The organism is Sphingomonas sp. BL-S-30 (genome assembly GCF_055521475.1).
Genome location: NZ_CM145481.1, coordinates 462,174 through 516,407, shown reverse-complemented (window position 1 = coordinate 516,407; position 54,234 = coordinate 462,174). Strand labels below are relative to the sequence as shown.

The following is a 54,234-nucleotide window of genomic DNA, read 5'->3' as shown; positions in this document are numbered from 1 at the left end:
TCCGGTCCCCGCCCCGACGAAGATCCTCGCTGTTATCGGAGGGCCCGTTCCCTGTTATGCGCGGCCCGTTCGCTGTTATGCAGGAACAGGGATGATCCCACCAATATACTGATATATAAAGATAATATATCCAACAAAACTGGACAAAAACAGGAAAAGAAAATATCTTCCCTGTTCCTTCGCTGTTATCGCTCGATAACAGCGAAGGGTCGCCGGCCATGCTGTTGGACGAAACCGCGATGCGCGCGCGCTAGTCCCTGATCTGCCCCAGCGGCAGCAGGCGCTTGGCCAGCGCCTTGACCAGGCGCGGGTCGCCGCCCTTGAGCGCATTGACCATTTCGACCGCGCGGCGCTGCATCATCCGGTCGAGCGGCGTGGGCGTCGTGCCGCGGATGGCGGCCTCGGCCAGCGACGCGCCGCGTGCATCGGCCGGATCGATCGACAGCCGCAGCAGCGCGGCGAGTCCGGTGAACAGCGCCCGATCCCCGCCGAGCGCGACGGCGCGGTCGGTCGCCTCATAGCCCGTCACCTTGCGCGCGCCGAGCACGGCGCGGGCGGTCAGCCCGCCCAGCGCCTCGACCGCGTCGATATGCCAGCCGCCCAGCGCCGCCTGCGCCTCGGGGTCGCGCGGGTTGCGCGCGACCAGCGCCTCGAACTGCGCGCGCGATGCGAGGGCGTCGCTCCGGCTCTTGGTCAGCTTGGCGCGGTATCCGATCGCCATCGCCCGGGTAAGCAGCGCGTCGCCGTCCCCCGGCGCCCGGGCCAGGATCGCATTGGCATCGTCCACCACGGCGGCGAGTTGCACCAGGACAGCCGCCTTGTCGCGCACGGTGAAGACGGTCTGAGTCAGCGCATCGCGCGCCGGGGCGGAGGTCGCCGCGGCGGGCGCGAGCAGGAGAAGGGCGATCGCGGCTTTCAACATGGTCCCGTTGGTAAGCCGCCGCCGGAACGACGGGCAAGCCCGATTCGGCTCGTTCGCCCCCTCAGTCCCCAATGTCATTCCCAATGAGCGTCTTCCAGAACTGGCCATCCCACGCCTTCACGCTGATCTCCTTGATGTCGAAGCCCCCCAGGCTCTTGCCGAACGCCTTCTGGTGATCCGCGACGCCATGCGCGGCGATCGCTTCGGCCGAGGCCCAGCGTTCGGAGATGCGGATCAGGTCGGGGTCGCCCGCGTCATGGGCGAAATTGTAGAATTCGCAGCCATCCTCGGCACTGGTCGTCGCCATATGCTCGACGAGCAGCGCGCGAAGCTTCTCGCCTTCCCCGCTGCCGGTCCGGATATGTCCCAATACGATGATGGTCATGGCGCCGCTCTCCCCCTGTGCCTGTCAATGCCGGGCCCGCCCGCACGGGCAACCCATGTTGCGTGACCACCGGACAAGTGATAGCGCGCGGCGCTTATAGAGTGGGTCTTTTCCCTTTCGATACCCCAGCCATTTCGGCCAAGCCATTCAGGATGCCATGTTCGCAACCCCAGCCTATGCCGCCACCGGCGCCGCCTCGAGCGGCGGTTCCTTCCTGGTGCTCATTCCCTACCTGCTGCTCATCCCGGTCTTCTATTTCCTGGTGCTGCGCCCGCAGCAGCAAAAGGCCAAGGCGCACCGCGCCACGCTGGACGCAGTGAAGAAGAATGATTCGGTCGTGACCGCAGGCGGCTTGGTCGGCAAGGTGACCAAGGTCGACGAGCGTTTCGTCGAGGTCGAGATCGCCCCCACCGTCAAGGTGCGCGTGGTCAAGGCGATGCTGGCGGAGGTCACTCCGTTCGGTACCAAGCCGGCGAACGACTGATCCGATGCTTGATTTCCCGCGCTGGAAGGTCACCTCGATCCTGGTGCTGCTCGCCGCGCTGATGGCGCTGGCGATCCCCAGCTTCGTCCCGGAAAACTATACGAAGAGCTGGATGCCCCGGATCAACCTGGGTCTCGATCTCGCCGGCGGCAGTCATTTGTTGCTGGAGGCGGATACCGACGCGTTCCTCGCATCGCGGCTCGACAATATGAGCCAGCAGATCTCGAGCACGCTCAAGCGAAGCCCGCGCATCGAGATCGGCGACATCTCGTCGAAGGACGGCAAGCTCAGCTTCTTCGTCCGCGACGTCACCCAGATCGACGCCGCGCGCGAACGCCTGTTGCCGCTCGCCGGCAGCGGCGCCGGCTTCACCGGCCAGCGCGTCTGGGACATCAGCGTGGTCGACGGGACCCGCTTCGTGGTCACGCCGAGCAAGGCGGGCAGCGATCAGGCCATCAACCAGGCGATGGACGACACGACGGAGAATATCCGCCGCCGTATCGACTCGCTCGGCACCAAGGAGCCGACGATCGTCCGCCAGGGCGGCAACCGTATCCTGGTCCAGGTGCCCGGCCTGCAGAATCCGCAGCAGCTGAAGGACCTGATCGGCAAGACCGCCAAGCTCGAATTCAAGATGGTCGACGATTCGGTCGGCAACGGGCCGATCACCAAGGATACCGTGGCGCCGATCGGCAGCCAGGTCCTCCCCTATCCCGAAGGCGGCGGCTACATCGTCGTGAAGCGCCAGGTGATCCTGACCGGCGGACAATTGACCGAGGCCAGCCAGGGCTTCGACCAGCAGAGCAATGCGCCGATCGTCAACTTCAAGTTCAACAGCGAAGGCGGCAACAAGTTCGCGCGGATCACGCAGCAATTCACCGGTCAGCGCTTCGCCGTGGTGGTCGACGATAACGTGATCTCCGCGCCGCGGATCAACACGCCGATCCTCGGCGGCAGCGGCTATATCGAAGGCAGTTTCACCGTCGCCTCGGCGAACGAACTGGCGATCGCGCTGAAATCGGGCCAGCTCGCGGTGGGCGTGAAGGTCGTCGAGGAACGCACCGTCGGCCCCGATCTCGGCAAGGAATCGATCCATGCCGGCATCCTGGCCTCGGCGATCGCCGCCGCCGCCGTGATCGTCTTCATGTTCGTCACCTATGGCCGCTTCGGCGCCTATGCCAACCTCGCGGTCATCATCAACGTGTTCGTGATCCTCGGCGTCATGGCGGTGTTCGGCAGCACGCTGACCCTGCCGGGCATCGCCGGCTTCGTGCTGACGATCGGCACCGCGGTCGACGCCAACGTGCTGATCAACGAGCGTATCCGCGAGGAGCGGCGGCGCGGCCGCACCGTCATCCAGGCGGTCGAGCTCGGTTACAAGGAAGCCAGCCGCACCATCTTCGAGGCGAACATGACTCACGCCATTTCGGGCGTCATCATGCTCGCGATGGGGTCGGGTCCGGTCAAGGGTTTCGCCGTCGTGCTGCTGATCGGCATCTGCACCTCGGTGTTCACCGCCGTCACCTTCACCCGCATGCTCGTCGTGCTCTGGGTCCGCCGCACGCGCCCCAGCGACATCCACATCTGATCGGGCAGCATCATGCGTCTCCTCAAACTCGTCCCCGACAACACCAACCTCCCCTTCGTCTCGCTGCGCGCCTGGGCGTTCGGCCTGACGATCGCGCTGTCACTCGCCTCGATCGCGCTGGTCTTCGTCAACAAGCTCAATTTCGGCGTCGATTTCATCGGCGGCCTGATGATCGAGGAGAAGTTCCAGACGGACCCGAACCTCGACAAGCTGCGCTCGACGATCGAGCGGCTGCAGGTCGGCGAGGTCCGTCTCCAGCCGATCGGCGACAACAAGACCATCTCGATCCGCGTGCCCCTGCCCAAGAGCGATGATCCGGGCGCGACCAACGCCGTCGTCCAGCAGGTCCAGGCCGCGGTGGTCAAGGACTTCCCCGATGCCCGCTTCTCGCGCCAGGATACGGTCAGCGGCAAGGTATCGGACGAATTGCTGTGGAAGGGCGGCCTGGCCGTCGCCCTCGCCATCCTCGGCATCGGCCTGTTCGCGATCTTCCGCTTCGAATGGCAGTTCGGCGTTTCGACCGTGGTCGCGATCGTCCACGATCTGCTGATGACCCTGGGCTTCTTCGCGCTCACTCAGTTCGAGGTCGACCTGAACATCGTCGCCGCCGTGCTCACCATCATCGGCTATTCGATCAACGACAAGATCGTCATCGACGACCGCATCCGCGAGAATATGCGCCGCTATCGCAAGATGGACATGCCGCACATCATCGATCTTTCGGTCAACGAGACGCTGCCGCGCACGGTGATGACCTCGGTCACCATCCTGCTCGCGCTGTTCGCGATGCTGATCTTCGGCGGCCATGTGCTGCGCGGCTTCACTGCGGCGATGATCCTCGGCATCTTCGTCGGCACCTATTCGTCGATCTACGTCTCGTCCTCGCTGCTCATCTCGCTCGGCCTGCGCGCCGAGCCGAAGGCGGACGATACGCCAGGGTCGAAGCCGGAACGGGTCGCCTACAAGGACATGCCCTGACGTCTGTCGGGGGTACCCGTCATGCGCATGGATAAGGGCCAGCAGACCGACGGGCCGATCATCTCGGCCTTTTCGAGCGGCGGCTTCAAGGTCGATGACGGCGTCTATCGCGCGCTGCTGATCTCGCCGGTGCGCGCCGATGGCTGGGCGCCGCCGCCGCTGGCGGAACTGCGCGCCGACGATGTCGCGCCGCTGCTCGCGCTCGATCCCTTCCCCGAGTTCCTGCTGCTCGGCACCGGCCCGGCGCTGGTGCGCCCGCCGCTCGCCTTTGTCCGCGCGATCGAGGCGCGCGGGCTCGGCATCGAGGCGATGGACAGCCGCGCCGCGGCCCGCGCCTGGGCGGTGCTGCGCGGCGAGGGCCGATGGATCGCGGGCGCGCTCTACCCGCTTTGACCGGCGCGAGACGTCAGGATATCATGCCCCAAGCTTGAAGCTGGGGGGAGAGATCGCATGAAGCTGCTTGCCGGACTGGCGCTGCTCGCCATATCTTTGTTCACCGTTACCGCCGCCGCGCAGACGGCGCCCGCGCCACCCCCCGCACCCGCACCGGATTATGCCCAGGACTCGGCATGGCTCTGCCGGCCGGGCCGTGCCGATGCGTGCGCGGTCAATCAGGACGTCACCGTCATCCAGGCCAATGGCAAGAGGAAGATCGAGAAGTTCAAGCCGGCGCCCGCGCCGCAGTTCGACTGTTTCTACGTCTACCCGACCGTCTCCAACGATGCGACGCCCAACAGCGACATGACGCCGGGGCCGGAGGAACTCGCCGTGGCGGCGGCACAGGCGGCACGCTTCGCGTCGGAATGCCGGGTGTTCGCGCCGCTCTATCGCCAGGTCACGCTGACGGCGCTGCGCGCCTTCATCACCGGCCAGCCCGTGACGATGGACCGCGACATGCCGGTCAGCGACGTGACGGCGGCGTGGAACGACTATCTGGCCCGCGACAACAAGGGCCGCGGCGTGGTGCTGATCGGGCACAGCCAGGGCTCGCTCGTCCTGAAGGCGCTGATCGCCAGGACGATCGAGACCTCTCCGGTCCGCCGCAACATCATCTCGGCGATGCTGATCGGCGCCAATGTCGCGGTGCCGCCGGGCAAGGATGTCGGCGGCGATTTCAAGCGGCTGCCTTTGTGCCGCAAGGACGACCAGTTCAATTGCGTGATCAGCTACGCCAGCTTCCGCGCCGACTCGCCGCCGCCGGCGAACAGCCGTTTCGGCAAGGTGCCCGATGCCGGCATGGTCGCCGCCTGCACCAACCCCGCCGCGCTCGGCGGCGGCAAGGTGGTGACCGACGCGATCCTCGGCGCCAAGGGAGCCGGCACCGGCAGCGCGCCGATGGGCCCGTGGACCAGCGACAACCTGCCGGTCACCACGGCGTTCGTGAAGGTGCCGGACCTGATCTCGGCCGAATGCGTGTCGAAGGACGGGTTCGACTATCTCGCCGTCACGGTGAACGCCAACCCGACCGACCCGCGCACCGACACGATCGTCGGCGACGTCTCGGTCGGCGGGGTCATCCTGAAGGACTGGGGCCTGCACCTGATCGACATGCCGGTGGAGATGGGCAATCTCGTCGACCTCGCCGACCGCCAGGCCGCGGCGTGGCGGGGCACGCCCTACAAGCCCAGGCGGCGCTGATCAGAGGCGCTTGTCGCCGGGATAGGCGAACAGCAGGTCGCTGCCCGGCGACGCCGCGATCTCGCAGCGTCCCGCGAAGATCAGGCATTCGCCGGCCTTCCACGCCACGCCGTCCGCCACGCCCTCGCCGGCGATCGGCACGAACCAGCCCGTCACGCCTTCGGGCAGGGTCACCACGCGGTGTCCGGCCGGCCAGCGTTCGAGGACGAATTTCGGCCCCTCGGCCAGGATGATGCGGTCGTCCGGCGCCGGCGCCGGCGCAGGCAAGGGTACGAAGGGCACCGGATCGGAGACCGCGACGCCCGCATCCAGATGGAGCTCGCGATCGCTGCCATAATCATAGAGGCGATAGGTCAGATCGACATTCTGCTGGACTTCGATCAGCGTGATGCCGGCGCCGATGGCATGAACGGTGCCGGCCTCGGAATAGATGAAGTCCCCCGCCTTGACCGGTTTCCAGTCGAGCAGATGCTCGATCGAGCCGTCGAGCGAGGCAGCGCGAAGCGCGTCCTTCGTCATCGGCGCCCTGGTGCCAAGCGCGATCGTCGCGTCGGGCTCGGCCGCGAGGATCACCCAGGCTTCGTCCTTGCCGCGCGGATAGCCCGCCGCGCGCGCCGATGCGTCGTCCGGATGGACCTGGACCGACAGCTTCTGGCTGGTGAAGAGATACTTGATCAGCAGCTCGGGCTCGCCGGCATGCGGCGTCTGGAACCACACTTCACCGATCGGGTCGGCGCCCGGCGCGGGATCGGGAAAGCCCGGCCACAGGTCGTGCCGCCCCCATGGTTTCTCAACGCGCTTGGTGGCGAGCAAAGTGGCGGTCATGCATGTCCCCTGGGAATGATGTTCGATAGCACCAACGTATCTCGCTCGCCATCCGATCCCGCCGCGCGAAAAACGTTGTTCGGGCGGGAGGGCTTGGGCTAAGGATCGCTGTGATGCGTATCCCCCTGTCCCGCTCGATCGCGCTTGCGCTTGTTGCCGCTTCGGCGTTCACCGTTTCCGGCTGTGCCGGCAAGGGCGCGAAAAGCGACATTCCCTATGTCGCCCGCGATGTGGGCACGCTCTACACGACGGGCAAGAACCGGCTCGACCGCAAGCAGTACAAGCTTGCCGCGGCGCTGTTCGACGAAGTCGAGCGCCAGCATCCCTATTCGATCTGGGCGCGCCGCGCGCAGCTGATGAGCGCCTTCTCCTATTATCTCGACCGTGACTACACCAACTCGATCCAGTCGGCGCAGCGCTTCATCTCGGTCCATCCGGGCAACCGCGATGCGCCCTATGCCTATTACCTGATCGCGCTCGGCTATTACGAGCAGATCAGCGATGTGACCCGCGACCAGAAGATCACCCAGCAGGCACTCGATTCGCTCGGCGAACTGACCCGGCGCTATCCCAACAGCCGCTATGCCGCCGATGCGCGGCTGAAGATCGATCTCGTGCGCGACCATCTCGCCGGCAAGGAGATGGAGATCGGCCGCTTCTACGAGACGCGCGGCCAGTGGCTGTCGGCGACGATGCGCTTCCGCCGCGTGGTCGACGATTACCAGACGACGACTCATGTGCCCGAGGCGCTGATGCGGCTGACCGAAACCTATCTCGCGCTCGGGGTGCCCGAGGAAGCGCAGAAGGCAGCGGCCGTGCTCGGCGCCAACTATCCGGGTACCGACTGGTATCAGCGCGCCTACAAGCTGATGCAGGAACATCCGGTGAAGGCAGCCTCCGCCGCCGTGCCGGCCAAGACGGGCGCCTGACGCGGCGCTTATGCCGCGATGCTGACATCCCTGTCGATCCGCGACGTCGTGCTGATCGAGGCGTTGGACCTCGATTTCGGCGACGGCCTGGGCGTGCTGACCGGTGAGACCGGCGCGGGCAAGTCGATCCTGCTCGATGCCCTGGGCCTTGCGCTCGGCGCACGCGGAGAGAGCGGACTGGTGCGGCAGGGCGCGTCCCAGGCCGTGGTCAGCGCGAGCTTCGACACGCCGCATGCCGATGGCCCGATCGCCTCGCTGCTCGCCCAGAACGGCCTCGACATCGACCCGGGCGAACCGCTGATCATCCGCCGCATCGTCAAGTCCGATGGCGGCAGCCGCGCGTTCGTCAACGACCAGCCCGCCTCTGCCGGGTTGCTCCGCGAACTGGCGGTGCATCTGGTCGAGATCCACGGCCAGCATGACGATCGCGGCCTGCTCAACCCGCGCGGGCACCGATCGCTGCTCGACGCGTTCGGGCGCATCGATGCCGGCCCCGCCGCCCGCGCGCACCGCGCCTGGCGCGAGGCGGAGGATGCGCTGGCGGTGGCCCGGGCCGAACTCGACACCGTCGCGCGCGACCAGGAATGGCTCGAACATGCGGTGGCCGAACTGACCGGGTTCGAGCCCGAGCCCGGCGAGGAAGAGATCCTCGCGACCCGACGCGCCGGCATGCAACGCGGCGAGAAGATCGCGGGCGACCTGCAGGCGATCGCCGACCTGCTCGAAGGATCTGAGGGCGGGCTTGCCCGGCTGCGCCAGGCGGCGCGGGTGCTCGAGCGGGTGTCCGGGGATCATGACGCGCTGGGCGAAGCGCTGGCGGCGATCGACCGCGCGCTGGTCGAGGGCGGGCTCGCGCAGGAGAAAGTCGATGAGGCAGCCGAAGCGCTCGCCTTCGACCCATCGCAGCTCGAAGCCGACGAGACCCGGCTGTTCGAGCTGCGCGCGCTGGCCCGCAAGCACCGGGTACAGCCCGACGACCTCGCCGCGCTCGCTGCCGACCTGGCCGGCAAGCTGGAGCGGATCGAAAGCGGCGGCGCGGGGATTGCGGCGCTGGAGCGTGTCGTCACCGAGGCCGCGCGCGCCTATGAGGCCGAGGCGGATGCCATCACAGCCGCCCGTACCGAGGCGGCCGCCCGGCTCGATGCCGCGGTCAAGGGCGAGCTGGCGCCGCTCAAGCTCGATGCCGCGCGCTTTCGCACCATGGTCGCGCCCCTCGGGAACGACCTATGGAGCGCCTCGGGCAAGGACCGGGTCGAGTTCGAGATCTCGACCAATCCGGGCGCCCCGTTCGGCGCATTGGCCAAGATCGCCAGCGGCGGCGAGCTGTCGCGCTTCATCCTGGCCCTCAAGGTCGCGCTGGCCGAGCAGGGCAGCGCCGCAACGATGATCTTCGACGAGATCGACCGCGGCGTCGGCGGCGCGGTGGCGAGCGCGATCGGCGAGCGGCTCGCTCGGCTCGCAGCGAACACCCAGTTGCTGGTGGTGACTCACAGCCCGCAGGTCGCGGCGCGCGGGCGCCATCACCTCCTGATCGCCAAGAGCCATGACGGCTTGGTCACCCGCACCGGGGTGGTGCAACTCGACGACAGTGCCCGGCGCGAGGAGATCGCCCGGATGCTGTCGGGCGCGACGATCACCGACGAAGCGCGGGCCCAGGCCGAACGATTGCTGGAGGCCGCCTGACCCCGCTCAGAACGGGAATTTCAGCGTCACCATGATGCGCTTGTCGGGCTTGCCGTCGGGGCCCCGAGTCCCTTGCGCATAGATGTTGCCCTGGCCTCCCCCGATCCGGAAGCCGGTGCCGGGCCCTCCGACGGGATCATAGCGATGGCTGAGCGGACGCAGGCGGAACTGTTCCTGCGGCTCGGGGCGGCCGCAGACGACGATGTCGCCGTCCTCTTCGGCGCGTTCGGGGCAGCGGGTCGGATTGCGGCGCGGGGCGGGCGGGTCCGCAACGGGGCCAGCGGCGGCCTGGAGCATCGCCAATAGTGCCGCGATCATGGCTGCCCCTTCAACCGAGAGGCCGAACAACATCATGATAAAAGGGCCGGAACATGGCCGCTTCATTACGATGCGACTTTTCCGCAAAGCTGTGCTATAGCGCTGTCATCTCGCGATTCCGCCCACAAGCATCGCGTGACTGAGAGACCTTCGCGCTCCCGCTTGCCAAGCTGTTGGATCGCTCTTCTGGTTCTCTCTCCAATCTCCATTCGCACCGCTTCCGTGTTCACGGAGTAGCGCGCTCGTCCTCGGATGCGCCGGCCGGGGCCGGACGGTGCTCCGCTCTCTCTTCTCGGCCCCAAACCGGTGCAAGGCGATGCCACCACCGGGCTACCCAAGGAAATACTTATGCCGATCGGCACCGTAAAATTCTTCAACGCCGACAAGGGCTATGGCTTCATCGCGCCGGAAGGCGGCGGGAACGACGCCTTTGTGCACATCAGCGCCGTTGAAGCGGCCGGCATGCGCACGCTCGATAAGGAGCAGCGCGTGTCGTACGAGCTCGAGCAGGACCGTCGCGGCAAGATGTCCGCGGTCAACCTCGCCAGCGCGTAAGTGACGGGCGGGCGCCGGCCATGGCCGGCGCCCCTTCCCGCCTCCCCCGACCTGCGGAGAAGTCATACGAATACCACCGCCCTGTTCTATCGCGATCGTGCCCGTCAGGCGGAAGCCGATGCGAATGCCGCAACCCTGGACAATGTCCGCTCGCGCTGGCTGCGTGCCGCAAAAGCCTGGGACGAGATGGCCAGCCGTGCCGAGAAAACGGCCGAGCGCCGCTCCGTCAACGAAGAAGCCAAGATGGTCGCGGAGATGATGGAGGACGATTGATCGTCCCCTCCAACAGCGACTCGCATTACCGCCGTTGCCGGCGTCTTATTTTCTTCCTCCGTTAAGGTGGATTTCGGCGCCGGAATCAGGCGCCCTTTCAGTGGCGACCTGGCCCGGTGCCGCCGCCACACTGATGCGGATCGTTGAATCGCCCTGCCGCCTCCGCTAGCGCTTGGCCATGAGCACGACCCCGTCCGCCCCGCTCCCCGACACCGACGAGGACGCCGCTGCCGAGCTGAAACGGCTCGCCGGTGAGATCGCCCATCACAACAGGCTCTATCATACCGACGACGCGCCGGAGATTTCGGACGCCGATTATGACGCGCTGGTCCGGCGCAACAATGCGATCGAGGCGGCCTTTCCCGGCCTGATCCGCACCGATTCGCCCAATGCCCAGATCGGCGCCGCCCCATCCAGCCATCTCGCCAAGGTGGCGCATGCCAGGCCGATGATGAGCCTGGACAATGGCTTTGCCGATGAGGACGCGACCGAATTCGTCGCGCGTGTGCGGCGGTTCCTGAGCCTGGCGGAAGACACGCCCGTAGCGCTCACCGCCGAGCCCAAGATCGACGGCCTGTCCTGCTCGCTGCGCTATGAGCTCGGCAGGCTGGTGCAGGCGCTGACCCGCGGGGACGGACAGGTCGGCGAGGACGTGACCGCGAATGTGCGCACCATCGACGACATTCCGGACAGGCTGCACGGCGAGGCACCCGACATTTTCGAGATCCGCGGCGAGGTCTATATGGCCAAGGCGGATTTCACCGCGCTGAATGCCCGGCTGCTCGCCGAGGCCGACGCGGCGGGCGACCCCGGCAAGGCGCGCCAGTTCGCCAATCCGCGCAATGCTGCAGCGGGATCGCTGCGGCAAAAGGATGCCATTGTCACCGCGAGCCGCCCCTTGCGCTTCCTTGCCCATGGCTGGGGCGAAGTGTCGGCGGTACCCGGCGAGACGCAATATGACGTGATCCGGGCGATCGAGGCCTGGGGCCTCCCGGTCAGCGACATGTTCGTGCGGGTCGAGGGCATCACCGAAGCGCTGGCGCAATATCGCAAGATCGAGGCGGCGCGCGCCGATCTGCCGTTCGATATCGACGGCGTGGTCTACAAGATCGACCGGCTCGACTGGCAGGCACGGCTGGGCGCGGTCGGCAGGGCGCCGCGCTGGGCATTGGCGCACAAATTCCCCGCCGAGCGTGCCCAGACCACGCTGGAGCGGATCGACATCCAGGTCGGTCGCACCGGCAAGCTGACCCCGGTGGCACGGCTGACGCCGGTCACGGTGGGCGGCGTGGTCGTCACCAACGCGACGCTGCACAACGAGCATGAGATCGCGCGACTGAACGTATGGCCGGGCGACCGCGTGGTGCTGCAGCGCGCCGGCGACGTGATCCCGCAGATCGTCGAGAATCTGTCGCGCGACGAGAGCCGGGGCAGCTGGCCGTTTCCGACGCTATGCCCCGAATGCCAGTCCGACGCCGTGCGCGAAGAAGGCGAAGTCGATGTGCGCTGCACCGGCGGGCTGATCTGCCCGGCGCAGCGCGTCGAGCGACTGCGGCATTTCGCGAGCCGGGGTGCGCTGGATATCGAAGGGCTCGGCGCGACCAGCATCGAATCCTTCTTCCATGACGGCCTGCTCCATGCGCCCGCCGATATTTTCCGCCTGAAGGACAAGCGCGAGGAACTGATCGGGCGCGAGCGCTGGGCGGAGACCTCGGTCGACAATCTGCTGGCGGCGATCGAGGCGAAGCGCAGCCCCGACCCGGCGCGCTTCCTGTTCGGGCTGGGCATCCGCCATGTCGGCAGCGTCACCGCGCGCGACCTGGTCAAGGCGTTCGGCACGGTGGAAACCGTTGCTGATGTCGCGACCCGCGCGGCGTCCGATGAAGAGGCGCGCGCCGAGCTGACCGCGGTGGAGGGAATCGGTCCGGTCGTCGCCGAGGCGCTGGTCGACTTCTTCGCCGAGGAGCATAACCGCGAGGCCTGGGCCGATCTGCTGAGCGAAGTCAGCCCCGCCGCCTATGTCTCCAATGTCCGCGCGTCCGAAGTGAGCGGCATGACATTGGTCTTCACGGGATCGCTGGAGACGCTGAGCCGGGACGAGGCAAAGGCCCAGGCCGAGGCTTTGGGCGCCCGGGTATCCGGCTCCGTCTCGGCCAAAACGGACCTTGTCATCGCCGGTCCGGGTGCGGGATCGAAGCTGAAAAAGGCGGCCGAACACGGGGTTAGGGTGATCGACGAAGCAGCCTGGGGTGAGATCGTCACCGCCGCCAAGTGATGCCTTTTTGCAACGCAGCATGACCGAATGCTGCACCCCCACTTGAAGAATCCCCCGTGTCATTTATCCGAAATATTCGAGTCGCATGGGGCCAGCGACGGCGAAACCGCCGAGCGATTCTTGCGACTGACGCCTCAAAGGGGAAAATCATGCGAAATAAACTTTTTATGGGCGTTGCGTTCGCAGCGCTGATGCTGCCGGGCGCCGCGTTCGCTCAATCCGCCGGTACGGTGGATTTCGAGGGTGGTGACATCGTCGTCACCGGCGCCCGCACCGACCGTGGCGTCGCCGGCGTGCAGATTCCCGATACGAGCAAGGCCAAGGGCGTCCTGACGCAGGAATTCATCAGCAAGCAGACCCCGGGCAACACGATCCTCGATACGATCAACCAGCTCCCGGGCGTCAGCTTCCAGAACAACGATCCGTTCGGCTCCGCCGGCGGCACCCTGACGATCCGCGGCTTCGATGCGAGCCGTATCTCGCTGACGTTCGACGGCGTTCCGCTGAACGACACCGGCAACTACGCGCTGTATGCGAACCAGCAGCTCGACCCCGAGCTGATCGACCAGGTCAATGTCAGCTTCGGCTCGACGGATGTCGACAGCCCCACGGCGGCCGCTTCGGGTTCCACCGTCAACTATCGCACGATCATGCCCACCGACGAGTTCGGTGCGCGCCTGCAGGGCTCGGTTGGCGACTATAATTTCTTCCGCGTCTTCGGCCTGGTCAACACGGGCGAATTCACCTCTTTCGGCACCAAGGCCTGGCTCTCCGCCAGCCACGCCGAGAACAATGTGGTGTTCAACAATTTCGGGCGGATCGACAAGGCGCAGTATAACGGCCGCGTCTATCAGCCGATCGGCAGCAATGGCGATTTCATCTCGGTCGCGGCGAACTACAACGTCAACCGCAACAACTTCTTCGGTTCGGCCCCGCTGCGGCTCGATTCGAACGTCTACACCTCCTCCATCGTAGGCGGCGTTCCGACACTGGTCCCCGGCGCGGTCCGCACCCCGGGCACCGGCTCGAGCAATCGCTTCCCGATCAGCCGCGACGAACTGCCGTACAATGTTCCGCGCTGCCAGGTCGATACGCCTCAGGCGGGTGTCCAGGACGCCACCAATACCTGCGGCACGACGTTCGACGAGCGCTACAATCCGTCGAACACCGGCAATATCCGCGTCAGCTCGCGCTTCACCCTCACGCCTGGCCTCGTCCTCACGGTCGAGCCGAGCTTCCAGTATGTGAAGGCCAATGGCGGCGGCACCGTGACCGGGCGTGAAGGCGTTCGCACGATCGGTGGCGTTTCCTACCAGGGCTTTGTCGGCGGCAATTATTATCTCGGCCGCGATCTCAATGGCGACGGGGACGTCCTCGACACCTGCACCCCGGCCGGCGCATCGTGCAGCGGCTTCACGGGCGTGACTTTCCTTGCGCCGAGCCAGACCGTCACGCATCGGTACGGCCTGATCTCGTCGCTGCGCTACGAGATCAACGACGATCACTCGGTCCGTATCAGCTATTCGCACGATTATGGCCGCCATCGTCAGACCGGCGAGCTTGCGCCGCTCCAGCAGAACGGCTTCCCGACAGACGTCTTCCCGATCAACAGCCCGGTCCGAAGCGCCAATGGCCGCATCGTCGAAAAGCGCGATCGCCTGTCGTTCGCGATCCTCGACCAGGTCGCCGGCGAATATCGCGGCACCTTCGGCATGCTGACGGTCAATGTCGGCGTCCGCGCACCGTTCTTCAAGCGCAACCTCAACAACTTCTGCTTTACCACTGCAGCGAACGGCAATGTCGACTGCCTTGGCCGCGGCAACAGCGCGGACAATGCGACCTACGCGACCGCCAATCCCGGGTTCGCGGCGCCGCAGAAGCGCACCTACACCTATAACCGCGTGCTGCCGAACGTCGGCGCGACCGTTAAGTTCGCCGATCACTTCACCGCTTATATCAATTATTCGAAGGGCTTGCAGGTTCCCGGCACGGACAACCTGTATCAGAGCTTCTTCTATGCGCTGAGCAATCCCGCAGCGCATCCGACGCCGGAGACCAGCGACAATTTCGACGCCGGCGTCCGTTACACGTCGAGCAAGATCCAGGCGACGATCAGCCCCTGGTTCACGCGGTTCACCAATCGCCTGGCGAGCGCGTTTGACGTGCTCACCGACCAGACGATCTATCGCAACCTCGGTCGCGTGGACAAATACGGCATCGACGGCAGCTTCGCCTATCGTCCGATCCCGGAAGTCTCGCTGTACGCCTTCGGTTCGTACCTGAAATCGGAAATCAAGAACAACGTGGTGATCGGCGAATGCACGGTCGTCACCGCGGCCTGCACCGCGATCGGTAACCCGATCTACGCCCTGACCCAGGGCAAGCGTGAGTCCGGTGCGCCGGTCTACACCTTCGGCGGCCGCATCCAGGGCAATCTGGGACCGGTCGAACTGGGCGTACAGGCGAAGCGGACCGGTTCGCGTTACCTGAACGACCAGAATCTGCCGAACCTCCAGTGCACGGCCTCGCTCGTCAACCAGGCGTGCCCGACGGCAACGGCGGTGGCTTATCAGGTCTATCCCGCCAAGACCCCGGCCTACACCCAGGTCGACCTGCAGGGTCGCCTGTCGATGGGCTGGGCCGGCCTCAACGACAAGACCTTCGTGCAGGTCAACGTGCAGAACCTGTTCAACACCTATTATGTCGGCGGCTTCACCGGCGGTTCGACGGTGCAGTACAATGTTCCGTTCGTTCAGATCGGCAGCCCGCGCGCTTTCATCCTGACGCTGAACACTCAGTTCTGATCGTCACGGGCTTCTAAAAAATCGGCCGCCGTCCCAATCGGGACGGCGGCCTTTTTTTGTCCGAAGATAGTCGTCGGAGCGATACGGCCGGCCGCGTCAGGCGACGTCGGTTGCCACCGCATAGACCGAGTTGATCGGCCGCGAGAACACGCGCCCGACCATCGGCTCGAAGAAGCTCAGCGGTGCGCTTTCATAGGCCGGGTCGAAGGCCGACTGATCGTATTTCTCGCAGAATTCGGCGCAGGCCTCGAAATGCGCATGGCCGCGGTAATTCTCGCGCAGATCCCGGTCCATCCCGAGATAGTGGAAGAAATAATAGCCCTGGAACACGCCGTGCGTGTTGGCGATCCAGTGCAGCTCCTCCGACACGAAGGGCCGGAGCATCGCCGCGCCGATCTCCGGATGGTTGAAGGTGCCGAGCGTGTCGCCGATGTCGTGGAGCAGCGCCATCACGACATAGGCCTCGTCCCGGCCGTCCTGGTGCGCGCGGGTCGCGGTCTGGCGCGAATGTTCGAGCCGGTCGACCGGGAAGCCGCCGAAATCGCCGTCGAGCAGCTTGAGATGGGTGAGCACGCGAGCCGGCAAGTCACGCGCATAATCACGGAAATGGCCGCCGATGATGTTCCAGTCCTGCTGGGTGCCCCCGCTCATCGCGGTGAATTGCGCGCGGTCCTGATGCTGGTTCATGCTTCTCTCTCTCCTTCGAGCTGAAGGGTTATTCGCATCCCGTTCGCACCTCCCTCCCTTCTCCCCCTGTGGGAGAAGGTGGCCCGAAGGGCCGGATGAGGGGGAGTGAGGTTCGGAACCGCAACGGCGCGTGTCCCCCTCACCCTTCCCATCGCTTCGCGATGGGCCCCTTCCCTCTCCCACAAGGGGAGAGGGAGAAGAATGCGTCGCGATATCCTATCCGACAGCCTCGCGGCACCCTACTCCACTTTGCGCATCGGTCCCAGTCGGGTTAAGACCCCCGCCCATGCCGTTGTTCACCAAGCCCGCGATCTTCTCGCGGCCCTTTTTCGAAGACAAGAGCCGTGCCTTCTGGCGGCTCCAGGCGGCGGGCTGGACCGGCTATCTGATCCTGCGCAGCGTCTCCAGCATTTCCAACGGGCTCGATCTGACCGCGACCCTGCTCGTCATCGTCGAATCGATCGTCGGCTATTGCATCACGCTGCTGCTCTCGACGCTCTACCATTATTACCGGCACCAGCCGCGCATCGCGGCGGTGATCCTGACGATCCTGACCCTGGGCGCGGCCACCGTGCTGTACGCGGTGCTCGACGCCTTTTCCTTCTCGTTCATCAAGATGGCCAATCCGGGCCTGAATTTCAGCCTGGTGCTGGGCACCGTGTTCCTGAACTTCACCGTGCTGGCCGGCTGGTCTGCGCTCTATTTCGGGATCAATTTCTACCTGATCGTCGAGGAGCAGATCGACCAGCTCGAGGCACTGGGCAATCAGGCGAGCTCGGCGCAGCTGGCGATGCTGCGCTATCAGCTCAACCCGCATTTCCTGTTCAACACGCTCAATTCGATCTCGACCCTGGTGCTGCTCAAGCAGACCGAGCGGGCCAATGCGATGCTAAGCCGCCTGTCGTCCTTCCTGCGCTACACGCTGGCCAACGAGCCGACCGCGCATGTGACGATCGCGCAGGAGGTGGAGACGCTGAAACTGTATCTCGAGATCGAGAAGATGCGCTTCGAGGATCGGCTGCGCCCGAATTTCGATGTGGATCCACGCGTCGCCAAGGCGCGTTTACCCTCTTTGCTGCTGCAGCCCCTGGTCGAAAATGCGATCAAATATGCCGTCACCCCCAAGGAGGAAGGCGCCGAAATCGCGGTCACGGCGCGGCTCGCCGGGGATCGGGTGCAGATCGCCGTATCCGACACCGGGCCGGGCTTGAATGAAATGAAAGCACGTCCAAGCCTTTCAACCGGGGTTGGGCTCGCCAATATAAGGGAGCGGCTTGCTCAAGCTTATGGGCCTGACCACCGCTTCGAGACCCGCTCCATCCCCGGGGGCGGTTTCGGGGTCGAGATCGAGATTCCGTTCCAGCTTCAGGAACCGGTTAGAGAGGTAGCATGACGATCCGTACGATATTGGTGGACGACGAACCCCTGGCGATCCAGGGGCTCGAACTTCGCCTCCAGGCGCACGAGGATGTCGAGATCATCGACAAATGCCAGAATGGCCGCGAAGCCATTCGCAGCATCAAGACTCACAAGCCCGACCTCGTCTTCCTCGACATCCAGATGCCCGGTTTCGACGGCTTCTCGGTCGTCCAGGGCCTGATGGAGGTCGAACCCCCTTTGTTCGTGTTCGTCACGGCCTATTCGGACCATGCGCTGAAGGCGTTCGAGGCCCAGGCGGTCGATTATCTGATGAAGCCGGTCGAGGAATCGCGCCTGGCCGACACGCTCGACCGGGTGCGCCAGCGCCTCGCCGAGAAGCGCGGCATCGAGGAAGTCGACCGGCTGAAGGAAGTGCTGGCCGAAGTGGCGCCGGAATCGGTCGAGAACCTGGCCGATGGCGGCGAACAGGTCTCGGCCAATCGCTTCGAGAAGCTGATCAACATCAAGGACCGCGGGCAGATTTTCCGCGTCGATGTCGACACGATCGAGCGGATCGATGCGGCCGGCGATTACATGTGCATCTATACCGGCGATAATACGCTGATCCTGCGCGAGACGATGAAGGACCTGGAGAAAAGGCTCGACCCGCGCCGCTTCCAGCGCGTGCACCGCTCCACCATCGTCAACCTCGATCTGGTGAAGGAAGTGAAGCCGCACACCAATGGCGAATGTTTCCTGGTGCTAGGCTCTGGCGCGCAGGTGAAGGTGTCGCGTTCCTATCGTGACGTGGTCGCGCGCTTCGTGCATTGATTCCGTGGGGCCGCGCCGTCGCGCGGTAACGACGCGGGGGACGTGGCGGGATGGCGACAGCGGAAGAGCTTGGCGCGGAGATCAGGCGACTGGGGCCGTGGCATCACAATGTCGAGATCGCGCCGGGGGTGTGGACCGGGGACCCGGCCTTTCAGCCCGAACCCGATCCGGTGATCGGCACGCCCACGCTGCTTGATCCCTATCGCGGTTTCGCCAGGGCGGTCGGGCATCTTTTTCCCGACGGGCTGGCGGGCCGGTCCTTTCTCGACTGCGCCTGCAACGCCGGCGGCTTTCTCTTCGCCGCGCGGCGGCTCGGTGCCGGGCGCTGCTTCGGTTTCGACGTGCGCGAACACTGGATCAGGCAGGCGCGGTTCCTGGCCGAGCATCTGCCGAGCGAGGATATCGATACGGGCACATGCAGCCTCGAGGATCTGCCGCAGATCGGCCTGAAGCCGTTCGACGTGACCTTGTTCAGCGGCATCCTCTATCACCTGCCCGATCCGGTGGCGGGGCTGAAGATCGCGGCCGACCTGACCAGGGAGCTGATCATCGTCAACACCGCGACCTTGCCGGGCAAGCGCGAGGGGCTCGTGCTCAATCCCGAAAGCCGTACGCTGGTGATGTCGGGGGTCGACCGGCTGGCCTGGTATCCGACCAGCGACAAGGTGATCCGCGAGATGCTGGCATGGTGTGGTTTCCCGCATGCCCGGCTGCGGTTCGATCGCGTGACGGAGGGTGGCCGGCACCGGGTCGAGCTATGGGCGGCGCGGGACCTATCCGCGTTCGCGCATTTCGACGCCACCCATCCCAAGGGCGAGCCGGCGGAGCCGAGGCTCGGGCCGCTTGACCGATTGACCCACCGCCTGCGCCGCCGCAAATAGGGCCAAACAGAACCGGGTCGAGGCGTGATGGAAAAATTCAGGGCTTTCGCGGCGTTGCACGTGCCGGGCAATCCGGTGATCCTCTACAATGCCTGGGACGCGGGCAGCGCGCGCGCCGTGGCGAGCGCGGGAGCGAAGGCGATCGCGACCGGCAGTTGGTCAGTCGCCGCGGCGCAGGCTTATGGCGACGGCGAAGGACTGCCGCTGGAGATCGCGCTGGCAGGCGCGACGCGGATCGCCGGCGCGGTCGACCTGCCGGTATCGATCGATTTCGAGGGCGGCTATGCCATCGCACCCAAGGACATCGCGGCCAACGCGACACGGCTCGCGGCGACCGGCGCGATCGGATGCAATTTCGAGGACCAGGTGGTGGGCGGCGAAGGGCTGCACCCGATAGACGTCCAGGTCGCACGGATCGCGGCGATGCGGGGCGCGACGGGCGTGCCCTTCTTCATCAACGCGCGCACCGACATCTTCCTGCAGAACGGGCCCGACACGCACGACGACGCGAAGGTCGACGCGGCGATCGAACGCGGCCTGGCTTATGCGGCGGCGGGCGCCAGCGGCTTTTTCGTGCCCGGGCTGGTCGACCTGGGCCTGCTGGGCAAGATCTGTCGCGACGTACCGTTGCCGGTCAATTTCATGGCGTTCCCGGGCGCGCCCGGCGCGCGCGAGGTCGCTGCTGTCGGCGTTTCGCGGATCAGCCATGGGCCGAACCCCTATCGCACCGCGATGGCCGCGCTGACCGCGGCCGCGCAGGCGGCGTTCGACTGGAACCAGGCGGAGGTTATTCCTCCGGTTCGTCCGCGCCGCCGGGGGCTGGATTCTCGAACCAGGCCTCGACAGGTCCGCTGAGCTTCAGGGTCAGCGGCTGGCCGTGGCGATCGACCTTCTTGCCGAGGGCGACGCGGATCCAGCCTTCGGAGATCGAATATTCCTCCACGTCGCGGCGTTCCGCGCCCTTGAAGCGGATGCCGATCCCGCGGGAGAGCTTCTCCTCGTCGAAAAAGGGGCTGCGCGGGTTGGAGGACAGGCGGTCTGGCGGTGTGTCGGTCATGGGGCGGGCTCATGACGCAAAATCGCGCGCGATGCCAGAGCATGGATACGAAAACGGCGCGGAGCGAGTCCGCGCCGTCTCGTTCAGCCGAGGGTCGCGATCAGTTGCAGACGCGGACCCGGACGCTGCGGCCATAATAGCGGTCGTAGCGGCGCTCGACCCAGCAGCGGTTGTAGTTCTGGCGGTAGCGATAGGCATAATAGCCGTCGTTCGGATAATAGCCGTGGCTGCGATAATAGCCGTCGTCATAATAGGGATCATAGCCGCGCTGGCGGTAATAACGATCCCGGTCGCTGCTGCTCGACGCAATGGCGGCGCCGATCGCGAGGCCGGCGATGCCGGCGACGATCGCGGTGCCGGTGCCGTCGTCACGGTGGTAGCGGCGATAGCGCTGCGCGTCCGCCGGCAATGCCGTGGTCAGCGCCGTCGCGGCGAGCGCCACGCCGAGGCCGGCCTTCTTCACTAGAATGTTCATCTCAACCTCCTCTACTCAGCAAGCCCGTATCCGCATCGGGGGTATAACGCGGAAGCCGTGCAGCTTGTTGCAACCTTGTGGCAGAGTCGGTCTGAACCCATGCGGAATGCGGTGTTTAGCGAGGGTTCAGCGGATCAGTCGCCGAGCGTGGGGCGCTGGACGACACGCGCCGCATCGACCGGCGCATCGCGCCAGTCGTGGCGGTGGACGGTGTCGCGGCGCTTGGGATCTGGGCCGAAGCGGTTGGCGCCGGGCGTGCCATCGAAGCACATCAGGGCGATCAGCGGGAACTGGCCGAACGGCACCAGCCCGAGCAGGATCCACCAGCCCGTCCGGCCCTGATCGTGCAGCCGCCGCACCTGGACCGCGAGGAAGGGAATCACCAGCGCGAGGAACACCGCCAGGCCGATGATCTGCACCATATCGCCGGGGCCGCCCTGGAGCGTGAAGGGCGCGTCGAGCAGCTTCTGCGCGTCGCCGCCGAGCATCACGAAGACCACTCCGACCGGCAGGAGGAGCAGCCACTGCAACAGGACGAACAGCCAATATTCCTTGCGCTGCGACCGGCCGCGGAAATCGGCGTAGCGGCGCAGCGGCAGCAGCATATCGTCCATGGTTGCGTCTCCCCTCTCCGGCTATGGACGTTGAAACGCCTGTCGGCCAAAGTAAAGTTGGGTTCATCCAAGGAGGCGATGATGGCGTACTGGCTGCTGAAATCCGAACCGGAAAGCTATAGCTGGGACGACCTGATCCGCGAGGGCACGACCGAATGGACCGGGGTGCGCAATCCGGCGGCGGCGCTTCACCTGAAGGCGATGGCGGTGAGCGATCGCGGGCTCTTCTATCATAGCGGCAAGGAAAAGGCGGCCGTCGGCGTGATGGAGATCACCCGCACCGCGCAGCAGGACGGCAACGAACCGCGCTGGGTGTCGGTTGCGGTCAAGCCGGTCGGGGCGTTGGCCAAACCCGTCACCCTGGCGGCGATGAAGGCCGAGCCGAAGCTCGCGGGCATGGAGATGCTGCGCCAGTCGCGATTGTCGGTCAGCCCCGTCAGCGACGCCCAATGGGCGGTACTGACGGGGATGGGCGCCTGATCCCGACCTGGTCAATCCTTCCAGGGATCGATCAGCGGCAGTTCGGTGACGATGAAATCGGAGCCGTTGCGGGTCGCAAGCGCGCAGCCATGCTCGCTTGCGATGGCTGCGATCTGCGCGTCCGGGACCGACATCGGCCGGCCGTTTCGCCGCGCCTTGCCGAGGATATCGCCATAGACCAGCGCCGTCGTCATGGCGAAGGCGTGGCTGCGCCCCGCGAAATGGAAACGCCACTCCGCAATCTGTTCGGCGAGACGCGCCTTGCGCGAACCGTCGTCGAGCCTGGCGACGCCATACGCCAGTTCGCCGATCGCAACCGATGCCAGGACACACTCGGATTCGTTCAGCAGAAACCATCGCTCGACGGCAGGATCGGGGTTAGCCTTCATCAATTCCGACATCACATTCGTGTCGAGAAGGATCAAAGCGTGATGCCCTCATGCGGCACGCGATTCTCCGCGATCAGCGCATCGAGATCCGCGTCCTCCACCGCCAGGCTCTTCAAACGCTTGAGGAAGGCGGCTGCGCTGGGTTCCGGATGGCGCCGGGCATATTCCAGCAGCGCATCCTCGACGATCGCATGAATTGGCCGCCGCTCCTGCCGCGAGAGCTTATGCGCCAGATCGCGCGCCCGCGCGGAGCGAACCGAAAGCTGCGGTGCGTTCATGATGGCGCGATAGCATTTTGATGGCATGATGGCAACGCACCGGGGTGCGCTGCCCTTCCGCTCTTCGCGTTCGCGTCAGGCTCAGGCGGCCTGCTTGGCGCGCGATGCCTTTTTCCGCTCGTGCGGATCGAGGTAGCGCTTGCGCAGGCGGATCGACTTTGGCGTCACCTCGACCATTTCGTCGTCGTCGATATAGGCGATGGCCTGTTCCAGCGTCATCTTCTTCGGCGGGGTGAGGCGGATCGCGTCGTCCTTGCCGCCCGAGGCGCGGAAGTTGGTGAGCTGCTTCGCCTTCATCGGATTGACTTCGAGGTCATCGTTCTTGGCGTTCTCGCCGACGATCATGCCCTCGTACAGCGCCTCGCCATGCCCGACGAACAGGATGCCGCGCTCCTCGAGCGGGCCGAGCGCATAGCTGTTGGCCTCGCCCGAACCGTTCGAGATCAGCACACCGTTCTTGCGGCCTTCGATCTGGCCCTTGTGCGGACCGTATTTCTCGAACAGCCGGTTCATGATGCCGGTGCCGCGCGTGTCCGACAGGAACTCGCCATGATAGCCGATCATGCCGCGCGACGGCGCGGAGAAGGTGATGCGGGTCTTGCCGCCGCCCGAGGGACGCATGTCGGTCATCTCGGCCTTGCGCAGGTTCATCTTCTCGACGACCGTGCCCGAATATTCCTCGTCGACGTCGATGATCACGGTCTCGTACGGCTCGGTCCGGCCGCCATTCTCGTCCTCGCCGAACAGCACGCGCGGGCGGCTGATGCCGAGCTCGAACCCTTCGCGGCGCATCGTCTCGATCAGCACGCCGAGCTGAAGCTCGCCGCGACCGGCGACTTCATAGCTGTCGCGATCGGCGGCTTCGGTCACCTTGACCGCGACGTTCGATTCGGCCTCGCGGAACAGGCGGTCGCGGATCATGCGCGACGTCACCTTGATGCCTTCGCGGCCGGCCATCGGCGAATCGTTCACCGCGAAACGCATCGACAGGGTCGGCGGATCGATCGGCTGGGCATGGAGCGGCTCGCTGACCGAGATGTCGGCGATGGTGTCGGACACGGTCGCGACGGTCAGGCCGGCGAGCGAGATGATGTCGCCTGCCTTGGCCTCTTCGGCCGGCACGCGCTCGAGCCCGCGGAAGGTCATTATCTTCGACGCGCGGCCGGCCTCGACGATCTTGCCGTCATTGTTCAGCGCGTGGATCGGCTGGTTGAGCTTCACCGTGCCGGAATTGACGCGGCCGGTGAGGATGCGGCCGAGGAAATTGTCGCGGTCGAGCAGCGTCACCAGGAAGGTGAAGGGCGCATCGACATCGACCTCCGGTGCCGGGATATGGCTGACGATCGTCTCGAACATCGGGGTCAGCGTGCCCTCGCGCGCATTCTCGTCGGTCGAGGCATAGCCGTTGCGGCCCGAGGCGTAGAGCACCGGGAAATCGAGCTGCTCGTCGGTCGCCTCGAGCGACACGAACAGGTCGAACACTTCGTCGAGCACTTCCTGGATGCGCGCGTCGCTGCGGTCGACCTTGTTGACCACGACGATTGGCCGAAGGCCAAGAGCAAGGGCTTTTCCGGTGACGAACTTGGTCTGCGGCATCGCGCCTTCGGCCGAATCGACCAGCAGGATCACGCCGTCGACCATCGAGAGGATGCGCTCCACCTCGCCGCCGAAATCGGCGTGGCCGGGCGTGTCGACGATGTTGATGCGGGTCGCGACGCCGGCGCCGTCGATCCATTCGATCGAGGTCGGCTTGGCGAGGATGGTGATGCCGCGCTCTTTTTCGAGGTCGTTCGAATCCATCGCGCGCTCTTCGACGCGCTGGTTGTCGCGGAAGGTGCCGGACTGGCGGAAGAGCTGGTCGACCAGGGTTGTCTTGCCGTGATCGACATGGGCGATGATCGCCACGTTGCGGAGGCTCATTGGGTCACTCGATATTTTGCAGGGAAAAGGTTGCGGGGGCCGATAGCGCAATTGCTGCGTCGCGGAAAGGGTGGATGTCACAGGAAGCGGCAGAGGCCGATTCCGGCCCGCGCGCCGCCCATGCCGAAACCGGCCTCATTCCGTCGCGCCATAGCGCGCAGGGCAGCGGGCTGAATGGGTGGAACCGACCTTCGCGGTCGGCTCGGCGCGCTGATCCGGTTCTCGATACCGAGGGCAATGACATCGGCGCGATGCAATATGTGACGGTACCGCATACCTGAGCGCCCCACCCGTTACCTTCCCCGGCCTCCGCCGGGGAAGCGCAAGTGGGGTCAGGGCAGCAGCCGCACCATCACCACGCCGTGCGGCTCGACCGTCGCGGAGAAACTGCCGGCCATGCGCCCGAGCGATTTGTGGGCCCACAGGTCGCGCACTTCCGCCTTCAGGCCGAGCGGATAGCCGAGTTCGGTCCAGTCGGCCCTGATCCTTGCTGGCGTCGCCCCGCGGTTGAACAGGATCACCGCGCGGCCGCCATCCGCCAGGGGCCTCGCCCAGACCTCGGTATCGCCGTCGTCGCGAACGCGATGCCCCTGGATGCCGAGCGGATCCTGGTCGATCGCGATCACATCCTTGTTGAGCAGGATCGCGCTGGTCGCCGAGTTCATCGCGGCGATGTCGTTGCCCGCCATCAGCGGCGCGGCCATCAGCGCCCAGAGGCTGAAATGGCTGCGATATTCGGTATCGGTCATGCCGCCATTGCCGATCTCCAGCATATCGGGATCGTTCCAGTGGCCGGGCCCCGCAAAGGGCCAGAGCGGCTCGTTGCCGTCGATGATGTCGAGCAGGCTGTGCGTCCACCAATGTTGCTTGTCCTCACCGGAGAAGCGGTCGCCGATATCACCGGTCGTGCGCCACAGATTGCCGATCTTCGCGCCCCATCGCCACGGATCGTTCTGGCCCCATTCGCAGATGCTGAGCACGATCTCCCGGCCGCTCGCCTTCAGCGCGTCGGCCATCAGCGCATAGGCTTCCTCGGCGTTGCGCGTGCCGGTGGAGCACCAGTCGTACTTCAGATAGTCGACGCCCCAGCGCGCATAGGTCAGCGCGTCCTGATATTCATGGCCCTGGCTGCCCGGCCGGCCGCCGCAGGTCTTCATGCCGGCGTCGGAATAGATGCCGAACTTCAGCCCCCTGGCATGGACGTAATCGGCGAGCGGCCTGATGCCCGAGGGGAATTTGACCGGATCGGCGGTGATGAATCCGTCCTTGTCGCGCGCGCCGTGCCAGCAATCGTCGATCACGACATAATGATAGCCGGCATCGCGCATGCCGCTCGACACCATCGCGTCGACGACCGCGCGGACGGTCTTTTCGCTGATGTCGCAGCCGAACTTGTTCCAGCTGTTCCAGCCCATCGGCGGGGTCCGGGCGAGGCCGTTGGCGACCCGCGCCGGATCGCGCGAGGGTGGGATACGGTTGGGATCGATCGTTTCCTGTGCGCTCGCCGCCGTGGCGAGCATCAGCACCATGACAAATGCAGCCGCCATCCGGCGCAGCCCGTGCAGCATCGACTTCTCCCCTGTCTAACGTTGGTCATTTGACGTCGCGGAGATCGCTTGCGCAACATTTTTCCGCTATCCTGCCGATACGTGACAAGTGTTATAGTTGAATGATACACTTGAAGCGCGTTCGAATCGCCGTCATCTAGGGCGGCGACTGCGTGGAGAGAGTGATGGCGACCCAGACTGACACCGCGACCACCGATCTGGTCCTTACCCCGCCCGATCCCGTGCCCGTGGTCGCGCCGGAAAAGGCCGTCGGCCTCGTGCCGGTGGACGATTCGAAGCGCAGCCAGCTGCAGCAGCGGGTCGAGACCTTCGTCGAGGATCTGGTCGCGCAGGACGTGAACTCGCCCGAATTCGGCAAGCGCGTCGATGCGATCAGCGCGATGGGCCAGAAGGAGATTCGCGAGGCGGCCGGTCAGTCGAACCGCTTCCTCGACCGGCCGGTCAAGGCGATGAACCAGGAATCGGGCGTGGGCGCCGACCTGGCCGAACTGCGCCGCACGATCGAGGACCTCGATCCGGGCAAGCAGGGCAATCTGCTTGCGCCGAAGAAGCTGTTCGGGGTCATCCCGTTCGGCAACAAGATGCGCAATTATTTCGACGGCTATAAGAGCTCGCAGACTCACATCGCCTCGATCCTGAAGAGCCTGGGCAGCGGCAAGGACGAGCTGCTGATGGACAATGCGGCGATCGACGTCGAACGCGCGAACCTGTGGAACGCGATGGGGCGGCTCGAGCAGATGATCGTGCTGTCCAAGACGATGGACGAGAAGCTGGAGGACAAGGCCAACGAGCTCGACCATACCGATCCGGCCAAGGCCAAGGCGATCCGCGAGAGCGCGCTTTTCTATGTGCGCCAGCGCACCCAGGACCTGCTGACCCAGATGGCGGTGACGGTGCAGGGCTATCTCGCGCTCGACCTGGTCAAGAAGAACAATGTCGAGCTGGTGAAGGGCGTCGACCGCGCCTCCACCACCACGGTTTCCGCGCTGCGCACCGCAGTGACGGTGGCGCAGGCGCTGACCAACCAGAAGCTGGTGCTGGAGCAGATCACCGCGCTCAACACCACGACTGCCAACATCATCGATTCGACCGGCAAGCTGCTCAAGAGCCAGACCGCGACGATCCATGAGCAGGCGGCGAGTGCGACCATCCCGATCGAGACGCTGCAGCGTGCCTTCCAGAACATCTATGACACGATGGACGCGATCGACACCTTCAAGCTGAAGGCGCTCGATTCGATGAAGACCACGGTCAATGTGCTGGGCAACGAGGTCGAGAAGTCGAAGGGCTATATCGCCCGGGCCGAGGGCGCGGCGCAGAATTCGGGCAGCGGGGGCGAAACCTTCAAGCTGGAAGCCTTATGACCGATGTCGATCGCCAGATCGCCAGATCGACGCAGTTCCTCAACGAACGGCGCGAACAAGCGCTGCTGCAGCGCAAGCGGCGGCGGCGCGGCACCGGCCTGGCCAAGCGCGCCGGGCTGATCGTCACCGCCGACCTGGCGATCATCGTCGCGACGATCATCTTCGGCTGGTTCTCGCCGATCGGCATGGGCGGGGCGCTGCTGGTCTTCGCCGCGCTGATCCTGGTGACGTTCCTGATCGCCTTCGTCTCGCTGGAGGCGCCGGTGGCGCCCGAGAAGCTGGTCGAAGTGCCGCTGAAGGCGCTGCCGCTCAAGACCGAGCAGTGGCTCGAGCAGCAGCGCCCGGCCCTGCCCGCCCCGGCCCAGACCCTGGTCGACGGGATCGGGGTGCAACTCGACACGCTCGCGCCGCAGCTTGCCGCGCTGGACGAGCGCGAGCCTGCGGCGGCGGAGATCCGCAAGCTGGTCGGCGAGCAGCTGCCCGAGCTGATCCGCGACTATGCCAAGGTCCCCCAGCCGCTGCGCGGCGTGGAGCGCAACGGCAAGACCCCCGATACGCAACTGGCCGAAGGGCTGAAGGTGATCGAGCAGGAGATCGGCCAGATGTCGGCGCAGCTGGCCGAGGGCGATCTCAACCTGCTGGCGACGCGCGGGCGGTTCCTGGAGATCAAGTACCGGGATGATGGGCTGGAGTCGTAATAGCCGACGGACCGGTCACCCGTCCCGGGCGGCCGCCACGACGCCGGGTAGTGCCCCGGCAAGGCGGTCCACTTCTTCCATGCTGGTGAACAGCGCCGGCGTGACGCGCACGCACGCCCCGGCGGCGATCCCGTCGCGGTGAACCGTGAAGATGCGGTGCCGTTCGAGCAGATGCCGCGCGATGCGCATATTGCCCGCCGTATCGGTCACGCCCTTGACTCGAAAGGAAGTGATCGCCCCGTGCAGCGCGGGATCGTCGGGCGTCAGGACCTCGATGCCTGGCACGGTGCGCGCGCGGGCGACCCAGCGATTGCGTAGCGCGCTCAGGCGATCGGCGCGGCGCTTGCCGCCGATCCTGGCCTGGAAAGCAAGCGCGGAGGGAACGGTGAGGCCGGCCGCGAAATCATAGGTGCCGAGATGGACCCGGCTGAAAAGATCGTCCTGTCCTTGTGCCGGATTCGCCGGATGACGATCGATCCGGCCCAGCGCGTTTTCGCGGACATGCAGGAAAGCGACGCCGAGCGGCGCGCCGAGCCATTTGTGCCCGTTGATGCCGACAAAATCGCAATCGAGATCGGCCAGGCTGAAATCGAGCTGGCCCCAGCTGTGCGCGGCGTCGACGATCACGTCGATACCGCGCGACCGGGCAAGCGCCGCGATCTCCCGGACCGGCAGCACAAGGCCGGTGCGGTGGCTGAGATGCGTGAGCAGGATCAGCCTCAGCCGGGGATGCGCGGCCATTGCCTGCGCATAGGCATCGACCAGCGACGCGCGCGTCGCTGGTTCGGGCAGCGATATACGCACGACCTTGGCGCCGCGGCGCGCAGCCAGGCTTTCCATGCAGGCCTGCATGCTGTCGTAATCGAGATCGGCGTAGAGCACCGCATCGCCCGGCTGGAGACGGTTATAGCCGAGAATGAGCGTCTCCAGCGCCTCGGTCGCGTTGCGGGTGAAGACGAGTTCCTGTGGCTTCACCCCCATTGCGGCAGCGGCCTGATCCCGCGCCGCCATCATGTCGCGCGTCATTCCGCGCCGGGCATAATAGCTGGTATCCCGGTTCACCCGTGCGACCGTCTCCTGATAGGCCTGGAGCACCGGCCGCGCCATCATGCCCCAATTGCCGTTCTCGAGCTGGATCACATCCCTGGGCAGATCATATTCGGCGGCGATCGATCGCCAGAACGCGTCATCGTCCATGTCGGGCGGCACGGCGGCGCGGCCGGCGGCGACGACCGCGGGCAGCACGAGGCCACCCGCGATCACGGACCGGCGACGAATGCCGCCCATCAGAAACGCAGCCCGACCCGGGCATAATATTGCCCGCCATCCGTGTCATAGGGGGCGTTGCGCGAATAGATCAGGCCACGATTGGCCTGGTTGGTGGCTTCATCCGGATAGGTGTCGAAAATGTTCTCCGCCCCCACACGCAGCGATATGTTCCGGGTCATCTTGAACGAGATCGCGGCGTCGAACAACGCAGTCGAACCGAAGCGCTGGAACAGCTCGCCCGTGGCGTTGCCCGTGACGTCCGTCCAGGCACCGTAATAACGCCCGCGCACCATCAGCCCGACCGGGCCGATCGTATAGTTCAGCGTGCCGGTGGCGTTGTGCTGCGGCAGCCGCTCCTGAAAGATGCGCCGTTGCGTCTCGTTGGGGATCGAGGCGCTGGTGCCGCCGCGCACGCGCGTCTGATTGTAGTTGTAGGCAAGCGCCACATTGACCCGGCCGGGCCCAATATCCCGGATATAGCCCAGGACCACGTCGATGCCGCGGGTGCGCGTATCGAAATCATTGGTGAAATAGCTGACTGAAGTGAAGCGATCCGGGTTCGGGAAGGACGCCGGCACGGCAAAGGTCGCCGACTGGCCGAAGCGATCGTCCAGCTCGATCTGATAGAGGTCGATACTGGCGCTGAGACCGCCGGTCTGCGCCGTCAGGCCTGCGGTCAGCGTGCGCGATTTTTCCGGCGTGAGCGGTTTTGCCCCGAGTGCGAGCGCCAGCGGATCGTTGGGCGAAAGGCGGCCCTGGTTGAACACCTGCAGCGTGCGCGTGTCGAGCCCCTGAGTCACCTGGCGGGTGTTGAGCTGCGCCGGGGTTGGCGCGCGGAAGCCAGTCGAATAGGTGATGCGCGCCGCGAGCCCCTGCATCGGCTCGATCCGGCCGGCGAGCTTGTAGGTGAAGGTATCCCCGAACGCCGAGAAGTCCTCGTAACGGCCGGCTGCGCCGAGCGTCACTATCTCGACCGGCTTCCATTCGAGATCGAGATAGCCGGCATAGCTGCGCTGGCTCCATGCGCCCGACTGAGTCGGGCTGAAACCGGGAAAGCCGTTCGAGTTGGGGGCAAGCCCGGTCTGGGCGCCCGGGCCGACGGCATAGGACGCTGGATCGCCCGGCGACACCCGATATGTCTCCACGCGGCGTTCACCACCAAAGGCGATATTGACCGGATCGTCCGTGCCGACGGGCAGGCGATAGACGAAGTCGGCGTTGAGGTTGACCTCGCGCTGCTGGAGACGGCCGAGATAGAAGCCGGTCGGGCTGTTCGGCCCAAGCGAGGCATTCAGGCTCTCGTTGAGCGTATAGTCGATGCGGCTGCGGCCCAGCGAGGCGCTCAGATCATAATGGAAGCGATCGCTCGCGTCGCCGCGAAGGCCGGCGACCGACTGATAGTCGCTATAATCGGTGCCGAAGCGCGGGGTGAAACCGGTCGGATAGAGCGTGTTGAACGAAAAGCCGGGAAAGGCGGAGCTCGCGCCATAGACGCTGGCGGTGCCGACCGGGTTGCGCCAGTTGAAATCGGTCACGCCCTCGCCCTGCTGGGCGGTGCCGAAGACATAGAAGGTCGCGCCCTCGGCAAGGTCGTAATGGCCATTGACCGCCCCGCTGATCCGCTCCTGTTGCGGCTGGCCCCAGCGCTGTACCGGGTTGGGCACGTGAAGCTGGGGATTGGCTGCCTGAAAGGCGATCGCATCCGGCCGCTGGCGCGTGCGCGAGGTGGGTTCCTGCCGGTCGAACTGACCGGTGAAGGCGATGGCGCCACGATCGCCGAGCGCGATCCCGGCGTGGATGCCCCACTGATATTCATTCCCGTCCCCGGCATAATAGCGCGAGACCTGCCCGTACGCGTCCATCCCGGGCGCTTCGTCGAGGATGATGTTGATGACGCCGGCAATGGCATCCGACCCATATTGCGCCGATGCGCCATCGCGCAGCACCTCGATCCGGCCGATGCCCGCGCTGGGGATGCTGGCGAGATCGGGCGACTGAGCGCCGCGCGTGCCGAGCAGCGCGGAGCGATGATAGCGTTTGCCGTTGACCAGCACGAGCGTCTGGTCGGCGGAAAGGCCGCGCAGCGTCGCGGGACGGACAAAGGCCTGGCCATCGGCGGCGGGCAGGCGCTGGACGTTGAACGAGGGAAGCAGCTGCGCGAGCGTGTCGTTCAGATCGCCCGACACGCTTGATTCGACCGTCGCGCGGGACAGGACATCGACCGGCGCAAGGGTCGAAAACTGGCTGCGCGCGCGATCGCGCGTGCCGGTGACGACGACCTGATCCGCCTCGGCCGGGGTGTCGGCCGCCGCCGTATCGACGGATTGGGCCAGGGCGACAGGCGCGCAGACGACGTGCAGCGCGATCACCGCGCTGCCGAGCAGAAGCTTCATCAATATCCCTTTTGTTTTTTCAGCGACCCGATTGTGCCGGTGGCTGCGCCGCTAGGCGCTGGCGATGACCCGGGCGTTGCGGATCGAGGTCATGCCGATGACAGCGCAACGTCGCTTTGCAGTCATGGCGTAGGCGCGAGGGTCGTCGAGAAGACGGAGCGTAGTGCGACGCGTTACGACGCGGACGGTGCGGAGATCGCGGCCAGCCCGCCCTGTTGGATGCGGATTCCCATCAGCAGGCTTTCGCCGATCCGCCACGCCGCTTCGCGAAACCGTTCGGCGACCGCCAGGCTGGGCGCGAGGCCGTCAAGCGTTTCGCCCCAGAGCGCCTGCCAGCGCGCGAAATGCATCTCGTCGAGCCCGGCGATGGCGATGTGCTTGCGCATCGGATTGCCGCTGTAGCGCCCGGATTCGAGCATGATCGAGGCCCAGAAATCCTTCATGCGCGCGAGATGGTGGGGCCAGTCGGCGATCCGTTCGGCGAAGATCGGGCCGAGCAAGGCGTCCTCGCGGATGGCGTCATAGAAATTCTCGACCAGGCGCGAAATGAAGAGGTCGTCGATCCCGGACCGCAGCGCATCGGCCATCTTTCGCGCCCGCACCTGCTCGGCGTGGTTGGTCGTCATATCATGCGGTCCGAATTCGATGTAGTCACCAATGCGATGTAAGTGCGCCGGCGCCCCGATCCAGCGTCTGACCGGAATCAAATGCCGGATCTCCTGCTGCCTTCACGAGCCGCGCTACGCGCCCTGCTCACTTCACAAACGGATCGATCGTCCTGATCGTCCCGTCGTCATTATAGTGAAGCTCGGTCACCTTGACGTTGCGCAGTCGGGTGTCGCCGCCGGACAGCTGGCTGTCGGCATAGAAGAGCCACCAGCGGCCGTCCTTTTCGACGATCGAGTGATGAGTCGTCCAGCCGAGCACCGGCTCCAGGATGCGCCCCTGATAGGTGAAGGGGCCATAGGGCGAATCGCCGATGGCATAGACCAGATAGTGGGTGTTCCCGGTCGAATAGCTGAAATAATATTTGCCCTTGTACCTGTGCATCCACGACGCCTCGAAGAAGCGGCGGTCATGGTCGCCACCGAGCAGCGGCTTGCCCTGCTGGTCGAGGATCACGACGTCGCGCGGCGCCTCGGCGAACTCCGTCATGCCCGGCGCGAGCTTCGCGATCCGGGGGCTGAGCGCCGGCTTGTCGGGGGTGCCGGCATCGGTCTTCGAGCCGTTCGGATCATAGGTGCCGGTGGTGTTGCGCTGAAGCTGGCCGCCCCAGATACCGCCGAAATACATATAGCTCTGGCCGTCATCATCGGTGAACACGGCCGGATCGATCGAGAAACTGCCCTTGATCGGCTGCGGGTTGGCCTTGAACGGGCCGGCCGGCGATTTCGAGGTCGCGACACCGATGCGGAACGCGCCGGCTTTGTCCTTGGCCGGGAAATAGAGATAATAGGTGCCGTCCTTGTACGCCGCGTCGGGCGCCCACATCTGCTTGTCGGCCCATGGCACGTCCTTCACGTCGAGCGCGACCGGATGCACCGTCACCGGGCCGCCGACCCGGTCCATGCTCAGCACGCGATAGTCGCGCATCTCGAAATGGCTGCCGAGATCGTCCTGCGGCGTCGGGCCGTTGATGTCGTGGCTGGGATAGACATAGATCCTGCCGTTCCACACATGCGCCGACGGATCGGCGGTGTAGATGTCGCGCACCAGGGGCTGGGACAGGAAATGGCGCCCGTCCGGAGCCCTGGGCGCCTCGGGCGACTCCTGCGCCGCTGCGACCGAGCCGGTGGTGCCGGCGATCAGCAATGCTGACAAAAGGGCGTTGATCGGCAGTCCCATGGTCGTTCCTCTCCCGAAGCCGGTATCGGCGTTACCGCTAACACTAGATCGGGAGAGACGCCTCTGGCAATTCTCCAACCGCTGGTGGTCGAGCGCTGGCGCGCCTATGGGGCAAGCATGATGGAGAGCGTAGGGGCATGACCAGCGAGACGGCGACGCCCGCGCTGCTGAAGGACATTCTCGGACCCCGGGCGCTGACCGTGATCGCCGACGCCGGTGCGCAGGTTTCCCCGCGCTTCGATCGTGCGGCCTTTCTCGACGCGGCGTCGACGGGGCTGGATGCGCTGTCGATCATGGAACGGGTGCGCCATGTCGCCGATGCCCTGCGGATCGCCCTGCCGGCCGACTATGCCGAAGCGGTGACGATCGTCCGCGCCATGGCACCCCGGCTGACTCATGGGTTCCAGGCGGTCGCGGTGACCGAGTTCGTCGCGCGGCACGGGCTCGGCGATGTCGCGCCTTCAATGGAAGCGCTGGCCGACCTGACCCGTTTCGGCACCGCCGAATTCGCGATTCGGCCATTCCTGGCGCAGGACAGCGCCGGGACGCTTGCCGTGATGCTGGCGTGGAGCGGCCATGACGACGAGCATGTCCGGCGGCTCGCCAGTGAAGGCAGCCGGCCGAGGCTGCCCTGGGCGGGGCGGGTGCCGGCGCTGAAGGCCGATCCGACACTGGCCGCGCCCATTCTCGAGGCGCTGAAGCGCGATCCGAGCGCCTATGTGCGCAAGTCGGTCGCCAACCATCTGAACGACATCGCCAAGGATCGGCCGGACTGGCTGGTCGACCGGCTGGCGACATGGCCGGCGGACGATGCCCGCACCATTTGGATCATCCGCCATGCGCTGCGGACCCTGATCAAGCAGGGCGACCCGCGCGCGCTGGCGCTGATCGGGGTGGGGCATGGTGCCGCAGTCGACGTGTCGGGCTTTGCGGTCGCGCCGGGGACGGTGCGGCTTGGCGACGCGGTCACCATCGCTGCCGATGTGAGGTCGACGGCTGCCGAGGCGCAGCGGCTGGTAGTGGATTACCGCCTGCATTACGCCCGGGCGGGCGGGAAGAGCGCCGCCAAGGTGTTCAAGCTTCGCACGTTCGACCTTGGCGCCGGCGAGACGGTCGCCCTGAGCATTCGGCAGACGATCAAGGATTTCAGCACGCGGCGGCATCATCCGGGCACGCATGAGGTCGAGCTGATCGTCAACGGACGGACCATGGCACGTACGGCGTTCGAGCTGCTGGCGGGCTGAGCACAGGTGGCGAAGAAGAAATATCTGCTGACCGCGACCCTGCCCGACGGCTACGTCAAGACGATCGGGCCGACCGCGACCGAATTCACCCATTATTGGCGGATCGTCGCACGTCTGGGCAACGGCAAGACCGAGGTTTTCTGGGGCCATAGCAAGTCATTGGCCGAGGCGAAGAAGACGCGCGCCCTTGCGGCCGAGGCAGGCGCCAGTCGCGGCTGGGTGAGCCATGATGTCGACATCGTCGAGCTGGTGCGGACGCCGGGATAGCGGCGTTCGGAGCGTTTCGATTTAGGCAGCGCCATTCCACCTCCCCTGCTGGGGGATTATTTGATGGCCAGCGTCTTCGCTCGATCGGCCAGGCGGTCGACCGCGGCGGCATGGATGCCCGGAGTCGTCGCCAGCACGCCGAACGCCTGCGCGCTGGGAGTATTGAAAAACAGCGGCTTGCCGAACGCGTCGCTGACCGTGGCCCCCGCCTCGGCCGCGATCAGCACGGCGGCGGCGACATCCCATTCATAGCCCCAGCGCAAGGTCGCCACGAGATCCGCCTCGCCCGCCGCGACCATCGCGATGCGGAGCGCGATCGAATTGGGCTTGGCCACCGCGACCAGATCGCTGTCGACTTTGGGCAAGGTATCGGTCGGCACGCGCGCGCCGGAGAAGACCGCCCGGTTGCCGGCGCGGATCGGGAAACCGTTGAGCGTCGCGCCCTTGCCTGCCTCGGCCCGCCAGATCTCGCCCCGCGCTGGCGCGTCGAGCACGCCGATCAGCGGCTGGCCATCCTCGACCAGCGCGATCGAGACGGCCCAGCCTTCCCGCCCGCGCACATAATCGCGGGTGCCGTCGATCGGATCGACCACCCACAGGCGCGACTGGGACAGGCGATCGGCATTGTCGACCGTCTCCTCCGACAGCCAGCCGGCATCGGGCACCAGCGCCGAGAGGCGTTGGTGCAGCAGCGCGTCGACCTCCAGATCGACCTCGCACACCGGATTGCCCGGGCTCTTTTCCCATTGCCGGAATTCGGTGCGCCACTTGGCCAGCGCCACCGCGCCGGCTTCGGCAGCGATTGCCGCAATGGCGTCGGCCAGATCCCCGGTGCCGGGGCGATCAGCCACTCGCCACCGTCATGCCCTCGATGCGCAGAGTCGGCACGTTGGTGCCGTAGCGGAATTCGAGATCATTTGCGGGGGTGAGGTTGAGGAACATGTCCTTCAGATTGCCCGCGATGGTGAATTCGGCGACGGGCGTCGTGATCTCGCCGTCCTCGATCAGGAAACCGGCCGCGCCGCGGCTGTAGTCGCCGGTCACGCCATTGACGCCCATGCCGATCAACTCCGTCACGAACACGCCGCGTTTGATGTCGGCGATCAGCGTCTCGGGCGGCATCGCGCCGGCGCACATATGCATGTTGCTGGTCGACACGCCCGGGCTGCCGCCGGCACCGCGACTGGCATGGCCGGTCGGCTCCAGCCCGAGCTGACGGGCGGAGGCGCTGTCGAGCAGCCAGGTTTCGAGCATGCCGTGCGAGACGAACTCGACGGGCGACACGGGGAGGCCCTCGCCGTCGAACGGGCGCGAGCGCAGGCCCTGCGGCCGGTGCGGGTCGTCGCAGATGGTGACGCCGCTCGAAAATATCTGGGTGCCGAGCGCGTCGAGCAGAAAGCTGGTCTTGCGCGAGATCGCCTGCCCGGAGATCGCGCCGACCAGATGGCCGAGCATGCTCGATCCGACGCGCGGATCGAACACCACCGGCATCGCGCCGCTGGCGAGCCGGCCGGGGTTGAGCCGGGCGACCGCACGCTCGCCGGCGCGCGTGCCGATCGACAGCGCGTCCTCCAGCTTGTGCCGATGGCGGGCGGAATGATGGGCATAGTCGCGGACCATGTCGCCGCCCGATCCGGCAAGCACGCTGGCCGACAGGCCATAGCCGGTCGCGGCATAGGCGCCGGCGAATCCGTGGCTGGTGGCGAGCGCCCAGACCGAACGCGACGCGCTGGCGCCGCCGCCTTCGCTGTTCGACACGCCCGCGACGGCACGCGCCGCATCCTCGGCGGCGAGCGCGGCTTCCTTCAGCGCCTCGGGCGAGACAATACCGCCATCGTCGAGATCGAGCTGCGGCGGGGCGCCGTGCAGCAGACGATTCTCCGGCGCGAGGCCGGCCCAGGCATCCTCGGGCGCCTCGCGCGCCATGGCGACAGCGCGTTCGGCGAGCGTGGTGATCGCGGCGGACGACAGGTCCGAGGTGGAGACGCTGGCCGAACGGCGGCCGACGAACACGCGCAGCCCAAGCTCGGCATTTTCGGAACGGCCGACATCCTCGAGCGCGCCGAGGCGGATCGACACGTCGAGCGAGGTATCGTCGACGAACACGGCATCGGCGGCGTCGGCTCCGGCGGCCTTGGCGCGGGCGACGATGTCCTGAGCGCGGTCTCGCGCCTGATCTGGAGTAAGCATCGAGCGGACTTAGGGAGGACCGCCGCGAAGGTCAAAGCGCTGACGATACGCCCACGACAAAACAGGCGACAAAGACGAGGAAACCGGCGAATCGGTTCGAGCGGAATCGCGCCAATGCGTTGTCGCCGTCATTCGCGCTGAGCGTCGCGACCTGCCAGGCGAAATGGAGCGCGACCGGGAGCAGGGCGAGCAGCGCGAGCGGATCGGGCCGGACCTGCCAGAAGGACGCCGCCCAGAAACCGAGCGCGAGCAGATAAAGGATCGCCACGCCCTCGCGTACGCGGCTGCCCATGCGGCGCGCGGACGAGCGGATGCCGACCAGCGTGTCATCCTCCTTGTCCTGGATCGCATAGATGGTGTCGTAGCCGACCACCCAGGCGATCGTGCCGGCATAGAGCAGGACCATCGCAGCGACGAGATTCCACCAGCGCATCTCGAACATCGTCGGTTCGGCGGCCGCGAAACCGACCACCGCGCCCGAGCCGAACACCAGCCCGAGCCAGAGCTGCGGCCACCAGGTGATCCGTTTCATGAAGGGATAGATTGCGACGATCGGCAGGGTCAGCAGCGCCAGCCCCTTGGCGTAGAGGTTGATGTGCCACCACACCGCGAAACCGATCGCGACAAGCACCAGCAGCCAGATCCACGCCGCGCGCACGGACACGCGGCCGCTCGGTAACGGGCGGTTGCGGGTGCGCTCGACGCTCGCGTCCAGCTCGCGGTCCGTGATGTCGTTATAGACGCAGCCCGCGCCGCGCATCGCGATCGCGCCGATCAGCAGCCACAGCAGCAGCCACCAGTCGCCCAGCCGGTTGCCCGACAGCGCCACGCCCCAGGCACAGGGCCAGTAGAGCAGCCACCAGCCGATCGGCCGGTCGAACCGGGCAAGCAGCGCATAGGGACGGGCCATGGGCGGCAGGAGCCCGACAAAGCCGCGATGCTCGGTGTCGGGGACGATCTCGGGCGCAAGGGTCATGGCCTGTCTGTAGCCCCGCGGGCGCGGGCGGCAATCCGTCTTAGCGTGATGGCGCCTCGTCAGTTTCGGCCGGAGCTGCCTCGTTCGACGCGGAGGCGGGGCGATCGACGGGCTTTTCCGGGGCATGTTCGACGACGGAAATGGGCACAGCCTGCGACTTGCCAAGTTGTCGCGTCCAGGGATTCATGCCGATGCAATATCCCGACATATTGCCACACTGGCGGAGTTCGCCGGTGTTGCTGTCGACGATCACGATGACGATCTGATCGTCCGAGACGGTCGCGGTCGCCTTGTCGGCAGGTTTGTCCGCCGCGCTCATCTTGGTCCAGGTGCGGTCGGCAGGATAAAGGCCGACGCCGGCGTATCGGCCAGACGGCGCGTGCGTGGTCCCATCGACTCGAGGCCCGCAACCGCCAAGAGCCATAGCAGTGACGAGCACGGCAAACGACGACGCTTTCATGCATTCTCTCCCGCCTATTACTGAAAGCATATCATGATAGGGGATATTACAGAACACACCCCGGGGTGACGGAAGAAGCGACGGGGGCTAGTGATGCCCATCATGCCCGCAACCCCCGCCTGGCCGCCGCAATCGACTCCGCGACTCTTCGTCGAGACGCCGCTTCGCGAGGGCGCGCAGCTGCGCGTCGAGGGTGCGCAGGCACATTATCTGCTGTCGGTGATGCGCACGAAACCGGGCGACCCGGTCAAGCTGTTCGACGGCGAGAGCGGCGAATGGCTGGGCATTGCCGCGACCGTCGGCAAGCGCGACCTGCTGCTCGACGTGACCGCGCATCTGCGCGAGCGCGAGCCAGTGCCCGATCTGTGGCTGTGCGTCGCGCCGCTGAAGAAAGGGCGGATCGACTGGATGGCGGAAAAGGCCTGCGAGCTGGGCACGGCGCGGCTGGTGCCGGTGCTGACCCGCCGCACGGTGGTCGACCGGCTCAACCTCGACCGGCTGCGCGCGCATATGATCGAGGCGGCCGAACAATGCGGGCGGACCGCGGTGCCGGACCTGGCCGAGACGGTGAAGCTTCCGGCTTTGCTGCGCGACTGGCCAGCGGGGCGGGCGCTGTTCTTCGCCGACGAGACCGGCGGCGTGCCCGCGCTGGAGGCGATGCGGGCGCACCAGGGGCCGGCGGCGATCCTGATCGGGCCCGAGGGCGGGTTCGACGCGGAGGAGCGCGAGGCGATTCGGGCCTTGCCCGAGGCGGTCGGGATCGGGCTGGGGCCGCGCATCCTGCGGGCCGATACCGCGGCGGCGGCGGCGGTGAGCCTGTGGATGGCGGCGGCGGGGGACTGGTCCCTCTAGCGTCGGACCGTCGCCCTCGCTAAAGCGCCGCCATGAGCACGAAGACCGTTTCAAAGAGCAACGCAGCGGTCATCGAACACCGCGACCAGCTCGTCCAGAGTTTCGCCCGGGGCGAGAAGCCGGTCGATCGCTGGCGGATCGGCACCGAGCACGAGAAGTTCGTCTATTCCCTCTCCGACCATCATGCGCCGAGCTATGACGAGCCCGGCGGCATCCGCGATCTGCTCGACGGGCTGACCGAGTTCGGATGGCGTCCGGTCGAGGAAGGCGGCAAGGTCATCGCGCTCGCCGGGCCCGACGGCGCGATCAGCCTGGAGCCCGCCGGCCAGTTCGAGCTCTCCGGCGCGCCGCTCGACAATCTGCACGAGACCTGCGCCGAGACCGGCCGCCACCTGGAACAGGTGAAGGCGATCGGCGACAAGTTCGGCATCGGCTTCCTCGGCATGGGCATGTGGCCGGACAAGACCCGCGCCGAGCTGCCGATCATGCCCAAGGGCCGCTACGCGATCATGCTGCGGCACATGCCGCGCGTCGGCACGATGGGCCTCGACATGATGCTTCGGACCTGCACGATCCAGGTCAATCTCGATTACGAGACCGAAGCCGACATGGCGAAGAAGTTCCGGGTCGGGCTCGCGCTGCAGCCGCTGGCGACGGCATTGTTCGCCAATTCGCCCTTCACCGAGGGCAAGCCCAACGGCATGCTCAGCTATCGCAGCCATATCTGGTCGGACACCGATCCGGCACGCACCGGCATGCTGCCCTTCGTGTTCGAGGACGGCTTCGGCTACGATCGCTACACCGAGTACGCGCTCGATGTGCCGATGTACTTTGTCTACCGCGACGGCCGGTACATCGACGCGGCGGGGCTGAGCTTCCGCGATTTCCTGAAGGGCGAGCTGTCGGTGCTGCCGGGCGAGCTGCCCTCGCTCGACGACTGGAACGATCATCTCTCCACCGCCTTTCCCGAGGTGCGGCTGAAGACCTTTCTCGAGATGCGCGGCGCGGACGGCGGGCCGTGGGGCCGGATCTGCGCCCTGCCCGCTCTGTGGGTCGGCCTGCTCTATGACGGTACCGCGCTCGATGCGGCGTGGGACGTGGTGAAAAACTGGACGATCGAGGAGCGCCAGGCGCTGCGCGATGCGGTGCCGAAGCTGGCGCTCGACGCGCCGATCCCCGGGGGCGGCAAGCTGCGCGATATCGCCGGCGAAGTGCTCGACATCGCCAATGGCGGCCTTGCGGCGCGCGCGCGCTTCGACGCCTCGGGCAGCAACGAGACGGGCTTCCTCGATCCGCTGCGCGAGATCGTACGCTCGGGCAAGGTGCCGGCGCAGGTGCTGCTCGACAAATATCATGGGCCCTGGGGCGGCGACGTCTCGAAGGTCTATGACGAGATGCGCTTTTAGGGCGCTTGCGCCCGCCGGCCCTTGCCGGTAATTCGCCCTCAGCGCGGGTATAGCACAATGGTAGTGCAGCAGCCTTCCAAGCTGAATACGCGGGTTCGATTCCCGCTACCCGCTCCATTTTTTCCTTGAGGGACGCGCGTCCATGGCGGTCGGCATGCTTGACGCAAGGGCTGCGATCGTCGCGGTCGGGCGCTGGCTCGACGGCAAGGGCTGGGCCCCCGCGACCGCCGGCAATTATTCGATGCGGCTGGACGATGGCAGCTTCGCGGTGACCGTGTCGGGCCGGCACAAGGGGCGGCTGACCGAGGACGACGTGATGCGCGTCGACGCGGCCGGCGCGTCGCTCGACGGCAAGAAGCCATCGGCCGAAACCGCGCTGCACCTCGCGCTCTATCGCGACTTTCCCGATGCGGGCGCCGTGCTGCACAGCCATTCGCCCGCTGCGGTCGGGCTGAGCCGGGCGTTTCCCGATCTCCACGGTTACACGCTTGCCGGGCACGAGATGCTGAAGGCGTTGCCGGGCATCCTGACGCACGAGGCGCGCATCAGCCTGCCGATCGTCGACAACAGCCAGGACATGGCGGTGATCGATGCCGCGATGGCGCCGCGCCTGCTGGCGCCGGGCGCGGTGCCGGCCTATCTTATCCGCAGCCACGGCCTGTACGGCTGGGGCCGCGACATGGCCGAGGCGGAGCGGGTGATCGAGGCGGTCGAATGGATGATCGCCGCCGAGCTGGCCGAGGCGGGTTTCCGCAGAGGGAGCGAAGCATGAGCCATTTGCAGATATTCGACGAGCAGGACGGCACCGCCCCGCTGCTCGACACATCGGACGGCGAGACGATCGCCGCCGAGCTGGCCACGATCGGGGTGCGGTTCGAGCGCTGGCCGACGCGTCCCCTGCCCGATGCAGCGGCGATCCTCGAGGTCTATGCGCCGGAGATCGAGACGCTGAAGGCCGAGGCCGGTTACCAGTCGGTCGACGTGGTGGCGCTCGCGCCCGACCATCCCGACCGCGCGACGCTGCGCGGGAAATTCCTGTCGGAACATACCCATGGCGAGGACGAAGTACGCTTCTTCGTCGATGGCGAGGGGCTGTTCACGCTGCATGAGGGCGGGCGGGTGTTCAACATGCTGTGCACCAAAGGCGATCTGATCTCGGTGCCCGCCGGCATGAAGCACTGGTTCGACATGGGCCCTGCCCCGCGCTTCACCGCGATCCGGCTGTTCGTCAATCCGGACGGCTGGGTCGCGAGCTTCACGGGCGACAGCATCGCCGATCGCTTTCCGCGCCACGAACCTGCTCTCGCCTGAATGCCGCGCGCGATTCTGACGGATATCGAGGGCACCACCTCGAGCATCGCTTTCGTGGCGGAGACGCTGTTTCCCTATGCGCGCGAGCGGCTGCCGGCATTCGTCGCGGCCCACCCCGATGCGGCCGCGCCGATCCTCGCCGAGGTGGCGGCGACCGAACCGGGCGATCCGGTCGCGACCCTGACGCGCTGGATCGACGAGGACCGCAAGGCGACGCCGCTCAAGACGCTGCAGGGCATGATCTGGGAGGATGGGTACCGCGAGGGTGCGTTTACCGGGCATATCTATGCCGATGCGGTGGCGGCGCTCCGGCGCTGGCACGCGGCGGGGATCGCGCTCCACGTCTTTTCCTCGGGGTCGGTCGCGGCGCAGAAACTGCTGTTCGGGCATAGCGACGCGGGCGACCTGACGCCGCTCTTCTCCGGCTATTTCGACACGACCACCGGGCCGAAGCGCGAAGCAGCGTCCTATACCGCGATCGCGGATGCGATCGGGTTCGAACCGGGCGAGATATTGTTCCTGTCGGACACGCCGCAGGAGATCGCCGCCGCGCGAGCGGCCGGCATGCAGGCGCTGCTGATCGATCGCGACGGCGGCACGGGCGACATCGCAGACTTCGGGGATATCACAGCATGAAGCTCGACGGCGCGCATCAGCGATCGATCCGGCGCACCGGGGACGGGCGCGGCGCCTGCATCATGGATCAGCGCGAACTACCGTGGAAGATCGTCTGGGTCGAGCTGCGCAGCGCCGCGGAAGCCGAACGCGCGATCCGCGAGATGTGGACGCGCGGGGCGCCGCTGATCGGGGCGACCGCGGCCTATGGCCTGGCGATGGCACTGGCCGAGGATGGATCGGACGCGGCGCTCGATAAGGCCTATGCGACCCTGCTCGCCGCGCGGCCGACCGCGGTCAATCTGCGCTGGGCGCTCGACAAACTGGTCGAGACGGTGCGCCCCCTGCCCCCGGCCGAGCGCGCCGCCGCTGCCTTCGCCCGCGCCGACGCGATCTGCGACGAGGATGTCGAGCTCAACCGCGCGATCGGGGAGCATGGGCTCGACCTGTTCCGTGCGCTGCACGCAAAGAATCCGGATCGTCCGCTCAACATCCTGACGCATTGCAATGCCGGCTGGCTGGCGACGGTCGATTACGGCACCGCGACCGCGCCGATCTACCTTGCGCACGATGCCGGCATCCCGGTGCATGTCTGGGTCGACGAGACGCGCCCGCGCAACCAAGGCGCCCTGCTCACTGCGTTCGAGCTGGCCGGGCACGGCGTGCCGCATACGGTGATCGCCGACAATGCCGGCGGGCATCTGATGATGCAGGGTCAGGTCGATGCCGTGATCGTCGGTACCGACCGGGTCACCGCCAATGGCGATGTGTGCAACAAGATCGGGACGTATCTGAAGGCGCTGGCGGCGAAGGACAATGACGTGCCCTTCTATGTGGCGCTGCCCTATACGACCTTCGATGCGGGGACGGCCACCGGCGCCGACATCCCGATCGAGGAACGCAGCGCCGACGAGGTGACTCATGTCACGGGCGAAGGCGGCAGCATCCGCGTGACGGCGTCAGGCGCAGCCAATCCAGCCTTCGACGTGACGCCGGCGCGGCTGGTCACCGGCTACCTCACCGAGCGTGGTCTGTTGGAAAAAGTGGACGATTAATGTCACTCTTTCCAACAGAAGGCCGATTTCCGCATCTCAGGTAATAAACTGATAAATAAGTATTTATTTATAGTCGTCACATCATGTCGGTGCGCAAAATGCGATAGGGGCATGACAAAAGTCCGCGCCGAAATGCTCACGGTCGCCTGACCATCCGCTCCAGCGCAGCATCCAGCGTCGCATCCTGCTTGGCGAAGCACAGCCGCACCACGCTCGTCACCGCATCCTTCGCGTAAAAGGCCGAGAACGGCACCGACACCACCCCGGCCTCCTCGATCAGCCAGTTGCAGAAGGTGACATCATCCATGTTCACGCCCGAGCGCGGCAGGTCGATCGCGAGGAAATAGGTCGCCGCGCTGGGCAGCACGGCATAGCCGAGCTTTTCCAGGCCCGAGGCGAGGCGGTCGCGCGAGCGCTGATAGCCGGCGCGCATCTGGGTGAAATAGGCGGGATCCTTGCCCAGCCCGTACGCCGCGCCCGTCTGGAGGTTGGGCGGGGTGGTGAAGGTGAGGAACTGGTGCGCCTTGGCCAGCACCTGCGCGATCGGCGGCGCGGCGCACATCCAGCCGACTTTCCAGCCGGTCAGCGAGAAGATCTTGCCGGCCGACCCGATCTTGACCGTCCGCTCGCGCATGCCGGGATAGGCGATCAGCGGGCGGTGCGCGGCGCCGTCGAACACGACATGCTCCCACACCTCGTCGCAGATCGCGATCGCATCATGGCTCACGCAGAACTCGGCGAGCAGCGACAACTCCGCCTCCGTCATCATCGTGGCAGTGGGGTTGAGCGGATTGTTGAGGATCAGCAGTTTCGTGCGGGGTCCGGAAACGGCGGCCAGCGCCTCGGCGGTGATCCGCCATGCGGGCGGTTCGAGCCGGACCAGCTTCGCCACGCCGCCGGCACGTTCGACCAGAGGGAGATAGGCGTCGTAGAGCGGCTGGAACATCACCACTTCGTCGCCCGGCGCGACCAGTGCGAGGATCGCGGCGGCCAGTGCCTCAGTCGCACCCGAGGTGACGATCACTTCCTGGGAAACGAGATCGAGGCCCTGATGCACGGCATAATGATCGGCAACCGCCTGGCGCAGCGCCGCGGTGCCGGGCATCGGCGGATACTGGTTCGAATCCTCGAGAAGCGCCCGGGCCGCCTCGGCAAGGACGTCCTCCGGCCCGCGGCCATCCGGGAAGCCCTGGCCGAGATTGATCGCGCCGGTCTCCCGCGCGCGGGCCGACATGGCCTCGAAGATGGTGGTGCCGAGCGACGCGTAGATCGGGTTCATCGCGCCTCCATGCCGCAGCACGCGGCGGCGCGCCAGTATTTGCCCCGGCGTGACTCGGCAAAATCGCTGTCCAATGGTTGCGGCGCGGGCAGCTATCGATCAGAACGCGTGCCGTGTCGCCGCGGCCATTGTCCCGCCGACGAGATGTCAGGGGTGCGCTTTTGTTTTCCTATCTGGTTTCGGGGCTTAACGTCGCCAGCGAGCTCGCTCTGCCGGGCCTGATCGCGCTGGAACCGGACACCCTCCAGGGTGCCGACGTTACGATCCGCGCCGGTGACGTGCCCTCGGCGCTCGCCGATGCCGAGACCAGCGGGGTGAACTGGCAGATCTCCGGGGACCGGTTCCTGTTCGACATTCCGGGCGTGGTGCGGATCCTGCTGACCGGCGGACGCGAGATTCTGTTCGCGCTGGCGGACGGCAGCTCGATCGAAGAAGCCACGATCTTCATCAGCAGTACGGGATTCGGCATCCTGCTGCACCAGCGCGGTCGCATCGTGCTGCATGCGAGCGCGGTGCGTGTGCGCGATTCCGCGGTGCTGTTCTGCGGCCCCTCCGGCGCGGGCAAATCGACTCTCGCGGCCGCCCTTGTCGATGCCGGATACGATCTGGTCACCGATGATTTCTGCGGCATCGCGACCGATGCCGGCGGCACGCCCTGGGTCGAGCCGGACGGGCGGCAGCTGAAGCTGTGGCAGAATTCGATCGAACGGCTCTCGCTGAACGCCCGCCGCGCCGCGCCGGTGCGGCCGGCGATCCAGAAATATTATGTCGAGCCGCGCGCCGCGACCGCCGCCGCGCTGCCGCTGTCGGCCATCTATGTGCTGCGCGAGGCGCGCCCGCCGCACGTGCCGGGGATCGCCCGGCCCAACATCGTCGATGGCGGGCTGATGGTGCGCAACAATGCCTATCGCCCCGCGATGGTCCGGCGCATGGCGCAGGCCGATCTCTATTTTCAGGCAGCGGCAACCATCTCGCAGCGCGCGGGCGTGTTCACGCTGACGCGCGAGATGGACTTCACTCAGATGCCGGTGGTGATGGAGTGGCTCGAGGCACATTGGCGCGAGCTCGGCCTGCTGGAGCGCGCCGCTTGAAGAAGAATTTCTGGCTAGCCTCCTATCCGAAATCGGGCAACACGTGGTTCCGGTTGCTGGTCGCGAACCTGCGGCAGGACGCGCCGGTCGATATCAACGACCTGCCCCATCAGGGCGGCATCGCCAGCGCGCGCGCCTGGTTCGACAATGCGATGCTGTTTCCGTCCGGCCTGCTCACACATGAGGAATGCGACCGGCTGCGTCCGCGCGTCTATGCGTCGATCGCACAGGGCGGCGAGGAACAAGCTGAGGACCGGGAAGCGACGATCGGCGGCGTCCGCTTCATGAAGACCCATGATGCCTGGACCTATACCAGCGACGGCGAGCCGCTGCTGGGTGGGCTGAAAGGGGCTGACGGCGCGATCCTGATCGTGCGCGATCCGCGCGATGTCGCGCCGAGCCTGGCCAATCATGGTACGAAGCCGATCGACGACTCGATCCTGTTCATGAGCAAGGCCGACGCCAGTTTCGGCGGCGAGCGCGATCGGCAGCCCAGCCAGCTTCGCCAGCAATTGCCTGGCTGGAGCGGTTATAACTACAGCTGGCTCGACCAGGCCGACTTGCCGCTCCATCTCGTCCGCTACGAGGATCTCCAGGCCGACGCGGGCGGCATCTTCCGCACGGCGCTCGCCTTTGCCGGTGTCGACGTATCGGCGGAGGAGGCAGCCCAGGCGGCGCGCTTCGCCGATTTCGACGAACTCAGGAAGCAGGAACTCGAACGCGGATTCCGGGAGGCGCCGCGTGCGCGACCGGGTGGCGGTTTCTTCCGGCGCGGCGTATCAGGCGCATGGCATGATGAACTCACGCCGGATCAGGTCGCCCGGATCGAGACCGACCATGCGGCGATGATGAAACGGTTGGGTTATCCATTGTCGGGTGCGGGTGAAGAAAGGATCGCGAGTTGATCGAGCGGAAGGGAGACTGGCTCAGCGCGCGCGTGGGCGACGAGATTATGATGATGAGCCCCGAGCACGGCAAATATATCGGCATGAACGAAGTCGGCGCGCGCATCTGGGAGCTGATCGAGACGCCCGCCGACATCGCCACGGTCTGTGCGGCGCTGGTGCGCGAGTTCGAGGTGTCGCCCGAGGATTGCGAGGCCGAGGTGGGCAGTTTTCTGGCGGAGATGGAGAAGCATGGCGCCGTCGCGATCGATCACGCATAAGCTCCGCACCGCGCTGACGCTCGGACCGCGGCGCCAACTGCTGGTGGCCGAAGCGTCGGCGAGCATGCTCGCGGCGCGCGTGACGCTGGCGATCTTTCCGTTCCGACGCATCGCCAGGGGGCTCGGTGCCTTTGTGCCGCCGAACGATCCGCGCGTCGCGATTCAGGCCCAGGGTGTTGGCGAGGAACAGGCGCGCATCGCCAAGGAGGTCGGCTGGGCGGTGCGGGCCAGCGCGCCGTGGATGCCGTTCCGGTCCGTCTGCCTGCAACAGGCGATGGCCGCGCATGCGATGCTGCGCCGGCGCGGCATTGCCAGCGTGATGCATTTCGGCGCGGGCAAGAGCGACGCGAAGCCGATCGACGCTCATGCCTGGCTCGATGCCGCGGGGGTGAAGGTCACCGGCTATCCGGTGGCGCCGCATTTCGCCGAATTGGGCTGCTTCGTCTGATTCTGCCAGCACAGCCAAAACGGTTGTATCGCACGTTGGGGCCGATTGCCGCCCGCTTGATTGTACTGGGCGCTTGGGGCACTCAATCATCATCACACGGCGGGGGATCGCCGGATCGAGCGGAGTGCCAGATGGCGGACATGGTTGTCGAAACGAAGGAATTTGAGGATTTCGAGCCGCATGTCGGCACGAATTTTTCGATCGTGGCAGAGGGCCTGCCGCCGCTCGAGCTCGTGCTGGAAGAGGCCAAGGCGCTGAAGGCCAGTGCGCAGGATAGCCGCCCTCCGTTTCAGCTCATGTTCCGTCGCGCCGGCGAGGTCTTGCCGCAAGGCATGTACCAGTTCCGCCATGACGACATGGGGGATCTCGTCATCTTCATCGTGCCGACGGGCGAGAACGAGACCGGCGTGGAGTATTGCGCAACATTCAACTGAGCGACGCTCGCCGGTCGTCACCGCGACCGGCGTTCACGCGACCGGTGCGTCGGCGCTCCAGCGCATTTCCAGATAGACTTCCATATCCTCGAACTCCCTGAAGCCAAGGCGGCGATACCAGGCAAGGGCGGGATTGAACTTCTCGACGAAGATATCGATGTCCTTGCCCGCGGCGCGGGCAGTGTCCATCAGCGCTTCGAGGATTGCCGTCCCGACGCCCTTGCCGCGCCATTCGGGCATCATCACGATGTCGATGATGCGGAACTGACCAGAGACTTCCTGGAGGTACAACCTGCCCGCAGCTATGCCGTTCTGTTCGATCACATCGAACCATGTATCGGCGTAATGGGTGCGATAATGCAGCCGCTGCAGCTCGAACTGCTGCGCAACGAACGCCCATTTCTGGTCCGCGGTCCACGGCGTCTGCTCGAGCTCAGCCATGCGTGTGGTAGCGAAGAGCTGCATCAGGAAGACGGTGTCGTCTTCCGTCTCCGGACGCAGACGATAGCCTTCTGCAAGCAGGGCCGCCGGCAGGACGAATGCCGACGGCCCCTTGTCCTGTGTCACCGAATCAGTCCGATCAGTTGCGCGGCGGGAAAATGCCTCGCAGCGCGACGCAGTAATTCAGCGTCAAATAGGGCTGTCGGTTTTCATGCGGCAGGTTGCCGCCGTTGAAACCGATCGCCGTTGGCGCGAAGTTTACCAGCGTCCCGGGCGTTATCGGAGGAGCCGTATAGGCGAAGCCAGGTCCCGAAGCCGAAAGAAAGGCGTTGCTCGCCGGAGTTCCCACTGTCTGCGCCTGGTTCGAAGGATTAGGCGAGGCGAACGTCACGCCATGATTGTGGGCCGGCATCTCGGTCGTCAGGAGCGTTTCCGTCGTCGTGCCGGCGACTTCGCCCAGTACATAGGGAGAGAGCCCCGGGCCGTTACCCTGGCCGACCGGCGCGATACCGATCATGTTCGGCAAGGCGAAGTTCGACGTGCCATTGCCGCCATAGGTAGTGCCAAGGAGGGAAAACAAGGCAGTGTTCTGCTGGATAGGGAGGATCTGCCCCGCCGCGAATGCCCAGCCCACCGGTGGGAAGTTGAAAGCAAAGATCCTGATCTCGCCAATATATGGTGCCGTCACGGTCTCTCTCCGAATTAGTTGCGGCTGGGGAAAACGCCTTCCAGCGCAATGATAAAGTTGATGGCCATGATCGGCATCAAATTATTGTGCGGCTGGCTGCCACCTGTCGCGCTGATGCTGTTGGGGTTCAACGCACCCTGCTTGAGCGGATTCGCCCCGGGGATCGCGTAAATCTCGGCGGTGCCGACGAGCGTGGCCGGGAACGACGTGTTGGTGGGTGCGGGCTGATTTGCCGTCGCGGTCGTCGCAGAAAGCGAGTGGCTGTGGGCGGGCATCTGCGTCACCGCCAGTGTAACGGTTTCGGTTCCCGCCATCTGACCGATGACATAGTTTGAAAGGCCTGGCCCCTGGCCCTGGTTGATCGGCAGGCGCCCGCGCATGTCGGGAAGGCCGAAGGTAGTGATGCCATCGCCGCCATAAGTCGTTCCGAGCAAGGCATAGAGCGCATCGTTCTGCGCGATAGGCAGCAGTTGCCCCGCGCAGAAAGCCCAGCCGCGCGGGTTGAAATTGCCCGCAAACATTCTGATTTCACCAAGAAAGGGATTGCTCATTTCGTCCTCCGTGCCGTTCTGCCGCGCTTCACAAACCTCAATTCCGTGACGGGAACCGCCCCTGGAGCGCGATGGAGGCATTCAGCGTGGTATAGGGCTGCAAATTGCTGTGCGGCTGACTGCCGCCCGCTGTCGCGACCGAAGCAGGATCAAGCGGTACTGGCGTGCCGCCGGACGCATAGAAATCGACGGTGTCGGACGTATCCGCGCCCAGGGTACGCCCGATCGGCGGCCGGTGCGTGGCGGTCATCGTGGTACCCACCAGGAAATGATTGTGCTGCGGAATCTGCGTTATGAGCAGGGTCACATTCTCCTGGCCGGAGATCTGACCTAGAGCATAGCTCCCAAACGGGCCGTTATTGCCCACGCCGATCGGGGTCCTGGAGCGCAGATCGGGAAGCTGGAAGGTCTGGACGCCGTTGCCGCCATACGTGGTGCCGAGCAACGAGAACAGCGCCTGGTTTTGCTGGATCGAAAGAAGCTGTCCGGCGCAGCTTGCCCATCCACGCGGCGGAAAATTGAACCCAAAGAACCTGATCTCGCCGATAAATGGTTGCGTCATGGCAGCCCCTCACGCGTTCTTCAGAGGGCGCAGCGTCAAGCAGCACCAGGCCCCCCGAGTGTTGACCCGGCGGTTGTAACCGTGCCTCCCAAAGACTCAATAGCAAATAGCAGCCAAAGTCGGCTCTGCTTCTTGTCGGCCGAAGAGTGGCTGCTAACCGCATGATCAAGCACAAGTATATATTTAGGATATCGCGACTACGCCCGAATCGGACCTTAGAATCGCACAATAGGCACGACAGCTTGGGTCCGCCCTGTTGCGCGATATTTTCGGTTCTGTCATAGTCGGATGATTAGCTGTACGGTGCAAATGCGCCATGGGGGGTATCTTTCGTCATGACGTCAATCACGCCTATCGACCTGTCGGAAGCCTCGATGGATGTTATCGAGACGGAGTCGCGCAAGCCCTGGTCGACGCCGCGCGTCATCGTATCGGTGGCCCAGAACGCCGAGGCTCATGTGGGTGATAATCCGCCGGACGGCAGCACGACCTTTTCAGGCCCCTACGGATCCTGATCTTCAGGCCATAATTCTCGGCGCGAACCGGCCGCGCGGCCTCTCCCGTCATCGGTTGCTCGAGTCAAACCAGGCGATGAAGCGCGCAAGGGCTGTCGCCCGAGCTGCAGTGTATACCGCCGCGTGTCCCGGCTTCCGAGCCTCGTCCGCCTGGGACAGCATCGTTTCGATCCTGTCGAGATCAAGATAGCGGGATATCCTCCCGTCGCGATCCAGCCGCCGCGCCTCGGCGAGCGCGGCGGGCGCGCTCTCCTTCGCCATGCGAAACATGTCGGGGTCCTCGGCATCATTGCCGGGCCCGCGCGCCACCAGTTGCGCCGGCAGGATGTCGGCGAAAACGCGGCGCGCCAGATGGCGTTCAAGGCCGTCCCGGAACTCCAGTGACTCCGGGATGGCCAGGCCAAGTTCCACCACACGCCTGTCGTGGAAGGGACGCGAGAAATCCAGACCATGCGCCGCCGCCAGGGTCGGGTGAGTCGGCTGCATCGCGGCCACCTTGCGCAGATGGTGCAGGCAGAAGGCACGCCAACGATAATGTGGTACCCGGTCATTGCGTAAGCGCGCCGGGTTGATGGCGCCGGCCGCGAACATTGCCCTGGCGAAAGTCGGATTGACCGGGCGGATACGCCAGGCCGGCGTCGGCCGGTACAGGAGTTGTCCTAAGCGAGATGCCGGTGAAAGGCGGAACGCCGGCAGGACATCGTGACGCACGACCTGCTGCCAGGTGCGCCCCGCCACCCGGACGCGCAGGCGAAACTCCTGCACGAAGCGCCCCAGCTTGCCGCGGCGCAGGATTCGCCCGAGCATCGCCTTGCCATTCGTGTTGACGGTATAGTCGCCACCATGCCCGTCGAGCACAAGCCGAGCGCCCGCGGAGGCCGCGATGCGGAGCAGACCGCGCCGGACATAGGGCGTTCCGGCATTCTCGTCGGTCATCGCGAAGCTGGTCTCGATGTCGCTGAACACCCCCTCTTCCCCCCGGACATAATAATGGAGATCGAGATAGGGATAGGGTCGGAAGGCCTCGACCGCGGCGCGGGCGTCGCTGACCAGCCGGCGCTCGCCCTGGTCCAGAACCGAAGCAATCGCGACAATGCGGCGACCCTGCGCCGCAACGATCGGGCCGGCAATCGCCGCGATGCTGCCGCTGTCGAACCCGCCGCTGAAGCAGAGCCCGGGCGCGTGAGCCAGCCGGCGGACGCGGCACGCCACTGCCTCGGTCACCACGTCTCGATACGCGTCGACATAATATGCCTCGTCGCGGCCGAGATGTTCCGGCGCGGCATGGGGTTCCCAATAACGGCGCGTCGACACGGTCCCGTCCGGGTTAAGGCGCAATGAAGTGCCCCCGCCGACGATACTGATCGATTCGTAGATCGTGCTGCCCGGGTTAGGATCGAGCGGCCCGAGCACGCGCTGGGCAATGCCCAGGTCCGAAAGTCGGCGCGGCACGCCTTCCACCGCCCAAAGCGCTTTCACTTCGCTGGCAAAGGCGAAGAAGCCCTCGCCATGGTGGAAGTACAGGCCGCGCTGACCCATCGGGTCGCGGCCGATCAACAGCGAACGCGCCCGCGCGTCCCAGATCGCGAAGACGAAGTCGCCGAGCAGGTGTTCAACGCATGCCTCGCCCCAACGCCGATAGGCGGCGAGCAGCACCTCGCTGTCGGGCATATCGCGCAGCATGTCGGCGGCGATGCCGATGCGTTCCGCCAGCACTTCGCGATTGTCGAGCCGTAAATCGGCGACGAGGGTCAGTCCGCCGTCCTGGATGGGCTGGGCCTCGGACCAGTCCTCACGGTTCACGCGAAGCAGGCAATGGCCCAGCCCGGCAGCGCCGTCGACCACCGCGCGTCTGCCGTCGGGGCCGCGATGGGCGAGGATTTTGCCCATCCGATCGAGTTCGCGCGCGGATGCGGACTCACCGTCGAAGCGGACGATGCCGAAGATCGCGCTCATTTTTCGCCGGCGTGGCGAAGCCCTTCGAGAAGGCGATAGGGCTCGTCCATATGGAGCACCGCATTGGCGCGAAGCGCGTCGTTCGCCGCCTGCTGCTTCTTGTCGCTGTCCCGCGCGAACCGTTCGGACGGCGCCTTGGCATTGCGCGTGGACGCCGCCGCCAGTGCGGCCCGTGCCTGCTCGTCGGGGACAATGCCGAAATGCGGGAGGATCCGTGTCTCGACGGCATCGGGCAGTTCGGCATAGTTGACCAGCATGCCGCCGCCCAGGCCGAGATGCTCGATCACCGCCGCGGCGGTCCGCCCGAGTGCCCGGGCGGCGTAATCGTCCGGCAGCATCTCCGCCGCGTTCTCAATGCCATAGGGTTCGAAGGGCATCGCGCCGGGGACGGTCTGCGCCCCGGCCATATGCGCGTGCGACACCAGGATCTCGACCGGATCGCGATACAGGAAGATCCAGGGCGTATCGGGAAAGGCGAGCCGGAACAGCGGCAGCGCCAACGTGTGCCAGCTGTCGAGCTTGACGACATACTGCCCGCCGCCGTCCAGCCGGTCCCGGCCGAGCGTGCCGACGATCATGCGCAGCAGGGCAACGCGCTGCTCGGTCGGCACATCGGTCCGCGCCGCCGCGAGTTGCACGATCGAATCGATCGCCGCCGCCTCCGATATGACGACGTTGCGGGGATCGGCCGCGAGCATCTGCGCGACCAGGGTCGATCCGCAGCGCGACTGGTGGAAAACGAAGCCCGCCGGCGCCCGCAGGTCCACGCCGTCCGGCGCGCCAAGCGTCTGAAGCGGCGTGCGAGGACGCACGAGCCGGTTGAGCGGAAGATAGCGCGCCCGGCGCAGCGAATCCTCGAAGAAGGAATCCGACAGCGGACGTCCGGCGAAATGGACCCAGTCCACCGCCAGCGTACCGCCGCTCGGTACGATCGCGACCGGCAACCAGTCGCCGTCGGGCGCC

General features: G+C 65.9%; 60 protein-coding genes and 1 tRNA gene (1 of these 61 cut by a window edge). 34 read left to right on the top strand and 27 right to left on the bottom strand.

Annotated features, from left to right (window positions below; genetic code table 11):
• Positions 1-250: 250 nt before the first annotated feature.
• Together ACZ1I5_RS02150 and ACZ1I5_RS02145 are read right to left on the bottom strand one after the other, a co-directional pair.
• A complete protein-coding gene (locus ACZ1I5_RS02150) occupies positions 251-922 on the bottom strand; it encodes a hypothetical protein (protein ID WP_465172106.1) in 672 nt (223 codons plus the stop codon).
• Positions 923-983: 61 nt separating this feature from the next.
• Positions 984-1,307 carry a putative quinol monooxygenase gene (locus ACZ1I5_RS02145; protein WP_465172105.1) on the bottom strand — a complete coding sequence of 108 codons (324 nt, stop codon included), beginning with the start codon at positions 1,305-1,307 and terminating at the stop codon, positions 984-986.
• Between the two features lie 157 nt (positions 1,308-1,464).
• Between ACZ1I5_RS02145 and yajC the strand changes: the two genes are divergently transcribed.
• The 5 genes from yajC to ACZ1I5_RS02120 are packed head-to-tail and all read left to right on the top strand — an operon-like array spanning position 1,465 to position 5,995.
• On the top strand, positions 1,465-1,791 hold the full coding sequence (gene yajC / locus ACZ1I5_RS02140; RefSeq protein ID WP_465172104.1) for a preprotein translocase subunit YajC: 327 nt from the start codon (positions 1,465-1,467) through the stop codon (positions 1,789-1,791).
• Positions 1,792-1,795: 4 nt separating this feature from the next.
• Positions 1,796-3,379: a protein translocase subunit SecD gene (gene secD / locus ACZ1I5_RS02135; RefSeq protein WP_465172103.1), complete on the top strand. Its 1,584-nt coding sequence runs from the start codon at positions 1,796-1,798 to the stop codon at positions 3,377-3,379.
• 12 nt (positions 3,380-3,391) lie between these two features.
• Positions 3,392-4,357, top strand: coding sequence for a protein translocase subunit SecF (gene secF, locus ACZ1I5_RS02130; protein ID WP_465172102.1), 966 nt, complete (start codon positions 3,392-3,394; stop codon positions 4,355-4,357).
• A 21-nt stretch (positions 4,358-4,378) separates the two neighbouring features.
• Positions 4,379-4,750: an MTH938/NDUFAF3 family protein gene (locus ACZ1I5_RS02125; protein ID WP_465172101.1), complete on the top strand. Its 372-nt coding sequence runs from the start codon at positions 4,379-4,381 to the stop codon at positions 4,748-4,750.
• Between the two features lie 57 nt (positions 4,751-4,807).
• On the top strand, positions 4,808-5,995 hold the full coding sequence (locus tag ACZ1I5_RS02120) for a DUF3089 domain-containing protein (protein ID WP_465172100.1): 1,188 nt from the start codon (positions 4,808-4,810) through the stop codon (positions 5,993-5,995).
• Here the strand turns inward: ACZ1I5_RS02120 and ACZ1I5_RS02115 are convergent, their stop codons facing one another.
• Complete coding sequence (locus ACZ1I5_RS02115; protein WP_465172099.1) at positions 5,996-6,820, bottom strand: class I mannose-6-phosphate isomerase; 825 nt, start codon at positions 6,818-6,820, stop codon at positions 5,996-5,998.
• Positions 6,821-6,933: 113 nt separating this feature from the next.
• Between ACZ1I5_RS02115 and ACZ1I5_RS02110 the strand changes: the two genes are divergently transcribed.
• Together ACZ1I5_RS02110 and recN are read left to right on the top strand one after the other, a co-directional pair.
• The gene (locus ACZ1I5_RS02110; protein ID WP_465172098.1) at positions 6,934-7,749 is read left to right on the top strand and encodes an outer membrane protein assembly factor BamD; all 816 of its coding nucleotides are present in this window, start codon (positions 6,934-6,936) and stop codon (positions 7,747-7,749) included.
• 18 nt (positions 7,750-7,767) lie between these two features.
• Positions 7,768-9,432, top strand: a complete 1,665-nt coding sequence (recN, locus tag ACZ1I5_RS02105; RefSeq protein ID WP_465172097.1) for a DNA repair protein RecN — start codon at positions 7,768-7,770, stop codon at positions 9,430-9,432.
• Between the two features lie 6 nt (positions 9,433-9,438).
• Here recN and ACZ1I5_RS02100 read toward each other — a convergent pair whose 3' ends face one another.
• Complete coding sequence (locus ACZ1I5_RS02100) at positions 9,439-9,750, bottom strand: hypothetical protein (RefSeq protein WP_465172096.1); 312 nt, start codon at positions 9,748-9,750, stop codon at positions 9,439-9,441.
• A gap of 348 nt (positions 9,751-10,098) precedes the next feature.
• Here ACZ1I5_RS02100 and ACZ1I5_RS02095 point away from each other — a divergent pair, with 348 nt between their 5' ends.
• The 4 genes from ACZ1I5_RS02095 to ACZ1I5_RS02080 all read left to right on the top strand — a co-directional run bounded on the left by ACZ1I5_RS02095 (position 10,099) and on the right by ACZ1I5_RS02080 (position 15,657).
• On the top strand, positions 10,099-10,305 hold the full coding sequence (locus ACZ1I5_RS02095) for a cold-shock protein (protein ID WP_034159288.1): 207 nt from the start codon (positions 10,099-10,101) through the stop codon (positions 10,303-10,305).
• Positions 10,306-10,578, top strand: a complete 273-nt coding sequence (locus ACZ1I5_RS02090; protein ID WP_465172095.1) for a hypothetical protein — start codon at positions 10,306-10,308, stop codon at positions 10,576-10,578. It abuts the gene before it with no gap.
• A 178-nt stretch (positions 10,579-10,756) separates the two neighbouring features.
• Entirely contained in the window at positions 10,757-12,853 is a 2,097-nt protein-coding gene (gene ligA / locus ACZ1I5_RS02085; RefSeq protein ID WP_465172094.1) for an NAD-dependent DNA ligase LigA, read from the top strand.
• Positions 12,854-13,002: 149 nt separating this feature from the next.
• Entirely contained in the window at positions 13,003-15,657 is a 2,655-nt protein-coding gene (locus tag ACZ1I5_RS02080) for a TonB-dependent receptor (protein ID WP_465172093.1), read from the top strand.
• Positions 15,658-15,753: 96 nt separating this feature from the next.
• On the opposite strand, the gene ACZ1I5_RS02075 is transcribed toward ACZ1I5_RS02080, so the two are convergent.
• Positions 15,754-16,344, bottom strand: coding sequence for an HD domain-containing protein (locus tag ACZ1I5_RS02075; RefSeq protein ID WP_465172092.1), 591 nt, complete (start codon positions 16,342-16,344; stop codon positions 15,754-15,756).
• A 286-nt stretch (positions 16,345-16,630) separates the two neighbouring features.
• Here ACZ1I5_RS02075 and ACZ1I5_RS02070 point away from each other — a divergent pair, with 286 nt between their 5' ends.
• The 4 genes from ACZ1I5_RS02070 to ACZ1I5_RS02055 are packed head-to-tail and all read left to right on the top strand — an operon-like array spanning position 16,631 to position 20,270.
• Complete coding sequence (locus ACZ1I5_RS02070) at positions 16,631-17,737, top strand: sensor histidine kinase (protein ID WP_465172091.1); 1,107 nt, start codon at positions 16,631-16,633, stop codon at positions 17,735-17,737.
• Entirely contained in the window at positions 17,734-18,534 is an 801-nt protein-coding gene (locus tag ACZ1I5_RS02065) for a LytR/AlgR family response regulator transcription factor (RefSeq protein WP_465172090.1), read from the top strand. Before ACZ1I5_RS02070 ends, ACZ1I5_RS02065 begins: the two co-directional genes overlap by 4 nt.
• 50 nt (positions 18,535-18,584) lie before the next feature.
• On the top strand, positions 18,585-19,415 hold the full coding sequence (locus tag ACZ1I5_RS02060; RefSeq protein WP_465172089.1) for a class I SAM-dependent methyltransferase: 831 nt from the start codon (positions 18,585-18,587) through the stop codon (positions 19,413-19,415).
• 27 nt (positions 19,416-19,442) lie between these two features.
• On the top strand, positions 19,443-20,270 hold the full coding sequence (locus ACZ1I5_RS02055) for an isocitrate lyase/PEP mutase family protein (RefSeq protein ID WP_465172088.1): 828 nt from the start codon (positions 19,443-19,445) through the stop codon (positions 20,268-20,270).
• Here ACZ1I5_RS02055 and ACZ1I5_RS02050 read toward each other — a convergent pair.
• The 3 genes from ACZ1I5_RS02050 to ACZ1I5_RS02040 form a co-directional block, all read right to left on the bottom strand.
• Complete coding sequence (locus ACZ1I5_RS02050) at positions 20,203-20,472, bottom strand: DUF3297 family protein (protein ID WP_465172087.1); 270 nt, start codon at positions 20,470-20,472, stop codon at positions 20,203-20,205. The two genes, ACZ1I5_RS02055 and ACZ1I5_RS02050, sit on opposite strands and share 68 nt — an antisense overlap.
• 100 nt (positions 20,473-20,572) lie before the next feature.
• A complete protein-coding gene (locus tag ACZ1I5_RS02045; protein ID WP_465172086.1) occupies positions 20,573-20,947 on the bottom strand; it encodes a hypothetical protein in 375 nt (124 codons plus the stop codon).
• A gap of 134 nt (positions 20,948-21,081) precedes the next feature.
• Entirely contained in the window at positions 21,082-21,561 is a 480-nt protein-coding gene (locus tag ACZ1I5_RS02040) for a DUF805 domain-containing protein (RefSeq protein ID WP_465172085.1), read from the bottom strand.
• Between the two features lie 81 nt (positions 21,562-21,642).
• Between ACZ1I5_RS02040 and ACZ1I5_RS02035 the strand changes: the two genes are divergently transcribed.
• The gene (locus ACZ1I5_RS02035) at positions 21,643-22,041 is read left to right on the top strand and encodes an EVE domain-containing protein (protein WP_465172084.1); all 399 of its coding nucleotides are present in this window, start codon (positions 21,643-21,645) and stop codon (positions 22,039-22,041) included.
• An 11-nt stretch (positions 22,042-22,052) separates the two neighbouring features.
• On the opposite strand, the gene ACZ1I5_RS02030 is transcribed toward ACZ1I5_RS02035, so the two are convergent.
• From ACZ1I5_RS02030 to typA, 3 genes are all read right to left on the bottom strand, one after another.
• Positions 22,053-22,466, bottom strand: a complete 414-nt coding sequence (locus tag ACZ1I5_RS02030) for a PIN domain-containing protein (RefSeq protein ID WP_465172083.1) — start codon at positions 22,464-22,466, stop codon at positions 22,053-22,055.
• Complete coding sequence (locus ACZ1I5_RS02025; RefSeq protein WP_465172082.1) at positions 22,463-22,708, bottom strand: hypothetical protein; 246 nt, start codon at positions 22,706-22,708, stop codon at positions 22,463-22,465. The genes ACZ1I5_RS02030 and ACZ1I5_RS02025 overlap by 4 nt, the downstream gene beginning before the upstream one ends.
• Before the next feature lie 81 nt (positions 22,709-22,789).
• Positions 22,790-24,628, bottom strand: a complete 1,839-nt coding sequence (typA, locus tag ACZ1I5_RS02020) for a translational GTPase TypA (RefSeq protein ID WP_465172081.1) — start codon at positions 24,626-24,628, stop codon at positions 22,790-22,792.
• 74 nt (positions 24,629-24,702) lie between these two features.
• Here typA and ACZ1I5_RS02015 point away from each other — a divergent pair, with 74 nt between their 5' ends.
• Complete coding sequence (locus tag ACZ1I5_RS02015) at positions 24,703-24,909, top strand: hypothetical protein (RefSeq protein WP_465172080.1); 207 nt, start codon at positions 24,703-24,705, stop codon at positions 24,907-24,909.
• Positions 24,910-24,960: 51 nt separating this feature from the next.
• Here ACZ1I5_RS02015 and ACZ1I5_RS02010 read toward each other — a convergent pair whose 3' ends face one another.
• Positions 24,961-26,196 carry a glycoside hydrolase family 27 protein gene (locus ACZ1I5_RS02010; RefSeq protein WP_465172079.1) on the bottom strand — a complete coding sequence of 412 codons (1,236 nt, stop codon included), beginning with the start codon at positions 26,194-26,196 and terminating at the stop codon, positions 24,961-24,963.
• A gap of 164 nt (positions 26,197-26,360) precedes the next feature.
• Between ACZ1I5_RS02010 and ACZ1I5_RS02005 the strand changes: the two genes are divergently transcribed.
• The gene (locus tag ACZ1I5_RS02005; RefSeq protein ID WP_465172078.1) at positions 26,361-27,560 is read left to right on the top strand and encodes a toxic anion resistance protein; all 1,200 of its coding nucleotides are present in this window, start codon (positions 26,361-26,363) and stop codon (positions 27,558-27,560) included.
• On the top strand, positions 27,557-28,258 hold the full coding sequence (locus ACZ1I5_RS02000; protein WP_465172077.1) for a hypothetical protein: 702 nt from the start codon (positions 27,557-27,559) through the stop codon (positions 28,256-28,258). Before ACZ1I5_RS02005 ends, ACZ1I5_RS02000 begins: the two co-directional genes overlap by 4 nt.
• A gap of 15 nt (positions 28,259-28,273) precedes the next feature.
• Here the strand turns inward: ACZ1I5_RS02000 and ACZ1I5_RS01995 are convergent, their stop codons facing one another.
• The 4 genes from ACZ1I5_RS01995 to ACZ1I5_RS01980 all read right to left on the bottom strand — a co-directional run bounded on the left by ACZ1I5_RS01995 (position 28,274) and on the right by ACZ1I5_RS01980 (position 33,765).
• On the bottom strand, positions 28,274-29,545 hold the full coding sequence (locus ACZ1I5_RS01995) for an aminotransferase class V-fold PLP-dependent enzyme (protein ID WP_465172076.1): 1,272 nt from the start codon (positions 29,543-29,545) through the stop codon (positions 28,274-28,276).
• Positions 29,545-31,920, bottom strand: a complete 2,376-nt coding sequence (locus ACZ1I5_RS01990; protein WP_465172075.1) for a TonB-dependent receptor plug domain-containing protein — start codon at positions 31,918-31,920, stop codon at positions 29,545-29,547. Before ACZ1I5_RS01990 ends, ACZ1I5_RS01995 begins: the two co-directional genes overlap by 1 nt.
• 173 nt (positions 31,921-32,093) lie before the next feature.
• The gene (locus ACZ1I5_RS01985; RefSeq protein WP_465172074.1) at positions 32,094-32,627 is read right to left on the bottom strand and encodes a group III truncated hemoglobin; all 534 of its coding nucleotides are present in this window, start codon (positions 32,625-32,627) and stop codon (positions 32,094-32,096) included.
• 46 nt (positions 32,628-32,673) lie between these two features.
• A complete protein-coding gene (locus ACZ1I5_RS01980; protein WP_465172073.1) occupies positions 32,674-33,765 on the bottom strand; it encodes a glycoside hydrolase family 43 protein in 1,092 nt (363 codons plus the stop codon).
• A gap of 137 nt (positions 33,766-33,902) precedes the next feature.
• Here ACZ1I5_RS01980 and ACZ1I5_RS01975 point away from each other — a divergent pair, with 137 nt between their 5' ends.
• On the top strand, positions 33,903-35,009 hold the full coding sequence (locus ACZ1I5_RS01975; protein WP_465172072.1) for a DNA alkylation repair protein: 1,107 nt from the start codon (positions 33,903-33,905) through the stop codon (positions 35,007-35,009).
• Positions 35,010-35,015: 6 nt separating this feature from the next.
• A complete protein-coding gene (locus tag ACZ1I5_RS01970) occupies positions 35,016-35,276 on the top strand; it encodes a hypothetical protein (protein ID WP_465172071.1) in 261 nt (86 codons plus the stop codon).
• Between the two features lie 56 nt (positions 35,277-35,332).
• Here the strand turns inward: ACZ1I5_RS01970 and ACZ1I5_RS01965 are convergent, their stop codons facing one another.
• Genes ACZ1I5_RS01965 through ACZ1I5_RS01950 form a run of 4 tightly spaced genes read right to left on the bottom strand, consistent with a single transcriptional unit; the run spans position 35,333 to position 38,902 of the window.
• Positions 35,333-36,127, bottom strand: coding sequence for a 3'(2'),5'-bisphosphate nucleotidase CysQ (locus tag ACZ1I5_RS01965; RefSeq protein WP_465172070.1), 795 nt, complete (start codon positions 36,125-36,127; stop codon positions 35,333-35,335).
• A complete protein-coding gene (locus tag ACZ1I5_RS01960) occupies positions 36,120-37,466 on the bottom strand; it encodes a TldD/PmbA family protein (protein ID WP_465172069.1) in 1,347 nt (448 codons plus the stop codon). The genes ACZ1I5_RS01965 and ACZ1I5_RS01960 overlap by 8 nt, the downstream gene beginning before the upstream one ends.
• A 31-nt stretch (positions 37,467-37,497) precedes the next feature.
• Positions 37,498-38,442 (bottom strand): 4-hydroxybenzoate octaprenyltransferase, encoded by a 945-nt coding sequence (ubiA, locus tag ACZ1I5_RS01955; protein WP_465172068.1) that lies wholly within the window; start codon positions 38,440-38,442, stop codon positions 37,498-37,500.
• A gap of 40 nt (positions 38,443-38,482) precedes the next feature.
• The gene (locus tag ACZ1I5_RS01950; RefSeq protein ID WP_465172067.1) at positions 38,483-38,902 is read right to left on the bottom strand and encodes a hypothetical protein; all 420 of its coding nucleotides are present in this window, start codon (positions 38,900-38,902) and stop codon (positions 38,483-38,485) included.
• A gap of 102 nt (positions 38,903-39,004) precedes the next feature.
• On the opposite strand from ACZ1I5_RS01950, the gene ACZ1I5_RS01945 reads away from it, so the two are divergent.
• The 7 genes from ACZ1I5_RS01945 to mtnA all read left to right on the top strand — a co-directional run bounded on the left by ACZ1I5_RS01945 (position 39,005) and on the right by mtnA (position 44,141).
• Entirely contained in the window at positions 39,005-39,754 is a 750-nt protein-coding gene (locus ACZ1I5_RS01945) for a 16S rRNA (uracil(1498)-N(3))-methyltransferase (protein ID WP_465172066.1), read from the top strand.
• A 32-nt stretch (positions 39,755-39,786) separates the two neighbouring features.
• Positions 39,787-41,160, top strand: a complete 1,374-nt coding sequence (locus tag ACZ1I5_RS01940; RefSeq protein ID WP_465172065.1) for a glutamate--cysteine ligase — start codon at positions 39,787-39,789, stop codon at positions 41,158-41,160.
• Between the two features lie 43 nt (positions 41,161-41,203).
• A tRNA-Gly gene (locus ACZ1I5_RS01935) sits at positions 41,204-41,277 on the top strand.
• A gap of 37 nt (positions 41,278-41,314) precedes the next feature.
• A complete protein-coding gene (gene mtnB, locus ACZ1I5_RS01930) occupies positions 41,315-41,932 on the top strand; it encodes a methylthioribulose 1-phosphate dehydratase (protein ID WP_465172064.1) in 618 nt (205 codons plus the stop codon).
• Positions 41,929-42,471: a 1,2-dihydroxy-3-keto-5-methylthiopentene dioxygenase gene (locus ACZ1I5_RS01925; protein ID WP_465172063.1), complete on the top strand. Its 543-nt coding sequence runs from the start codon at positions 41,929-41,931 to the stop codon at positions 42,469-42,471. The genes mtnB and ACZ1I5_RS01925 overlap by 4 nt, the downstream gene beginning before the upstream one ends.
• Positions 42,472-43,107, top strand: coding sequence for an acireductone synthase (gene mtnC, locus ACZ1I5_RS01920; RefSeq protein WP_465172062.1), 636 nt, complete (start codon positions 42,472-42,474; stop codon positions 43,105-43,107).
• Positions 43,104-44,141: an S-methyl-5-thioribose-1-phosphate isomerase gene (mtnA, locus tag ACZ1I5_RS01915; RefSeq protein WP_465172061.1), complete on the top strand. Its 1,038-nt coding sequence runs from the start codon at positions 43,104-43,106 to the stop codon at positions 44,139-44,141. The genes mtnC and mtnA overlap by 4 nt, the downstream gene beginning before the upstream one ends.
• A gap of 136 nt (positions 44,142-44,277) precedes the next feature.
• Here the strand turns inward: mtnA and ACZ1I5_RS01910 are convergent, their stop codons facing one another.
• Positions 44,278-45,420 carry an aminotransferase gene (locus ACZ1I5_RS01910; protein ID WP_465172060.1) on the bottom strand — a complete coding sequence of 381 codons (1,143 nt, stop codon included), beginning with the start codon at positions 45,418-45,420 and terminating at the stop codon, positions 44,278-44,280.
• A 161-nt stretch (positions 45,421-45,581) separates the two neighbouring features.
• Here ACZ1I5_RS01910 and ACZ1I5_RS01905 point away from each other — a divergent pair, with 161 nt between their 5' ends.
• The 5 genes from ACZ1I5_RS01905 to ACZ1I5_RS01885 all read left to right on the top strand — a co-directional run bounded on the left by ACZ1I5_RS01905 (position 45,582) and on the right by ACZ1I5_RS01885 (position 48,558).
• On the top strand, positions 45,582-46,511 hold the full coding sequence (locus tag ACZ1I5_RS01905) for a hypothetical protein (RefSeq protein WP_465172059.1): 930 nt from the start codon (positions 45,582-45,584) through the stop codon (positions 46,509-46,511).
• Positions 46,508-47,416, top strand: coding sequence for a sulfotransferase domain-containing protein (locus ACZ1I5_RS01900; RefSeq protein WP_465172058.1), 909 nt, complete (start codon positions 46,508-46,510; stop codon positions 47,414-47,416). Before ACZ1I5_RS01905 ends, ACZ1I5_RS01900 begins: the two co-directional genes overlap by 4 nt.
• Complete coding sequence (locus tag ACZ1I5_RS01895) at positions 47,413-47,676, top strand: PqqD family protein (RefSeq protein ID WP_465172057.1); 264 nt, start codon at positions 47,413-47,415, stop codon at positions 47,674-47,676. The genes ACZ1I5_RS01900 and ACZ1I5_RS01895 overlap by 4 nt, the downstream gene beginning before the upstream one ends.
• Positions 47,648-48,124, top strand: a complete 477-nt coding sequence (locus ACZ1I5_RS01890; RefSeq protein ID WP_465172056.1) for a lasso peptide biosynthesis B2 protein — start codon at positions 47,648-47,650, stop codon at positions 48,122-48,124. The genes ACZ1I5_RS01895 and ACZ1I5_RS01890 overlap by 29 nt, the downstream gene beginning before the upstream one ends.
• Positions 48,125-48,255: 131 nt before the next feature.
• Positions 48,256-48,558: a DUF6916 family protein gene (locus ACZ1I5_RS01885; RefSeq protein WP_465172055.1), complete on the top strand. Its 303-nt coding sequence runs from the start codon at positions 48,256-48,258 to the stop codon at positions 48,556-48,558.
• 33 nt (positions 48,559-48,591) lie between these two features.
• Here the strand turns inward: ACZ1I5_RS01885 and ACZ1I5_RS01880 are convergent, their stop codons facing one another.
• Genes ACZ1I5_RS01880 through ACZ1I5_RS01865 form a run of 4 tightly spaced genes read right to left on the bottom strand, consistent with a single transcriptional unit; the run spans position 48,592 to position 50,800 of the window.
• Entirely contained in the window at positions 48,592-49,125 is a 534-nt protein-coding gene (locus ACZ1I5_RS01880) for a GNAT family N-acetyltransferase (protein WP_465172054.1), read from the bottom strand.
• Positions 49,126-49,138: 13 nt separating this feature from the next.
• Positions 49,139-49,687 (bottom strand): phage tail protein, encoded by a 549-nt coding sequence (locus ACZ1I5_RS01875; RefSeq protein WP_465172053.1) that lies wholly within the window; start codon positions 49,685-49,687, stop codon positions 49,139-49,141.
• Between the two features lie 14 nt (positions 49,688-49,701).
• Complete coding sequence (locus ACZ1I5_RS01870) at positions 49,702-50,238, bottom strand: phage tail protein (RefSeq protein WP_465172052.1); 537 nt, start codon at positions 50,236-50,238, stop codon at positions 49,702-49,704.
• Positions 50,239-50,275: 37 nt separating this feature from the next.
• Positions 50,276-50,800 carry a phage tail protein gene (locus ACZ1I5_RS01865; RefSeq protein ID WP_465172051.1) on the bottom strand — a complete coding sequence of 175 codons (525 nt, stop codon included), beginning with the start codon at positions 50,798-50,800 and terminating at the stop codon, positions 50,276-50,278.
• 335 nt (positions 50,801-51,135) lie between these two features.
• On the opposite strand from ACZ1I5_RS01865, the gene ACZ1I5_RS01860 reads away from it, so the two are divergent.
• Positions 51,136-51,315, top strand: coding sequence for a hypothetical protein (locus ACZ1I5_RS01860; RefSeq protein ID WP_465172050.1), 180 nt, complete (start codon positions 51,136-51,138; stop codon positions 51,313-51,315).
• A 48-nt stretch (positions 51,316-51,363) separates the two neighbouring features.
• Here ACZ1I5_RS01860 and ACZ1I5_RS01855 read toward each other — a convergent pair whose 3' ends face one another.
• Entirely contained in the window at positions 51,364-53,271 is a 1,908-nt protein-coding gene (locus tag ACZ1I5_RS01855) for an asparagine synthase-related protein (RefSeq protein WP_465172049.1), read from the bottom strand.
• Positions 53,268-54,234, bottom strand: the 3' portion of a protein-coding gene (locus ACZ1I5_RS01850) for a hypothetical protein (protein ID WP_465172048.1). The gene runs 245 nt beyond the window's last position; 967 of the gene's 1,212 nt are visible here — the last part of the coding sequence; its start codon lies beyond the right edge, outside the window; the stop codon is at positions 53,268-53,270. Before ACZ1I5_RS01850 ends, ACZ1I5_RS01855 begins: the two co-directional genes overlap by 4 nt.

Excerpts from the sequence above, each read along its gene's own strand:
- ACZ1I5_RS02150 (WP_465172106.1), bottom strand. The coding sequence starts at position 922 with ATGTTGAAAGCCGCGATCGCCCTTCTCCTGCTCGCGCCCGCCGCGGCG.
- ACZ1I5_RS02145 (WP_465172105.1), bottom strand. The coding sequence starts at position 1,307 with ATGACCATCATCGTATTGGGACATATCCGGACCGGCAGCGGGGAAGGC.
- yajC (WP_465172104.1), top strand. The coding sequence starts at position 1,465 with ATGTTCGCAACCCCAGCCTATGCCGCCACCGGCGCCGCCTCGAGCGGC.
- secD (WP_465172103.1), top strand. The coding sequence starts at position 1,796 with ATGCTTGATTTCCCGCGCTGGAAGGTCACCTCGATCCTGGTGCTGCTC.
- secF (WP_465172102.1), top strand. The coding sequence starts at position 3,392 with ATGCGTCTCCTCAAACTCGTCCCCGACAACACCAACCTCCCCTTCGTC.
- ACZ1I5_RS02125 (WP_465172101.1), top strand. The coding sequence starts at position 4,379 with ATGCGCATGGATAAGGGCCAGCAGACCGACGGGCCGATCATCTCGGCC.
- ACZ1I5_RS02120 (WP_465172100.1), top strand. The coding sequence starts at position 4,808 with ATGAAGCTGCTTGCCGGACTGGCGCTGCTCGCCATATCTTTGTTCACC.
- ACZ1I5_RS02115 (WP_465172099.1), bottom strand. The coding sequence starts at position 6,820 with ATGACCGCCACTTTGCTCGCCACCAAGCGCGTTGAGAAACCATGGGGG.
- ACZ1I5_RS02110 (WP_465172098.1), top strand. The coding sequence starts at position 6,934 with ATGCGTATCCCCCTGTCCCGCTCGATCGCGCTTGCGCTTGTTGCCGCT.
- recN (WP_465172097.1), top strand. The coding sequence starts at position 7,768 with ATGCTGACATCCCTGTCGATCCGCGACGTCGTGCTGATCGAGGCGTTG.
- ACZ1I5_RS02100 (WP_465172096.1), bottom strand. The coding sequence starts at position 9,750 with ATGATCGCGGCACTATTGGCGATGCTCCAGGCCGCCGCTGGCCCCGTT.
- ACZ1I5_RS02095 (WP_034159288.1), top strand. The coding sequence starts at position 10,099 with ATGCCGATCGGCACCGTAAAATTCTTCAACGCCGACAAGGGCTATGGC.
- ligA (WP_465172094.1), top strand. The coding sequence starts at position 10,757 with ATGAGCACGACCCCGTCCGCCCCGCTCCCCGACACCGACGAGGACGCC.
- ACZ1I5_RS02080 (WP_465172093.1), top strand. The coding sequence starts at position 13,003 with ATGCGAAATAAACTTTTTATGGGCGTTGCGTTCGCAGCGCTGATGCTG.
- ACZ1I5_RS02075 (WP_465172092.1), bottom strand. The coding sequence starts at position 16,344 with ATGAACCAGCATCAGGACCGCGCGCAATTCACCGCGATGAGCGGGGGC.
- ACZ1I5_RS02070 (WP_465172091.1), top strand. The coding sequence starts at position 16,631 with ATGCCGTTGTTCACCAAGCCCGCGATCTTCTCGCGGCCCTTTTTCGAA.
- ACZ1I5_RS02065 (WP_465172090.1), top strand. The coding sequence starts at position 17,734 with ATGACGATCCGTACGATATTGGTGGACGACGAACCCCTGGCGATCCAG.
- ACZ1I5_RS02060 (WP_465172089.1), top strand. The coding sequence starts at position 18,585 with ATGGCGACAGCGGAAGAGCTTGGCGCGGAGATCAGGCGACTGGGGCCG.
- ACZ1I5_RS02055 (WP_465172088.1), top strand. The coding sequence starts at position 19,443 with ATGGAAAAATTCAGGGCTTTCGCGGCGTTGCACGTGCCGGGCAATCCG.
- ACZ1I5_RS02050 (WP_465172087.1), bottom strand. The coding sequence starts at position 20,472 with ATGACCGACACACCGCCAGACCGCCTGTCCTCCAACCCGCGCAGCCCC.
- ACZ1I5_RS02045 (WP_465172086.1), bottom strand. The coding sequence starts at position 20,947 with ATGAACATTCTAGTGAAGAAGGCCGGCCTCGGCGTGGCGCTCGCCGCG.
- ACZ1I5_RS02040 (WP_465172085.1), bottom strand. The coding sequence starts at position 21,561 with ATGGACGATATGCTGCTGCCGCTGCGCCGCTACGCCGATTTCCGCGGC.
- ACZ1I5_RS02035 (WP_465172084.1), top strand. The coding sequence starts at position 21,643 with ATGGCGTACTGGCTGCTGAAATCCGAACCGGAAAGCTATAGCTGGGAC.
- ACZ1I5_RS02025 (WP_465172082.1), bottom strand. The coding sequence starts at position 22,708 with ATGAACGCACCGCAGCTTTCGGTTCGCTCCGCGCGGGCGCGCGATCTG.
- typA (WP_465172081.1), bottom strand. The coding sequence starts at position 24,628 with ATGAGCCTCCGCAACGTGGCGATCATCGCCCATGTCGATCACGGCAAG.
- ACZ1I5_RS02015 (WP_465172080.1), top strand. The coding sequence starts at position 24,703 with ATGTCACAGGAAGCGGCAGAGGCCGATTCCGGCCCGCGCGCCGCCCAT.
- ACZ1I5_RS02010 (WP_465172079.1), bottom strand. The coding sequence starts at position 26,196 with ATGCTGCACGGGCTGCGCCGGATGGCGGCTGCATTTGTCATGGTGCTG.
- ACZ1I5_RS02005 (WP_465172078.1), top strand. The coding sequence starts at position 26,361 with ATGGCGACCCAGACTGACACCGCGACCACCGATCTGGTCCTTACCCCG.
- ACZ1I5_RS02000 (WP_465172077.1), top strand. The coding sequence starts at position 27,557 with ATGACCGATGTCGATCGCCAGATCGCCAGATCGACGCAGTTCCTCAAC.
- ACZ1I5_RS01995 (WP_465172076.1), bottom strand. The coding sequence starts at position 29,545 with ATGGGCGGCATTCGTCGCCGGTCCGTGATCGCGGGTGGCCTCGTGCTG.
- ACZ1I5_RS01990 (WP_465172075.1), bottom strand. The coding sequence starts at position 31,920 with ATGAAGCTTCTGCTCGGCAGCGCGGTGATCGCGCTGCACGTCGTCTGC.
- ACZ1I5_RS01980 (WP_465172073.1), bottom strand. The coding sequence starts at position 33,765 with ATGGGACTGCCGATCAACGCCCTTTTGTCAGCATTGCTGATCGCCGGC.
- ACZ1I5_RS01975 (WP_465172072.1), top strand. The coding sequence starts at position 33,903 with ATGACCAGCGAGACGGCGACGCCCGCGCTGCTGAAGGACATTCTCGGA.
- ACZ1I5_RS01960 (WP_465172069.1), bottom strand. The coding sequence starts at position 37,466 with ATGCTTACTCCAGATCAGGCGCGAGACCGCGCTCAGGACATCGTCGCC.
- ubiA (WP_465172068.1), bottom strand. The coding sequence starts at position 38,442 with ATGACCCTTGCGCCCGAGATCGTCCCCGACACCGAGCATCGCGGCTTT.
- ACZ1I5_RS01950 (WP_465172067.1), bottom strand. The coding sequence starts at position 38,902 with ATGAAAGCGTCGTCGTTTGCCGTGCTCGTCACTGCTATGGCTCTTGGC.
- ACZ1I5_RS01945 (WP_465172066.1), top strand. The coding sequence starts at position 39,005 with ATGCCCGCAACCCCCGCCTGGCCGCCGCAATCGACTCCGCGACTCTTC.
- ACZ1I5_RS01940 (WP_465172065.1), top strand. The coding sequence starts at position 39,787 with ATGAGCACGAAGACCGTTTCAAAGAGCAACGCAGCGGTCATCGAACAC.
- mtnB (WP_465172064.1), top strand. The coding sequence starts at position 41,315 with ATGCTTGACGCAAGGGCTGCGATCGTCGCGGTCGGGCGCTGGCTCGAC.
- ACZ1I5_RS01925 (WP_465172063.1), top strand. The coding sequence starts at position 41,929 with ATGAGCCATTTGCAGATATTCGACGAGCAGGACGGCACCGCCCCGCTG.
- mtnC (WP_465172062.1), top strand. The coding sequence starts at position 42,472 with ATGCCGCGCGCGATTCTGACGGATATCGAGGGCACCACCTCGAGCATC.
- mtnA (WP_465172061.1), top strand. The coding sequence starts at position 43,104 with ATGAAGCTCGACGGCGCGCATCAGCGATCGATCCGGCGCACCGGGGAC.
- ACZ1I5_RS01910 (WP_465172060.1), bottom strand. The coding sequence starts at position 45,420 with ATGAACCCGATCTACGCGTCGCTCGGCACCACCATCTTCGAGGCCATG.
- ACZ1I5_RS01890 (WP_465172056.1), top strand. The coding sequence starts at position 47,648 with ATGGCGCCGTCGCGATCGATCACGCATAAGCTCCGCACCGCGCTGACG.
- ACZ1I5_RS01885 (WP_465172055.1), top strand. The coding sequence starts at position 48,256 with ATGGCGGACATGGTTGTCGAAACGAAGGAATTTGAGGATTTCGAGCCG.
- ACZ1I5_RS01870 (WP_465172052.1), bottom strand. The coding sequence starts at position 50,238 with ATGAGCAATCCCTTTCTTGGTGAAATCAGAATGTTTGCGGGCAATTTC.
- ACZ1I5_RS01865 (WP_465172051.1), bottom strand. The coding sequence starts at position 50,800 with ATGACGCAACCATTTATCGGCGAGATCAGGTTCTTTGGGTTCAATTTT.
- ACZ1I5_RS01860 (WP_465172050.1), top strand. The coding sequence starts at position 51,136 with ATGACGTCAATCACGCCTATCGACCTGTCGGAAGCCTCGATGGATGTT.
- ACZ1I5_RS01855 (WP_465172049.1), bottom strand. The coding sequence starts at position 53,271 with ATGAGCGCGATCTTCGGCATCGTCCGCTTCGACGGTGAGTCCGCATCC.